This is a genomic window from Streptomyces sp. NPDC002324, assembly GCF_053593335.1.
The window spans coordinates 250298-307968 of the sequence record NZ_JBSFCF010000005.1 but is presented as its reverse complement, the minus strand read 5'-3'; the positions used below and the strand labels follow the sequence as shown (position 1 = coordinate 307968).

General features: G+C 72.1%; 48 protein-coding genes and 1 pseudogene (1 of these 49 cut by a window edge). 28 read left to right on the top strand and 21 right to left on the bottom strand.

Annotation, left to right across the window (positions count from 1 at the left end; genetic code table 11):
• The 17 genes in view from ACWCRJ_RS10540 to ACWCRJ_RS10460 are tightly spaced (at most 52 nt apart) and all read left to right on the top strand, a layout consistent with a single transcriptional unit that may run on beyond the window.
• Positions 1-1317, top strand: partial view of a Wzz/FepE/Etk N-terminal domain-containing protein gene (locus ACWCRJ_RS10540; protein WP_450938898.1) — the 3' portion only. 204 nt of this gene lie to the left of the window's left edge; the window shows 1317 of its 1521 coding nt (coding positions 205-1521); the start codon falls outside the window, past its left edge; its stop codon occupies positions 1315-1317.
• 2 nt (positions 1318-1319) lie between these two features.
• On the top strand, positions 1320-3245 hold the full coding sequence (gene asnB, locus ACWCRJ_RS10535; RefSeq protein ID WP_450938897.1) for an asparagine synthase (glutamine-hydrolyzing): 1926 nt from the start codon (positions 1320-1322) through the stop codon (positions 3243-3245).
• Positions 3246-3269: 24 nt separating this feature from the next.
• Positions 3270-5465, top strand: coding sequence for a bi-domain-containing oxidoreductase (locus ACWCRJ_RS10530; protein ID WP_450938896.1), 2196 nt, complete (start codon positions 3270-3272; stop codon positions 5463-5465).
• Positions 5462-7447 carry an alginate lyase family protein gene (locus ACWCRJ_RS10525; protein ID WP_450938895.1) on the top strand — a complete coding sequence of 662 codons (1986 nt, stop codon included), beginning with the start codon at positions 5462-5464 and terminating at the stop codon, positions 7445-7447. The genes ACWCRJ_RS10530 and ACWCRJ_RS10525 overlap by 4 nt, the downstream gene beginning before the upstream one ends.
• A 52-nt stretch (positions 7448-7499) precedes the next feature.
• Positions 7500-9020, top strand: coding sequence for a right-handed parallel beta-helix repeat-containing protein (locus ACWCRJ_RS10520; protein WP_450938894.1), 1521 nt, complete (start codon positions 7500-7502; stop codon positions 9018-9020).
• 1 nt (position 9021) lies between these two features.
• Positions 9022-10254 (top strand): O-antigen ligase domain-containing protein, encoded by a 1233-nt coding sequence (locus tag ACWCRJ_RS10515; RefSeq protein WP_450938893.1) that lies wholly within the window; start codon positions 9022-9024, stop codon positions 10252-10254.
• Between the two features lie 2 nt (positions 10255-10256).
• A complete protein-coding gene (locus tag ACWCRJ_RS10510) occupies positions 10257-11540 on the top strand; it encodes a glycosyltransferase (RefSeq protein ID WP_450938892.1) in 1284 nt (427 codons plus the stop codon).
• Positions 11537-12772, top strand: a complete 1236-nt coding sequence (locus ACWCRJ_RS10505) for a class I SAM-dependent methyltransferase (RefSeq protein WP_450938891.1) — start codon at positions 11537-11539, stop codon at positions 12770-12772. Before ACWCRJ_RS10510 ends, ACWCRJ_RS10505 begins: the two co-directional genes overlap by 4 nt.
• On the top strand, positions 12769-13563 hold the full coding sequence (locus tag ACWCRJ_RS10500; protein ID WP_450938890.1) for a glucose-1-phosphate cytidylyltransferase: 795 nt from the start codon (positions 12769-12771) through the stop codon (positions 13561-13563). Before ACWCRJ_RS10505 ends, ACWCRJ_RS10500 begins: the two co-directional genes overlap by 4 nt.
• A complete protein-coding gene (locus ACWCRJ_RS10495; protein ID WP_450938889.1) occupies positions 13560-14207 on the top strand; it encodes a PIG-L deacetylase family protein in 648 nt (215 codons plus the stop codon). Before ACWCRJ_RS10500 ends, ACWCRJ_RS10495 begins: the two co-directional genes overlap by 4 nt.
• A gap of 3 nt (positions 14208-14210) precedes the next feature.
• Entirely contained in the window at positions 14211-15236 is a 1026-nt protein-coding gene (locus ACWCRJ_RS10490) for an NAD-dependent epimerase/dehydratase family protein (protein WP_450938888.1), read from the top strand.
• Complete coding sequence (locus ACWCRJ_RS10485; protein ID WP_450938887.1) at positions 15233-16504, top strand: DUF4910 domain-containing protein; 1272 nt, start codon at positions 15233-15235, stop codon at positions 16502-16504. Before ACWCRJ_RS10490 ends, ACWCRJ_RS10485 begins: the two co-directional genes overlap by 4 nt.
• Positions 16501-17799, top strand: coding sequence for a hypothetical protein (locus tag ACWCRJ_RS10480; RefSeq protein WP_450938886.1), 1299 nt, complete (start codon positions 16501-16503; stop codon positions 17797-17799). The genes ACWCRJ_RS10485 and ACWCRJ_RS10480 overlap by 4 nt, the downstream gene beginning before the upstream one ends.
• Positions 17796-18743, top strand: coding sequence for a glycosyltransferase family 2 protein (locus ACWCRJ_RS10475; RefSeq protein ID WP_450938885.1), 948 nt, complete (start codon positions 17796-17798; stop codon positions 18741-18743). Before ACWCRJ_RS10480 ends, ACWCRJ_RS10475 begins: the two co-directional genes overlap by 4 nt.
• A complete protein-coding gene (locus ACWCRJ_RS10470; RefSeq protein WP_450938884.1) occupies positions 18740-19996 on the top strand; it encodes a polysaccharide pyruvyl transferase family protein in 1257 nt (418 codons plus the stop codon). The genes ACWCRJ_RS10475 and ACWCRJ_RS10470 overlap by 4 nt, the downstream gene beginning before the upstream one ends.
• The gene (locus ACWCRJ_RS10465) at positions 19993-20544 is read left to right on the top strand and encodes a dTDP-4-dehydrorhamnose 3,5-epimerase family protein (protein ID WP_450938883.1); all 552 of its coding nucleotides are present in this window, start codon (positions 19993-19995) and stop codon (positions 20542-20544) included. Before ACWCRJ_RS10470 ends, ACWCRJ_RS10465 begins: the two co-directional genes overlap by 4 nt.
• 7 nt (positions 20545-20551) lie before the next feature.
• Positions 20552-21877, top strand: coding sequence for a glutamate-1-semialdehyde 2,1-aminomutase (locus tag ACWCRJ_RS10460; protein WP_450938882.1), 1326 nt, complete (start codon positions 20552-20554; stop codon positions 21875-21877).
• 7 nt (positions 21878-21884) lie between these two features.
• On the opposite strand, the gene ACWCRJ_RS10455 is transcribed toward ACWCRJ_RS10460, so the two are convergent.
• On the bottom strand, positions 21885-22550 hold the full coding sequence (locus ACWCRJ_RS10455) for a phosphatase PAP2 family protein (RefSeq protein ID WP_450938922.1): 666 nt from the start codon (positions 22548-22550) through the stop codon (positions 21885-21887).
• Between the two features lie 262 nt (positions 22551-22812).
• Between ACWCRJ_RS10455 and ACWCRJ_RS10450 the strand changes: the two genes are divergently transcribed.
• Positions 22813-23760 carry an aromatase/cyclase gene (locus ACWCRJ_RS10450; protein ID WP_450938881.1) on the top strand — a complete coding sequence of 316 codons (948 nt, stop codon included), beginning with the start codon at positions 22813-22815 and terminating at the stop codon, positions 23758-23760.
• A 62-nt stretch (positions 23761-23822) separates the two neighbouring features.
• On the opposite strand, the gene ACWCRJ_RS10445 is transcribed toward ACWCRJ_RS10450, so the two are convergent.
• The 4 genes from ACWCRJ_RS10445 to ACWCRJ_RS10430 form a co-directional block, all read right to left on the bottom strand.
• On the bottom strand, positions 23823-24092 hold the full coding sequence (locus tag ACWCRJ_RS10445; RefSeq protein ID WP_450938880.1) for an acyl carrier protein: 270 nt from the start codon (positions 24090-24092) through the stop codon (positions 23823-23825).
• Positions 24093-24182: 90 nt separating this feature from the next.
• Positions 24183-25409, bottom strand: coding sequence for a ketosynthase chain-length factor (locus ACWCRJ_RS10440; RefSeq protein WP_450938879.1), 1227 nt, complete (start codon positions 25407-25409; stop codon positions 24183-24185).
• On the bottom strand, positions 25406-26674 hold the full coding sequence (locus tag ACWCRJ_RS10435; RefSeq protein WP_450938878.1) for a beta-ketoacyl-[acyl-carrier-protein] synthase family protein: 1269 nt from the start codon (positions 26672-26674) through the stop codon (positions 25406-25408). Before ACWCRJ_RS10435 ends, ACWCRJ_RS10440 begins: the two co-directional genes overlap by 4 nt.
• An 8-nt stretch (positions 26675-26682) precedes the next feature.
• Positions 26683-27774: an acyltransferase domain-containing protein gene (locus tag ACWCRJ_RS10430; protein ID WP_450938877.1), complete on the bottom strand. Its 1092-nt coding sequence runs from the start codon at positions 27772-27774 to the stop codon at positions 26683-26685.
• Between the two features lie 328 nt (positions 27775-28102).
• Between ACWCRJ_RS10430 and ACWCRJ_RS10425 the strand changes: the two genes are divergently transcribed.
• On the top strand, positions 28103-29146 hold the full coding sequence (locus tag ACWCRJ_RS10425; RefSeq protein WP_450938876.1) for a ketoacyl-ACP synthase III family protein: 1044 nt from the start codon (positions 28103-28105) through the stop codon (positions 29144-29146).
• A 106-nt stretch (positions 29147-29252) separates the two neighbouring features.
• Here ACWCRJ_RS10425 and ACWCRJ_RS10420 read toward each other — a convergent pair whose 3' ends face one another.
• From ACWCRJ_RS10420 to ACWCRJ_RS10390, 7 genes are all read right to left on the bottom strand, one after another.
• On the bottom strand, positions 29253-30218 hold the full coding sequence (locus tag ACWCRJ_RS10420; RefSeq protein ID WP_450938875.1) for an ABC transporter substrate-binding protein: 966 nt from the start codon (positions 30216-30218) through the stop codon (positions 29253-29255).
• 108 nt (positions 30219-30326) lie between these two features.
• Positions 30327-31076, bottom strand: coding sequence for an amino acid ABC transporter ATP-binding protein (locus ACWCRJ_RS10415; protein WP_450938874.1), 750 nt, complete (start codon positions 31074-31076; stop codon positions 30327-30329).
• On the bottom strand, positions 31073-32032 hold the full coding sequence (locus ACWCRJ_RS10410; RefSeq protein ID WP_450938873.1) for an amino acid ABC transporter permease: 960 nt from the start codon (positions 32030-32032) through the stop codon (positions 31073-31075). The genes ACWCRJ_RS10415 and ACWCRJ_RS10410 overlap by 4 nt, the downstream gene beginning before the upstream one ends.
• A 13-nt stretch (positions 32033-32045) precedes the next feature.
• A complete protein-coding gene (locus ACWCRJ_RS10405; protein ID WP_450938872.1) occupies positions 32046-33110 on the bottom strand; it encodes an LLM class flavin-dependent oxidoreductase in 1065 nt (354 codons plus the stop codon).
• Positions 33111-33178: 68 nt separating this feature from the next.
• Positions 33179-33697, bottom strand: coding sequence for a flavin reductase family protein (locus ACWCRJ_RS10400; RefSeq protein WP_450938871.1), 519 nt, complete (start codon positions 33695-33697; stop codon positions 33179-33181).
• Positions 33684-34850, bottom strand: coding sequence for a phosphotransferase family protein (locus ACWCRJ_RS10395; RefSeq protein WP_450938870.1), 1167 nt, complete (start codon positions 34848-34850; stop codon positions 33684-33686). The genes ACWCRJ_RS10400 and ACWCRJ_RS10395 overlap by 14 nt, the downstream gene beginning before the upstream one ends.
• A gap of 13 nt (positions 34851-34863) precedes the next feature.
• Positions 34864-35676: an AfsR/SARP family transcriptional regulator gene (locus ACWCRJ_RS10390; protein ID WP_450938869.1), complete on the bottom strand. Its 813-nt coding sequence runs from the start codon at positions 35674-35676 to the stop codon at positions 34864-34866.
• A 130-nt stretch (positions 35677-35806) separates the two neighbouring features.
• Here ACWCRJ_RS10390 and ACWCRJ_RS10385 point away from each other — a divergent pair, with 130 nt between their 5' ends.
• Together ACWCRJ_RS10385 and ACWCRJ_RS10380 are read left to right on the top strand one after the other, a co-directional pair.
• On the top strand, positions 35807-36712 hold the full coding sequence (locus ACWCRJ_RS10385) for an MBL fold metallo-hydrolase (protein WP_450938868.1): 906 nt from the start codon (positions 35807-35809) through the stop codon (positions 36710-36712).
• 205 nt (positions 36713-36917) lie between these two features.
• Positions 36918-37634 (top strand): SDR family NAD(P)-dependent oxidoreductase, encoded by a 717-nt coding sequence (locus tag ACWCRJ_RS10380; protein WP_450938867.1) that lies wholly within the window; start codon positions 36918-36920, stop codon positions 37632-37634.
• 66 nt (positions 37635-37700) lie between these two features.
• On the opposite strand, the gene ACWCRJ_RS10375 is transcribed toward ACWCRJ_RS10380, so the two are convergent.
• The 7 genes from ACWCRJ_RS10375 to ACWCRJ_RS10345 form a co-directional block, all read right to left on the bottom strand.
• Positions 37701-38003: an antibiotic biosynthesis monooxygenase family protein gene (locus ACWCRJ_RS10375; RefSeq protein WP_450938866.1), complete on the bottom strand. Its 303-nt coding sequence runs from the start codon at positions 38001-38003 to the stop codon at positions 37701-37703.
• Between the two features lie 78 nt (positions 38004-38081).
• Complete coding sequence (locus tag ACWCRJ_RS10370) at positions 38082-39170, bottom strand: alkene reductase (protein ID WP_450938865.1); 1089 nt, start codon at positions 39168-39170, stop codon at positions 38082-38084.
• Positions 39167-39652: a nuclear transport factor 2 family protein gene (locus ACWCRJ_RS10365; protein ID WP_450938864.1), complete on the bottom strand. Its 486-nt coding sequence runs from the start codon at positions 39650-39652 to the stop codon at positions 39167-39169. Before ACWCRJ_RS10365 ends, ACWCRJ_RS10370 begins: the two co-directional genes overlap by 4 nt.
• Positions 39653-39769: 117 nt before the next feature.
• The gene (locus tag ACWCRJ_RS10360; RefSeq protein WP_450938863.1) at positions 39770-40594 is read right to left on the bottom strand and encodes an AfsR/SARP family transcriptional regulator; all 825 of its coding nucleotides are present in this window, start codon (positions 40592-40594) and stop codon (positions 39770-39772) included.
• Between the two features lie 218 nt (positions 40595-40812).
• Positions 40813-44046, bottom strand: a complete 3234-nt coding sequence (locus tag ACWCRJ_RS10355; RefSeq protein WP_450938862.1) for an AfsR/SARP family transcriptional regulator — start codon at positions 44044-44046, stop codon at positions 40813-40815.
• Between the two features lie 165 nt (positions 44047-44211).
• Positions 44212-45240, bottom strand: a complete 1029-nt coding sequence (locus ACWCRJ_RS10350) for an LLM class flavin-dependent oxidoreductase (RefSeq protein WP_450938861.1) — start codon at positions 45238-45240, stop codon at positions 44212-44214.
• A gap of 45 nt (positions 45241-45285) precedes the next feature.
• Complete coding sequence (locus ACWCRJ_RS10345; RefSeq protein WP_450938860.1) at positions 45286-45747, bottom strand: MarR family winged helix-turn-helix transcriptional regulator; 462 nt, start codon at positions 45745-45747, stop codon at positions 45286-45288.
• 286 nt (positions 45748-46033) lie between these two features.
• On the opposite strand from ACWCRJ_RS10345, the gene ACWCRJ_RS10340 reads away from it, so the two are divergent.
• The 6 genes from ACWCRJ_RS10340 (at position 46034) to ACWCRJ_RS10315 (ending at position 53609) form a co-directional block, all read left to right on the top strand.
• Positions 46034-47533 (top strand): DHA2 family efflux MFS transporter permease subunit, encoded by a 1500-nt coding sequence (locus ACWCRJ_RS10340; RefSeq protein WP_450938859.1) that lies wholly within the window; start codon positions 46034-46036, stop codon positions 47531-47533.
• Positions 47534-47721: 188 nt separating this feature from the next.
• Positions 47722-48642 (top strand): zinc-binding dehydrogenase, encoded by a 921-nt coding sequence (locus ACWCRJ_RS10335; RefSeq protein ID WP_450938858.1) that lies wholly within the window; start codon positions 47722-47724, stop codon positions 48640-48642.
• A gap of 65 nt (positions 48643-48707) precedes the next feature.
• The gene (locus ACWCRJ_RS10330; RefSeq protein ID WP_450938857.1) at positions 48708-49685 is read left to right on the top strand and encodes a quinone oxidoreductase family protein; all 978 of its coding nucleotides are present in this window, start codon (positions 48708-48710) and stop codon (positions 49683-49685) included.
• Positions 49686-49704: 19 nt separating this feature from the next.
• Positions 49705-51387, top strand: coding sequence for an FAD-dependent monooxygenase (locus ACWCRJ_RS10325; RefSeq protein ID WP_450938856.1), 1683 nt, complete (start codon positions 49705-49707; stop codon positions 51385-51387).
• A 53-nt stretch (positions 51388-51440) separates the two neighbouring features.
• The gene (locus ACWCRJ_RS10320) at positions 51441-52262 is read left to right on the top strand and encodes an SDR family NAD(P)-dependent oxidoreductase (protein WP_450938855.1); all 822 of its coding nucleotides are present in this window, start codon (positions 51441-51443) and stop codon (positions 52260-52262) included.
• A 138-nt stretch (positions 52263-52400) separates the two neighbouring features.
• Positions 52401-53609, top strand: coding sequence for a metal-dependent hydrolase family protein (locus ACWCRJ_RS10315; RefSeq protein WP_450938854.1), 1209 nt, complete (start codon positions 52401-52403; stop codon positions 53607-53609).
• Positions 53610-54604: 995 nt separating this feature from the next.
• On the opposite strand, the gene ACWCRJ_RS10310 is transcribed toward ACWCRJ_RS10315, so the two are convergent.
• Together ACWCRJ_RS10310 and ACWCRJ_RS10305 are read right to left on the bottom strand one after the other, a co-directional pair.
• Positions 54605-55756, bottom strand: a complete 1152-nt coding sequence (locus ACWCRJ_RS10310) for a tyrosine-type recombinase/integrase (protein WP_450938853.1) — start codon at positions 55754-55756, stop codon at positions 54605-54607.
• 52 nt (positions 55757-55808) lie between these two features.
• Positions 55809-56054, bottom strand: a complete 246-nt coding sequence (locus tag ACWCRJ_RS10305) for a helix-turn-helix domain-containing protein (RefSeq protein WP_450938921.1) — start codon at positions 56052-56054, stop codon at positions 55809-55811.
• Positions 56055-57208: 1154 nt separating this feature from the next.
• Here ACWCRJ_RS10305 and ACWCRJ_RS10300 point away from each other — a divergent pair.
• Positions 57209-57671 (top strand): annotated as a pseudogene (locus ACWCRJ_RS10300) (hypothetical protein); the annotation flags it as partial.

Below are 57671 nucleotides of genomic sequence, written 5' to 3'. Positions count from 1 at the left end.
CCCAACGACCCCGGAACGCTGATCCGCACCGACGTCGCGCTGCTGCAGACCACCCGGATCGCCGGCCAGGCCCTGAAGACCCTCGGCTCCGCGGAGAAACCCGAGGACTTCATGGAGGACTACGGAGGTCTCGGCCTGACCAACAACATGCTGCAGATCGAGGTGACCGGGGACAGCGAGGCGCAGGCGGTGGCCCGCGCGAAGGCACTGGCCGACGCGTTCGTCGCCGACCATGTGCGGCGGATACAGGAAGCCGCGAACGCGGAGGCCAAGGCCCTGCTCGACCAGCGTGACCGCATCAAGTCCGACCTCGCCAAGGTCAACAAGGCGATCGGGGACGGCACACCGGAGAGCGGGCCGAGCGCGTCGGCCGACATGGAGTCCCTCTTCGCCCGCCGGGCCGAACTCACCTCCCGCGTCTCCGACTTCGACCAGCGTGCCGCCGAGGCGCGCATCGGCACGCCCCAGCTCGTCGCCGGCACCCAGATCGTGGACGCGCCGCGCGCGGTGCGGCACTCGCTGCCGAGGACCCTCGCCACCGACGCGGCGATCGGGTTCGTCCTCGGGCTCGCCCTCGGCCTCGCGGTGGCCGCGGTGGGCACGGTGGTGGCGGACCGCCCCGTCCTGCGCCGGGACATCGCCGCGAACCTCGGCGCCTCGGTGCTGACGGAACTGCCCCGCCGCTCGCCCTGGCTGTGGCGGCGGCGCCGGACCCGGGCGGCACGGACACGGCTCACCCTGTCCCTCACCCGTGCCGTCCGCGGCTCCGCGGACCCGGTGTCGCTGCTGGAGCTGGGCTGCGCGCGCGGCGCGAGCGTGATCGCCCTGGACCTCGCCGGGGCACTGGCGGCCCAGGGACCGGTGGCCGTCGTCGACGGGCTGCCCGGCCGGCAGCTTTCGGGCCGCCGCCCGAAGCCGGGAGACCCGGCCGTGGTCGGCGGCGCGCAGGCGGAGACCCTGCCGCCCGGGGACCGCCGGATCGGCGTCGGCTCGGTGGCCCCCGGCACGGCGTGGACCGACCTGCGGTACCTCGGCACCCGGACGGTGCTCGTCGTGCGTGCCGGGCACGGCAGTGTCGCGTGGCTGCACACCGTGGCGCGGCAGCTCGCGGACCAGCACATCGCGGTGATCGGGGTGGTGCTGATCGACCCCGATCCGCGGGACCGGACCGACGGCACGCTGTGGGACGGGCCGCCCGGCGCGGCGCGTGGCCGCGGCGAGCGGCCCACCGTGCGGAACGGGTCGGGCAGGCGGCGGGCGGAGCGGCTGCCGATGTGGGCGGAGCGGGTCCCGGACAGCGACCAGGAGGCGCGGTAGGCATGTGTGGCATCGCAGGTACGTACCGGTGGCCGGACGGGAAGGCCGTGACCGACCGGCTCACCGATGTCCTCGCCCACCGCGGCCCGGACGGGGCGGGCCGCTACAGCCATTCCGTCGGCGACGGCGAGGTGCACCTCGGGCACCGCCGGCTGGCCATCATCGACCTGTCCGAGACCGGCGCCCAGCCGATGGTCTCGGACGGTCTGGTCCTGACGTACAACGGCGAGTTGTACAACGCGCCCGAGCTGCGTGCCGAGCTGACGGGCGCCGGGGTGCGCTTTCGCGGTACGTCCGACTCCGAGGTGCTGCTGGAGGCCTGGCGGCGCTGGGGCACGGACTGCCTGCCCCGGCTGCGCGGGATGTTCGCGTTCGGGATCTTCGACGAGCGCACCGGTGAGCTGGTGCTCGCCCGCGACCAGCTCGGCGTCAAGCCGCTGTTCCTGCTCCGGCGCGGCGAGGGAATGGTGTTCGCCTCCGAGCTGAAGGCGCTGGCCGCCGTGACGGGCGGGTCGCTGGAGGTGGACCACGCGGCGCTGGTGGCCTCGCTGCTGTACTACTGGGTGCCGGACTCGCGGTGTGCGTTCCGCGAGGCGGAGAAGCTGCCGCCGGGGAGCTGGCTCAGGTGCCGGCCCGACGGCCGGGTGGAGCGCGGCCGGTTCTGGAACCTGCGGGACGTCGCCGCCGAGGGCCGGGAACGCGCCCTCGCCGGCGAGATGCCGGACCTCGCCGCCGTCGTCGAGGAGTCGACCCGGCGCCATCTGCTGTCCGACGTGCCCGTGGCGACGTTCCTCTCCGGCGGGCTCGACTCCAGCTATCTGACCGCGCTGGCGGCCCGCGACCGGCCCGGGATCTCCGCCTACACGATCGGGTTCCGCGCCGAGGACGCCAGGTTCGAGGCGATGCCGGACGACCTGCGCTACGCCCGGCAGGTGGCCGAGCGGTTCGGCGTCGACCTGCACGAGATCGAGATCGCGCCGAACGTGCTCGACCTGCTGCCGCACATGACATACCACCTGGACGAGCCGATCGGCGACCCCGCCGCGATCAACACCTTCCTGATCTGCGAGGCCGCCCGGGAGGCCGGGGTCAAGGTGATGCTGTCGGGGATGGGCGCCGACGAGCTGTTCGCCGGGTACCGCAAGCACCTGGCCAATTTGCTCGCGCTGCGCTACCAGCGCGTCCCGCGGCCCCTGCGGCGCGGGCTGTCCGCGGCCGTGGACCGGCTGCCGGTCGCCTCGGCCCGCCGGGGATACCGGTCGGTGCGCTTCGCGAAGCGGTTCCTCTCCTTCGCGGATCTGCCGGAGGAGACCGCGTTCCGGCGCAGCTACACCATGTACGACAGGGACGAGCTGCTCGGCCTGATCGATCCGGATCTGGCCGGGACGGTCGACGACGTGCTGACCGAGCACGCGGACGTCTACCGGGACAACGACCTCGACGACTTCGTCAACCGCATGTGCCTCGGCGACGCCCGGATGTTCCTGCCGGGCCTGAACCTCGCCTACACGGACCGGTCGAGCATGGCCGCGTCGACGGAGGTGCGGGTGCCGTACGTGGACGTCGAGGTGGTCAGGGCGGCGTTCGCCGTGCCCGGTGACCGCAAGATCGTCGGCCGGCAGGGCAAGGCCGTCCTCAAGGAGGCCGCCTGTTCGATCCTGCCCCGGGAGATCGTCTACCGGCCCAAGGGCCTGTTCAGCGCTCCGCTGCGGGCCTGGATGAGCCGGGACCTGGCGCCGCTGGTGCGCGAGGTGGTGAACGACGGCGAGCTCGTCCGTTCCGGGTTCCTGCGCCGCGACGCGCTGCGACGGCTCGTCGCCGAGGACGCCGCCGGGCACCGGGACAACTCCAAGCATCTGTGGCATGTGCTGACCCTCGAACACTGGTATCGCGGCGCGACCTCCGGCTCCGGCCGGACCGCTCCCTGACGGCGTAGAGACAAGGGACTTCGGGTGAAACAGGTAGTGCAGAACTACAAGAGCGGCGAGCTGGCGCTGCTCGACGTGCCGGTGCCCGGGTGCAAGCCGGGCGGCGTGCTGGTGCGGACCGCCCACTCGCTGATATCCACCGGTACCGAGCTGATGAAGGTGTCCGAGGCCGGCATGTCGATGGTGGGCAAGGCCCGCTCCCGGCCGGACCAGGTGGCCAAGGTCGCGCAGAGCGTGGCCACGAACGGGGTGGGCGCCACCTACCGCAAGGTGATGGGCAAGCTGGACTCCTACACACCGCTCGGCTACTCGCTGTGCGGGGTGGTCGAGCAGGTCGGGGCCGGCGTCGACGACGTGAAGGTCGGCGACCTCGTGGCCTGCGCCGGCAACGAGCACGCGCTGCACGCCGAGCTGAACTGGGTGCCGAAGAACCTCTACGCCCCCGTGCCGGACGGTCTCGCGTCCCGGCACGCGGCCTTCGGCACCGTCGGGTCGATCGCGATGCAGGGCGTCCGCCAGGGCGAGCCGCAGCTCGGCGAGGTGGCGCTGGTCATCGGCCTCGGGCTGATCGGGCAGCTGGTGGCGCAGCTGCTGACCGCCTCCGGCGTCCGGGTCGTCGGGGTCGACCCCGATCCGGCGCGCTGCGAGCTGGCCGAGCGCCTGGGCGCCGCCGCCTGCGGGGACCCCGACTCCCCGGCCGTGGTGAACGCCGTCGCGGAACTCACCGACGGCCACGGCGTGGACCAGGTGTACCTGGCCGCCGGCGGCGCGAGCAACCAGCCCGTCGAGCTGGCCGCCCGGCTGTGCCGGGACCGCGGCCGGGTCGTCGACATCGGCAAGTGCCGCCTGGACCTGCCGTGGAACGCGTACTACGAGAAGGAGCTGGACGTCCGGTTCTCCCGCTCCTACGGCCCCGGGCGCTACGACCCCTCGTACGAGCTGGAGGGGCGGGACTACCCGATCGGCTATGTGCGCTGGACCGAGCGCCGGAACCTCGCGTGCTTCCTCGACCTCCTCGCGCGCGGCCGGGTCGATGTGCAGCCCCTGATCTCCCACACGGCCGACTTCGACGACGCGGTCGAGACGTACCGGAGCCTGAAGGACGGTGAACTGAAGGCCGTGGCGGTGCTGTTCCGGTACCCCGGCGACCAGCGGGAGCAGGAGGAGGCCGCGGCCCCGGAGGTCGCGGTGCCCGCGGTGCGGCGCGGCGGCGCGGGGACTGCCCCGGCCCGCGCGGCCGGGTCGCCGGTGCGGCTGGCGTTCGTCGGCGCGGGGAACTACGCGACGTCGATGCTGCTGCCGCACCTGGCGCGGCGCGAGGGCGTCGAGCTGTCCACGGTCGTCACCACGACGGCGCTGTCGGCGGCCAACGCGCAGCGGAAGTTCGGCTTCGCCGAGGCCACCACCGACCTGGACGCCGTGCTCGGCGACAAGTCCGTCGACGCGGTGTTCGTGGTCACCCGGCACAGCTCGCACGCCGAGCTGACCCGCAGGGCACTGCTGGCCGGCAAGGCGGTGTTCGTGGAGAAGCCGCTGGCGCTCACCGAAGAGGAGCTGGCCGGGGTGCTCGCGGCGGTGAAGGAGTCCGGCAACGACCGGCTCCAGGTGGGCTTCAACCGCCGGTTCGCGCCGCTGCTGCGGGAGGCGAAGCAGCGGTTCGGCGCCCGCACCGGACCGGCGAGCCTGCGCTACCTGGTCAACGCGGGCCGCCTGGACCACGGCAGCTGGTACCTGCGGCAGGACACCGAGGGCTCGCGGTTCGCCGGTGAGGGCGGACACTTCGTCGACACGGCGAGCTGGCTGCTGGAGGCCGACCCGGTCTCGGTGTACGCGCTCACCACGCCCGGCAACGAGGACCTCCAGGTCGTCCTGCGCTACCCGGACGGGTCCACCGCCACGATCAGCTACGTCACCACCGGCGCGCCCGGCTTCCCCAAGGAGACGCTGGACCTGGTCGCGGACGGCAGGGTGCTGCGGCTCGACGACTTCGTCCGTGCCGCCGTCTACGACGGCCGCCGCAGGCAGTGGGTCGGATCGCGGCTGCCCAAGGCCCGGGACAAGGGCCAGTCCGCCGAACTGGCCGCGTTCGTCAGGGCCGTGCGGACCGGCGGGCCCATGCCGGTGCCGCTGGAGTCGCTCGTCGCCACCACGGCGGCCACCCTCGCCGTGCGGGCGGGCCTCGCCGCCGGCGCGCCGGTGACGTTGGCGCGGACGCGATGACCGTGCGCGCGGGAAGTCCGGGCTGGTACCTGCGACGGCTGTCCCGGATGGGGCCGCGGGAGGTCGGCGGCCGGGTGGGCGACACGCTGCGCAGGCGGCGGTGGCGGACGGCGCCGCCCCGGAGCCCGGGTGCGACCGGCGCCCGGTTCACCGCCGTACTGCCCGCGGGGACCGTCGCCGCGGTGCCCCCGGACGCCGCGAAACGTCTCGTCGCCGAGGCGGACCGGCTGATGGACGGGCACGCCGAGTACTTCGGGGTGGTCCGCGACGACCTGGCCGACCCGGACTGGTGCCACGACCCGAAGACCGGGCGCCGGGCTCCCTGGGGCTACGCCTTCGACGTGCCGTACCGCGACGAGGACGCGGTCGGCGACATCAAGCAGATCTGGGAGCTGTCCCGGCACCAGTACCTCACCGTGCTCGCCGCCGCCTACGCGGTCACCGGGGACGAGCGGTACGCCGAGCGGGTGGCCGCCCATCTGCGGTCGTGGTGGGCGGCCAACACACCGCTGCGCGGGGTGCACTGGACCAGCGGCATCGAGCTGGGCATCCGGCTGCTGTCCTGGGTGTGGGTGCGCCGGCTGCTCGACGACTGGCCGGGCGCGGCCGGGCTGTTCGAGGACAACCCGGTGGCGCACCGGCAGATCTGGCACCACCAGCGCTGGCTGGCCGCCTTCCCCAGCCGGGGCTCCTCCGCGAACAACCATGTGATCGCCGAGACCGCCGGGCAGTTCGCCGCGGCCTGCGCCTTCGACTGGTTCCCCTCCTCGGCGCGCTGGCGCACCGACGCCCTGCGGTCGCTGGAACGGCAGCTGCGCGCCAACACCTTCCCCTCGGGTCTCAACCGGGAGCTGGCCACCGAGTACCACGGGCTGGTGCTGGAGCTGGGCCTGGCCGCGCTGGCCGAGGCGGACGCCGCGGGTGTGCCGGTGCCCGCGACGGTCCGGCTGGTGCTGCTACGGATGACCGACGTGCTCGCGGCCGTCGTGGACAACCGGCTGCGGCCGCCGCGCCAGGGGGACGCGGACGACGGGCACGGTCTGGTCGTGGACGGCACGGGCACCGACCGCTGGGCCTCGCTGCTGGCCACCGGGGACGCCGTCTTCGGCCGGCTGGACTGGTGGCCGGCGGTGACCGGCACCGACGTACGCACCCCGCTGCTGGCCGCGCTCGTGCGGCCCTGCCCGCGCGAGGGGACCGCGCCGACCGTGGCCCGCCCGGCGACCCGGCCCGACCGTTTCGCCGACGCCGGCATGACCATCCTGCGCGGTCCGGAGGAGATCTGGTGCCGCTGCGACGGCGGCCCGCACGGCTTCCTGTCCATCGCCGCGCACGCGCACGCCGACGCGCTGTCCCTGGAGGTACGGCACGACGGGGTCGACGTGCTGGCCGACCCGGGGACGTACTGCTACCACGGGCAGCCCGAGTGGCGGCGGTACTTCCGCTCCACCCTCGGCCACAACACCCTGGAACTGGACGGCGACGACCAGTCCGTCTCCGGCGGTCCGTTCCTGTGGACCCGGCAGGCCCGCAGCCGGGTCCTGGTCGCCGGCACGTCCGGGGAGGGCGTGGCCCGCTGGTGCGCCGAGCACGACGGCTACGAGCCCTCCGTGCACCGGCGCCGGGTGGAGCTGACGGCCGCGAGCCGGGAGCTGCGGGTGGTCGACGAGATCCGCGGCCGGCACAGCCCGCGCCGGGCCGTGCGGCTGGCGTTCCACCTCGGTCCGGCGATCGCCGCGGACCTGGTGGGCACCGTCGCGGAACTCACCTGGACCCGGGACGGCGAGGACCGCTCCGCGGTGCTCGACCTGCCCGGGCAGCTGTCCTGGCGGGCGCACCGCGGCGAGAGCGACCCTCCGCTCGGCTGGTACTCCGCCGGCTTCGGGCGCAAGGAACCCGCCACCACGCTGATCGGCACCGGCTTCGCCGACGGCACCGCGCCGTCCGGGGAGTTCGTCACCGTACTCGGGTTCCGGGGCTAGGGCCCCTGTGATGGATCTCCGTGGGAGAAGGAAGGGGCCTGGGGGAGGACGCTTGGGGATCAAGGGGCGGCGACGAGCATGGGTCACGGCACCGCTGGTGCTGGCCCTGCTGGCGGCGACCGGCTGCGAGGGCACGCCGGACGCGCGGCCGAAGCCGACCACCGCACCGCCGACGTCCGTGGCCGGGGTGTGCGCCGAACGCGCGGCCGGGCCGGCCAAGGCGCCGGCGGGCGCGGTGCCGGTCGATCCCGCCGTGCCGGGCGACCTGGCGGTGAAGACCGAGGAGAACCCCCCGGGCACCACGTTCTGGCTGCTCCCCGGCAAGCACCGGCTCGGGCCGGACCGCTACGCCCAGGTCCTCCCCAAGGAGGGGGACACCTACGTCGGCGCGCCGGGCGCGGTGCTCGACGGCCGGAAGACCAACCAGTACGCGTTCGGCGGGTCCGCCCCCGACGTCACCATCCGTCACCTGACCGTGCAGCGTTTCGTCGCGCCGCACGACGAGGGCGTGGTCAACCACGACTCGGCCGACGGCTGGGTCATCGAGCACACGACGGTCCAGAACAACTCCGGCGCCGGGCTGATGGCCGGCGCCCGCCAGCGGGTGCGCGGCAACTGCCTGCGCGACAACGGCCAGTACGGCATGAACGCCTACAAGGCCGACGGCCGTATCACCGGCCTGGTGGTCGAGGGCAACGAGATCACGGGCAACAACACGGACGACTGGGAGAAGCGGCGGCCGGGCTGCGGCTGCACCGGGGGCGTGAAGTTCTGGGCCGTCGACGGCGCCGACGTACGCGGCAACTGGGTGCACGACAACCGCGGAACGGGGCTGTGGGCGGACACCAACAACAACGACTTCCGTATCGAGGGAAACCTGCTGGAGGCCAACGACGGTGCCGCGCTGATCTACGAGACCAGCTACAACGCGGTCATCCGCGAGAACCGGATCCGGCGCAACAACTGGGTCGAGGGCCGCACCTACGCCGACAGCGGCGACGATTTCCCGTTCGCGACCGTCTACATATCGGAGTCCGGCGGCGAGCCGCGCGTCCCGGCCCGCACGGACAAGATCGAGATCTACCGGAACGTGCTGGAGAACAACTGGTCCGGGATCACCCTGTGGGAGAACGCGGACCGGTTCTGCAACAGCCCGGCCAACACCTCCTCGGGTGAGTGCACCCTCCTGGTGAAGGACATCGACCGCTGCGAGCGGCCGGCGATCGCCAAGGTGCCGCTGTACGACGACTGCCGGTGGAGGACCCAGCGGGTGGACGTCCACGACAACCGCTTCACGCTGGACAAGTCCGTCCTCGACTGCACGGCGAAGTGCGACCGCATGGCGGTGCTGGCCAACTACGGCACCTATCCGGACTGGTCGCCCTACCGGGGCGAGCGGGTGGCCGAGTCGATCACCCGCAAGCAGCACAACCGCTGGCACGACAACGTCTACCGGGGGCCGTGGAGGTTCGTCGTCCACGACCCGAGCCGGGTCCTGGACTTCGCCCAGTGGCGGGACACGCCCTACCGGCAGGACGCGGGCAGCAAGTACCGTGCCGGGAAGGGCGGTTGAGATGGCCACCGACCACACGTCGAAGATCGTCGGGACGGTCTGGGGGCTCCTGGTCCTCAACACGCTCGGCTCCGCCGGGGCGAAGACCATCGTCCCGCTGCCCCGCTCCCTCATCCAGATGGTCACCATGGGCGCGCTGGTCGCCGCGTTCGCGCTGGCGCTGGTGGTCAATGCGCGGCTGCGCGTGCGGCCCAACGCCTTCCTGTTCCTGCTGACCCTGCTGCTGGTGCCGAGCGTGATCTCCAGCGCGGACCTGGAGTCCGGGTTCGGCGCGGTGTTCCGCTGCGCCCGGCTGGCTCTCTTCGTCAGCACGCTGTGGCTGCTCACCCGCTGGTGGGACGGTGAGCTGAGGTTCGTCCGGCTGCACATCCGGATGTACTACGTGGTCCTCGGCTCGGTGGCCCTCGGCGCTCTCGTCTCCCCGGGCGCCGCCCTGCCCGAGCTGTACGGCGGGCGGCTGGTCGGGGCGCTGTGGCCGCTCACCCCGCCGCAGATCGGACAGTACGCGGCGGTGATCATCGGGCTGTCCGTGCTGCTCCTGCTGGGCCGCCGGACGACCCGGGGCAGCGCGGCGCTGGTCATCGTGCCGTCCCTGGTCCTGCTCGCGCTGACCCACACCCGCACGGCCACGCTCGGGATGCTGATCGGGCTGGTGCTGGCGATCGGCTCGCTCTTTCTGACCAGCACCGCCGCCCGCCGGTTCTTCGCCTGGGTGGTGCTGTGCGCCGCCGTGGCCGCGGTGGGGTTCGGCCCCGCGCTGCGGTCGTGGTTCCTGCGCGGACAGAGCCAGGAGAACTTCACCAGCCTCACCGGCCGGGCCAAGGTCTGGGAGGCGCTGCTGGCGGCACCCCGGACGACCTCGGAGTACCTGTTCGGCAGGGGTCTGGGCGACAAGTCCTTCGGCGGGCTGCCGATCGACAACAGCTGGCTGGCCGTCTTCAACGAGCAGGGGATGACCGGCGTGACGCTGGTGGCGGCGATCATCGTCGTGCTGGGCGGCGTCGCGCTGCTGCGGCCGCCCTCGCTGTCGAGGGCCTGCGCGATCTTCCTGATCAGCTACTGCGGGATCGCGTCGTACACCGAGGCCGGGCTGGGCGACGCCTCGCCGTACCTGCTCCATCTGGCGGTGGCGGCCTCGCTGTTGGCGGTGCCCGACGCGGCCACCGCCCTCCCGGCCCCCACAGTCCCCCGACGGCGCGTCACGCGCTGGGTCCGAAGATCGGAGGTGGCCTGAGCATGCACGGCCTTCACGTGCTGGTACTGCACAACCGCTACGCCTCGGCGCAGCCGAGCGGCGAGAACAAGGTCGTCGACCAGGAGGTGGCACTGCTGCGCGGAGCCGGCCACCGGGTCGAGGTGTTCGAGCGGCGCAGCGACGACATCGCCGCCCGGTCCCTGCCGGGCAAGGCCGCGATCCCGCTGCTGGTGCCGTGGAACCCGGCGGTCCGCAGGGAACTCGCCGCCAAGCTGCGCGCCGAGCGGCCGGACGTGGTCCACGTCCACAACGTCTTCCCGCTGCTGTCGCCGGCGGTGCTGGCCGCCTGCGCGGACGCCGGGGTGCCGGCCGTCGCCACGCTGCACAACTACACCCAGGTCTGCCCGCCCGGCACGCTGCAGCGCGACGGCCGGCCGTGCACCGAGTGCGTCGGGTCCTCGCCGCTGCCCGCCGTCCGGCACGGCTGCTACCGCGGCTCCCGGCTCGCGACGGTGCCGCTCGCGGTCAGTCTGTCGGTGAACCGGCGGCGGTGGTGGTCCGGTGTGGAGCGGTTCTTCTGCATCTCGGCGGCGCAGCGCGACGTCCTGGTGCGCTCCGGCATGCCGGCCGAACGGCTGGCCGTGAAGCACAACTTCGTGCCCGACCCGGACGTACGCCGCGAAGGCGACGGCAAGCACCTGCTGTACCTGGGCCGGCTCGCGGAGGCCAAAGGCGTACGGCTGCTCATGGCCGCCTGGGACGAACTGACCGCCGGCGGCGGGGTGGGCGTGCCGCTGGTGATCGCCGGGGCGGGGCCGCTGGAGCCGGAGGTGACCGCCTGGGCGGCGGGCCGCGACGACGTGCGGTACGCCGGCCTGTACGACACCGCGCAGGTCCGCGAGGCCGTCGCGCGGTCGGTCGCCGTGGTGGCTCCCTCGACGTGGCTGGAGGCGTTCGGCCTGGTGGTCGTGGAGGCGATGGCGGCCGGGGTCCCGGCCGTCGCCGCCGGTCACGGCGCCTTCGTCGAACTCGTCGAGGACGGGGTGACCGGGCTGCTGCACCGGCCGGGCGAGGCCGCCTCGCTCGCGTCCTGTCTGCGCCGGATCACGGCCGACCCGGCCCTCGGCCGGCAGCTGGGCCGGGCGGCCAGGAGCCGTTACGAGCGGGACTTCAGCCCGGCGGTCGGGCTGGAGCGTCTGGTGGAGGGGTACCGCTCCGCGATCGCGGAGCGGTCCGGCGGCGGGGACGGCCCGCCGCCGGCTGGGGACGCACGCACTGGCTCGCGGCGGGAGCACCCGCGCGAGGGGGATGGGGGCAGTAGATGACCGGATGCCGACTCTGCGGCTCGACGGCGCTGGAGAGCGTCGTCGACCTGGGGGCGACCCCGCCGTGCGAGAGCTTTCTCGCCGCGGAACGACTGGACCTGCCGGAACCGGCGTACCCGCTGCATCTGCGGGTCTGCACGGACTGCTGGCTCGCGCAGATCCCTCCGCTGATCACGCCGGAGGAGACGTTCGAGGAGTACGCGTACTTCTCCTCCTTCTCGACCTCCTGGGTGGAGCACGCGCGCGCCTTCGTCGCGGGCGCCGTGGAGCGGGTGGGCCTCGGCCCCGACGCCTTCGTGGTCGAGGTGGCGAGCAACGACGGCTACCTGCTGAGGCATGTGGTGGACCGGGGCATCCGCTGCCTGGGCGTCGAGCCTTCGGTGAACGTCGGGGCGGCGGCGAGGGAGGCGAGGGTGCCCACGCTCACCGCGTTCCTGTCCCCGGACACCGGCTCGGCGGTCCGGGCGGAGCACGGCCCGGCGGACCTGGTCGTGGCCAACAACGTGTACGCGCACATCCCCGACGTCGTCGGGTTCACCCAGGGCCTGCGCGCCCTGGTCGCCGACGACGGCTGGGTCTCGATCGAGGTGCAGCACCTGCTGACCCTGATCGAGGAGAACCAGTACGACACGATCTACCACGAGCACTTCCAGTACTACACCGTTGCTTCCGCGATCCGAGCCCTTGCGAGCGGCGGACTCACGCTCGTGGACGTCGAGCTGCTGCCCACGCACGGCGGGTCGATCCGGCTGTGGGCCCGCCCGTCCGAGGTGGCCGGCGAGCCCACCGCGCGGGTGGCGGACGTGCTGGCCCGGGAGAAGGCCGCCGGGCTGCAGGAGCTGTCCGGGTACACCGAGTTCTCCACCCGGGTGGCCAAGGTGCGCCGGGACCTGCTGCGGTTCCTCATCGACGCGGCCGAGCGCGGCGAGACGGTCGTCGGCTACGGCGCCCCGGGCAAGGGCAACACCCTGCTCAACCACTGCGGCATCCGGCCCGACCTGCTGGCGTACACCGTGGACCGCAACCCCTACAAGCACGGCAGGTTCACCCCGGGCACCCGCATCCCGATCCTGCCGCCCGAGCGGATAGCCGCCGACAAACCCGACTACGTACTCGTCCTGCCGTGGAACCTGCGGGCCGAACTGGTCGAGCAGCTGGCGTACGTGCACGAGTGGGGCGGCCGGCTGGTCTTCCCGATACCGGAACTGAGCATTGTCGAGGTCAAGGCATGAAGGTCGTCCTGTTCTGCGGCGGTTACGGCATGCGGATGCGCAACGGAACCTCCGACGACGTGCCCAAGCCGATGGCGATGGTCGGCCCGCGCCCGCTGATCTGGCACGTCATGCGCTACTACGCGCACTTCGGGCACACGGAGTTCATCCTCTGCCTCGGCTACGGAGCCCACCACATCAAGAACTTCTTCCTCACCTACGAGGAGACGACGTCCAACGACTTCGTGCTGCGCGGCGGGCGGACCGAACTGCTGTCCACCGACATCGCCGACTGGACGATCACGTTCGCGCAGACCGGCGTCGAGTCGCCGATCGGGGAACGGCTGCGCCGGGTGCGCCACCACCTGGACGGCGACGAGATGTTCCTCGCCAACTACGCCGACGTGCTCACCGACGCGCCGCTGCCGACGATGATCGACTCCTTCGCCCGGCGTGACGCCGGCGCGTCGATGATGGTGGTGCCGCCGCAGTCCTCGTTCCACTGCGTGGACCTGGGCGAGGACGGCCTGGTGGGGGGCATCACCGCGGTCAGCGACATGCCGCTGTGGGAGAACGGCGGCTACTTCGTGCTCCGCCAGGAGATCTTCGACCACATCCCGGAGGGCGGGGACCTGGTCGCCGACGGCTGCGCGCGGCTGGCCAAGGAGGGCCGGCTGGTGGCGCACCAGCACCGCGGCTTCTGGAAGCCGACCGACACCGTCAAGGAGCGGGCCGCGCTCGACGACGCCTACGCCCGGGGCGACCGCCCGTGGGCCGTGTGGGAGCGGGACGCCACCGGGGTGGGCGCGTGATCCGGCTCGGCGCCGGGCGCCCCGGCCGGGTCGTCGCGGTCGGCGCGCACTGCGACGACATCGCCATCGGCGCCGGCGGCACGCTGCTGACGATGTGCCTGGCGCGGCCGGGCCTGCGCGTCGACGCGCTCGTGCTCTCCGGCGGCGGCAGCGACCGGGAGCAGGAGGAGCGGGCCGCGCTCGCCGCCTTCTGCCCGGGCGCCGACCTGCGGCTGACCGTGCACAAGCTGCCGGACGGCCGGCTGCCCGCGCACTGGGAGGAGGCCAAGGCCGCGGTCGAGGAGCTGCGGGCGGCGACGGAGCCGGATCTCGTGCTGGCCCCGCGCACCGACGACGCCCACCAGGACCACCGCGGCCTGGCGAAGCTGATCCCCACCGCGTTCCGCGACCACCTGGTGCTCGGCTACGAGATCGTCAAGTGGGACGGCGATCTCGGCCGTCCGGCGGCCTACCAGCCGCTCTCCACGGAGACAGCCGAACAGAAGGTGCGGCTGCTGCAGGAGCACTACCCCTCGCAGCGCCACCGGCCCTGGTACGACCGGGAGGCCTTCCTCGGCCTCGCCCGGATCCGCGGTATCGAATGCCACGAGCGCTACGCCGAGGCGTTCGCCGTCACCAAACTCACGCTCAACCTGGGGGGTTGAACCATGCGCGTACTCCTGACCGGACACCAGGGCTACCTGGGCACCGTGATGGCCCCGGTCCTCGCCGAGGCCGGGCACGAGGTCGTCGGCCTCGACGCGGGCCTGTTCGCCGACTGCGTGCTGGGGCCGCAGCCTGCGGACCCCCCGGGTACACGGGTGGACCTGCGCGACCTCACGCCCGCACACGTGGCCGGGGTCGACGCGGTGATCCACCTGGCGGCCCTGTCCAACGACCCGCTGGGCTCGCTCGCGCCGCAGCTCACCTACGACATCAACCACCACGCGTCCGTGACGCTGGCCCGGCTGGCCCGCGACGCCGGGGTGCGGCGCTTCCTGTACGCGTCGACGTGCTCGGTGTACGGGGCCGCCGGCGGCGACGAGCTGGTGGCCGAGGACGCCCCGCTGCGCCCGGTGACGCCGTACGCGGAGTCCAAGGTGCGGGTGGAGGACGACCTGCACGCGCTGGCCGACGGCGACTTCAGCCCGGTGTACATGCGCAACGCCACCGCCTTCGGCTACTCCCCCCGGCTGCGCGCCGACATCGTGCTGAACAACCTGGTGGGCCACGCGCTGCTGTCCGGCGAGGTGCTGGTGCTCTCCGACGGCACCCCCTGGCGCCCGCTGGTGCACGCCGCCGACATCGCGCGGGCCTTCACGGCCGCGCTGGACGCGCCGCGCGAGGCGGTGCACGACCGGGCGTTCAACATCGGCACCGAGACCAACAACGTGACGGTCGCCGAGATCGCCGAGCAGGTCGCCGAGGCGGTGTCCGGCGCGAAGGTGGTGATCACCGGCGAGAACGGTGCCGATCCGCGGTCGTACCGGGTGGACTTCTCCCGGTTCCGGGCGGCGATCCCCGGCTTCGACTGCGAGTGGTCGGTGAAGCGGGGCGTGCTCGAACTCGCGGACGCCTACCGGAAGTTCGGGCTGACCCAGGAGGCCTTCGAGCGCCGCTTCACCCGTCTGGCCGTGCTGCGGGCGGCGTCCGAGGCCGGCACCGTCGACGACACCCTGCGGTGGCGCGGATGACCGTCGGCGAGGAGATGCACGCGCTGGTGCGGCGGTTGTACCCGCTGTGCCGGAGCATCACCGGCGACGGGGTGCGCGCCACCCTGGACATCGTCGGCGAGTACATCCCGCTCCAGGTGCACGAGGTGCCGACCGGGACCCAGGTGCTCGACTGGACGGTGCCGCAGGAGTGGAACATCCGGGACGCCTACGTCGCCGACGCCTCCGGCAGGCGGGTCGTCGACTTCAACGCCTCCAGTCTGCACGTGCTGGGCTACAGCGTGCCGGTGTCGGCGACCCTGCCGCTGGCCGAGCTGCGCGAGCACCTGTACACGCTGCCGGAGCAGCCGAGCCTGGTGCCGTACCGCACCAGCTACTACGAGCCGCAGTGGGGCTTCTGTCTCTCCCAGGACACCCTGGACGCGATGCCGGACGGTGAGTACGAGGTGTGCGTGGACTCCACGCTCGCCGACGGCCACCTCACCTACGCCGAGCACGTGGTCCCCGGGCAGATCGCCGACGAGGTGATCGTCTCCTGCCACGTCTGCCATCCGTCGCTGGCCAACGACAATCTGGCGGGTGTCGCGGTGGCGACGTTCCTGTCCCGGGCGCTGGCGGAGCGGACGCCGTACTACACCTACCGGTTCATCTTCGCGCCCGGCACCATCGGGGCGATCACCTGGCTGGCCCGCAACGCGGAACGGATCGAGCGGGTCAAGCACGGTCTGGTGCTGGCCTGCGCGGGCGACCGGGGCCGGCTGACGTACAAGCGGAGCCGGCGCGGCGACGCCGAGATCGACCGGGTGATGCGGCATGTGCTGACCGCCTCCGAACGCCCGCACCACATCGCCGAGTTCACTCCGTACGGCTACGACGAGCGGCAGTACTGCTCGCCGGGGTTCGATCTCGGCGTGGGCTCGCTCAGCCGGACCCCGTACGCCGGTTACCCGGAGTATCACACCTCGGCGGACAACCCGGACTTCGTGACCCCGGAGGCGATGACGGACACGCTCAGCCTGTGCCGCGAGGCGTTCGCCGTGCTGGACGGCAACCGGCGGTACGTCAACCTCAGCCCGTACGGCGAACCGCAGCTGGGCCGGCGCGGCCTGTACGACTCGCTCGGCGGGCGCAGCGACGCCAAACAGGCCCAGATGGCGATGCTCTGGGTGCTCAGCCTCTCCGACGGCGAGCACGCGCTGCTGGACGTGGCCGAGCGGGCCGGGCTGCCCTTCGACACCGTCGCCGCCGCGGCCGGTGCCCTGCACGGCGCCGGGCTGATCAAGGCATGACGCCGATGACCACCGAGAAGGAGAAGGCGACGGCACGGGCCGGCCCCGCCCGGCGGGCCCTGCTCGGCCGGCTGTCCTGGGGGCTGGCCGACCAGGCGGCCTCCAGCTTGACCAACTTCGCGGTGGGGATCTACGTCGCGCGCTCGCTCGGGCTCACCGCGTTCGGCGTGTTCAGCCTGGCCTGGGTGACGTACGGCGTGGTGCTCAGCGTCTCCCGGGGGCTGGCCACCGACCCGCTCGTGGTGCGCTTCAGCGGTGTGCCGGAGGCCTCCTGGCGCGGGGCGGTGGCCCGTTCGTCGGGTACCGCCCTCGGCGTCGGCGGCGTCATCGGCGCGGCCTGCGCGGTGGCCGGACCGGCCGTCGGCGGTGAGGTGGGGTCCGCGTTCGCCTGCCTGGGCGTCATGCTGCCGGGGCTGCTGCTGCAGGACGCCTGGCGGTACTCCTTCTTCGCCGCCGGCACCGGTCGGAAGGCGTTCGTCAACGACGTGGTGTGGGGCGTCGCGCTCGTCCCGGCCATGGTGGTGGCGGCCCGCGTGGGCACGGTGGCCGCGTTCGTACTCGCCTGGGGCGCGTCCGCCGCGGTCGCCGCGGTGTACGGCTGCTTCCAGTCCGGCATCCGGCCCCAGCCGACCGGAGCGCGCGCCTGGCTGCGCGAGCACCGCGACCTCGGCTACCGGTACCTGGTCGAGAACACCTGCCTCAGCGGCGCGGCCCAGCTGCGGGCGTACGGGCTCGGCGCGATCGTCGGGGTCGGCGCGGTGGGTGTGGTCCGGGGCGCCGAGCTGCTGCTCGGCCCGTTCCTCGCCGTGCTGATGGGGCTGTCGCTGGTCACCGTCGCGGAGGCGGCACGGGTGCTGCGGCGGGCCCCGCACCGGCTCGGCAGGTTCTGCCTCCTCCTCGGCGGCGCCCAGGCCGTCGCCGCGCTGCTCTGGGGCGCCGCCCTGCTGCTGGTGCCGGACCACTACGGCGCACTCGTGCTCGGCGACGTCTGGCAGGCCGCCTCGGAGCTGATCGTGCCGGCCACGCTCGGTGTCGCGGGCGCCGGTCTCGGCACCGGCGCGGCGGCCGGGCTGCGCGCGCTCGGCGCGGCCCGCCGCAGTCTGCGCTGCCAGCTGTTCGCCTCCGCCTGCTACGTCGGCGGCGGCCTCGGCGGGGCGGCCGCGGCCGGCACGGTCGGCTCGGCCTGGGGCGTCGCCGCCGCGACCCTCGCGAGCTCCGCCGTGTGGTGGCTGCAGCTGCGCTCCGCCCTGCGCGAGCACCACCAGGACTCCATCCGCGAAGTGAGGACGCCATGACCGCCCAACCCAGGCTGAGCATCGGCCTGCCCGTCTACAACGGCGAGGAGTACCTCGCCGAGTCGTTCGACGCCCTGCTCGGCCAGACCTACGAGGACTTCGAGCTGGTCGTCTCCGACAACGCCTCGACCGACGGGACCGAGGACATCTGCCGCCGGTACGCGGCGAAGGACTCCCGCATCCGCTACCTCCGGCTGCCCCGCAACATCGGCGCCGCGCCCAACCACAACCACGTGTTCACCGAGTGCCGCGGCGAGCTGTTCAAGTGGGCCTCGCACGACGACCTGTACGCCCGGGACCTGCTGCTGCGCTGCGTCGAGGCGCTCGACGAGCGGCCGGACGTGGTCCTCGCGCACAGCGACCAGGCGGTCATCGACGAGGACGGCAAGGTGAAGGTCCCCTACGCGTACGGGCTCGCCACCGACTCGCCGCACGCCCCGGAGCGCTTCCGCAGCCTGCTGTTCGAGCCCGGCGGCGACGACTTCTACGGGGTGATGCGGACCGACATGCTGCGCCGGGTGAAGCCGCACGACAGCTACCACCACGCGGACCGCACGTTCGTCGCCGAGATCACCCTGCACGGGCCCTTCCACCAGGTGCCCGAGCTGCTGTACTTCCGCCGCGACCACCCCACCCGCGCCGAGCGGGCGAACCCCTCCAAGCGCTCCCGGTGCGTCAACCTGGACCCGCGCCGGGCGGGCCCGCTGCACCCGACGCCGCGGCTGCTCGCCGAGTACGTCTGGGGCTTCGTCTCGGCCGTCCGGCGGGCGCCGCTGTCCCCGGCCGACCGGCGCGCGTGCCACCGCCATCTGGCCGCCTGGATGACCAGCCGGGTGCGGCCGGGCGCGGGCGAGCGGGTCGAGGACCGCGCCCCGGTCGACCCGGACCTGCTGACCGTCTGCGTCGACGACCTCGTCGCCGGCCGTGAAGGCAGGCAGGCATGACGTCCGCGCCCGGGAGACCGGTACGCGTCGGGGTGTTCGGCCTGCTCGGCTCCGGCAATCTCGGCAACGACGGGTCCCTGGAGGCCGTGCTCGGTTACCTCCGCGCCGCGCATCCGGACGCGGTCGTGGACGCGCTGTGCGGCGGGCCCGAGGTCGTCACGGCCCGGTACGGCATCCCCGCGACGCGGCTGCACTGGTATCGCGGGGAGTACCGGACCGCCTCCCGGGCGGGCGCGATCGCGGGGAAGGGGCTGGGCAAAGTCGTCGACGCCTTCCGCACCGCCGCCTGGGTACGCCGGCACGACGTGGTGATCGTGCCGGGCATGGGCGTCCTGGAGGCCACGCTGCCGCTGCGGCCGTGGGGGTTCCCGTACGCGCTGTTCCTGCTCTGCGCGAGCGGCCGGCTGTCCGCCACCCGGGTCGCGCTGGTCGGCGTCGGGGCCGGCCCGATCGGCAACCGGGCGACCCGGACCCTGGTGCGCTGGTCGGCGCGGCTGGCCGCCCACCGGTCGTACCGGGACGAGCTGTCCCGCGACGCGCTGCGGGCGATGGGCGTGGACACCTCGCGCGACGACGTCCACCCCGACCTCGCCTTCGCCCTGCCGGCGCCGCCGGTGAGCGCGGCCGGCGACCCGCCGGGCCTCGTGTGCGTCGGCGTCATGGACTTCCACGGTGGCGACGACGACCGCGACCGCGCCGAGGAGATCCACCGGCGCTACCTGGACGGGACGACCCGCTTCGTCCGCGCGCTGGCCGAGGAGGGCAGGCCCGTCCGGCTGCTCACCGGCGACGCGTGCGACGCGCCGGTGGTCGCCGCGGTCCTCGACGCGGTGGACTCGCCGCTGGTCACCGCCGCCGAGGCGACCTCGCTGGCCGACCTGCTCAAGGAGACGGCGGCCGCCGACACCGTGGTGGCGACCCGGTACCACAACCTGGTCTGCGCGCTGCGGGCCGGCACCCCGACGCTCGCCCTCGGCTACGCGGCCAAGAGCGACGCGCTCATGGCGCGGATGGGGCTGGACACGTACTGCCATCCGGCTCGCGAGGTCGACGCCGACCGGCTGCTCGAACAGTTCCGGGAGCTGGAGAAGAACGCGGCGGTCGTACGGCAGACCCTCGCCGAGCGGAACCTGACCGTCGCCCGGCAGCTCGACCGGCAGTTCACGGCCCTGACAGCGGCCCTGTTCCCGGCGACCGGCCGCACCCGCACCCCCTCCCCCGCGCCCACGCACCCCCGGCAGGAGACGCCATGAAAGCGACGAAAGTCCCGGAGATCTCCGGCGCGTACCTCTTCGAGCCGACCCCGTACGCCGACGAGCGCGGCTTCTTCTGCCGCACCTTCGACGCCGACGTGGTCCGCTCGGTGGGGCTCGACCCGGACGCCTTCGTCCAGGACAGCCTGTCCCGCTCGGTGGGAGGTGTGCTGCGCGGCCTGCACCTGCGCTCCGGTGCCGGCGAGGCCAAGCTGGTGCGGTGCTCGTACGGGAAGATCTTCGACGTCGTCGTGGACCTGCGGCCCCACTCGCCGACCTACCTGGGCCGTGCCTTCTTCGAGCTGTCCGGCGAGACCCAGACGACCCTCTACATCCCGGCGGGCTGCGCGCACGGCTTCCAGGCGCTGACCGCGACCGCCGACACCTCGTACCGGATCGACCGCCCGCACGACCCGGCCGAGGACGTGACGATCGCCTTCGACGACCCGGAGCTGGCCATTCCCTGGCCGCTGCCGGTCACGTCGATGTCCGGGCGGGACCGGAAGGCGCCGAGCCTCGCCGAAGTCCTGAAGCACAGGGAGAGTTGAGACCGCCATGGACACCGAAGAGTTCGAACTGCCCAGGTCGCGGGCGGCCAACGAGCGGCTGCACGCCCTCGTGCCCGGCGGCGCGCACACCTACGCCAAGGGCGACGACCAGTACCCGGAGCACCTGGCCCCGGTCATCAGCCACGGCAGCGGCGCCCATGTGTGGGACGTCGACGGCAACCGCTACATCGAGTACGGCTCCGGCCTGCGGTCGGTCAGCCTCGGGCACGCCCACCCGCGCGTGAGCGAGGCGGTGCGGCGGGAACTCGACCGCGGCAGCAACTTCGTACGGCCGTCCATCGTGGAGGTCGAGGCCGCGGAACGCTTCCTGGCGACGGTGCCGACCGCCGAGATGGTGAAGTTCGCGAAGAACGGCTCCGACGCCACCACCGCCGCGGTGCGCCTCGCGCGTGCCGCCACCGGGCGCCCGCGGGTGGCCCTCTGCGCCGACCATCCGTTCTTCTCCACGGACGACTGGTTCATCGGCACCACGGCGATGTCCGCCGGCATCCCGTCGGCCACCAACGACCTCACCCTGACGTTCCCCTACGGGGACCTGGCCGCCACCGAGGAACTGCTCACCCGGTACCCGGACGACGTCGCCTGCCTGATCCTCGAACCCGCCACCCACAGCGAACCGCCGCCCGGTTACCTGGCCGGCCTGCGCGAGCTGGCCGACCGGCACGGCTGCGTCCTGGTCTTCGACGAGATGATCACCGGCTTCCGCTGGTCCGAGGCGGGCGCCCAGGGCCTGTACGGCGTCGTCCCCGACCTCTCCACGTTCGGCAAGGCGCTGGGCAACGGCTTCGCCGTCTCCGCCCTGGCCGGACGCCGCGACCTGATGGAGCTGGGCGGGCTGCGGCACTCCGGCGACCGGGTGTTCCTGCTGTCCACCACGCACGGTGCGGAGACGCACTCCCTGGCGGCCGCGATGGCCGTGCAGAGCACCTACGTCGAGGAGGGCGTCACCGCGCGGCTGCACGCCCTCGGCGAGCGGCTGGCCACCGGCGTCCGTGAAGTCGCCGCCGCCATGGGCGTCGGCGACCACGTCGTCGTCAAGGGCCGGCCCAGCAACCTGGTCTTCGCCACCCTCGACGAGCACGGGCGGCCGTCGCAGGAGTACCGCACCCTGTTCCTGCGCCGGCTCCTCGCGGGCGGGGTGCTGGCCCCGTCGTTCGTGGTGAGCGCCGCGCTCGACGACGCCGACATCGACCGGACCGTCGACGTGGTCGCCCAGGCGTGCGCGGTGTACCGGAAGGCGCTGGACGCAGGCGACCCCACACCCTGGCTGGCCGGACGGCCGGTGAAACCGGTGTTCCGCCGCCTGGCGTGAGGGAACGTCAGCGAGACCCCGGCCGGCCGGCCGCCCGGTCGACCAGCCACGCGGTGGCCGGTGTCACCGCCAGCGCGGTGCACCAGCCGCCGAGGACGTCGGTCGGGTAGTGCGCGCCCAGGGCGACCTGCGCCCAGCCCATGGCGGCCCCGGCGGCCGACGCGGCGGCGAGCACGAGTGACAGGCCGGCCGCCCTGCCGAGGCGGAGTTGCCCGGCCGCGAGCAGGGCCACCGCGAGGGCGAGCGCGGTGAGGAAAGCGGTGTGCCCGCTCGGGTAGGACAGGTTGTCGTCGCCATGAATCGTCCGTCCGACCAGGGGCTTGAGCAGCGTGGTCGCCCCCACCGTGCCGCCGACCGAGGCGAGGACGAACACCACGGCCCGGGGCCGCCGCAGCAGCAGGAGACAGCCCGCCACGACGGCCACGACCAGCGCCGCCGCCCCCACGGGCTCCCCCAGGAAGTCCGTGGCCAGGGCGACCCGCCGCCACGAGGGCCCCACCCCGTCGACCACCGCCGAGACCCGCTCGTCCACCGCACCGGGCTCACGGTCCCCGGCGAACAGAACCCCGCCCACGACGACACCCAGCGCGGCGAGAACCGCCACCGCCCCGAGCCACGCACGCAACACCGGCGGCAGCACGGGCGGCGCGGACGGCACGGGCGGCGCGGACAGCCGCCCGCCACGCCCGCCGGGCCCGACCCCGACATGCTCCTCGACTTCCGCCACCAACGACCCCCCGTCGTGTCCCTGGCCGTCACCCTAACCCCCCGCTTTTCATGGACGGCCTGTCGCCAGCACCGGGATACCGGCGTAGGAGAAGTCTCCCTGGTGCCGGACCTGGGGCCCTCGGCGCAGCCGGTCATCCAGTCGGTCTCCACTGACGCTGGAGCGGCGGCCCCGAGACTCGCTGTGACATCTCGGGAAGGGGTACTTCATGCCGGACTCAGGCGTCGTCAGGACGCGTCATGCGATCCATGTGGCGGCCGAGCCCAAGGCCGTGTACGAGCTGATCGTGGCTGCGGAGGACTGGCCGCACATCTTTCCTCCGACCGTGCATGTGGAGAAGTTCGACCGGGACGGCCGGTCGGAACGGCTGCGGATCCGGGCGTTCGCGAACGGGGAGGTGCGGTCGTGGACCTCCCGCCGGGAACTGGATCCGAGCGCACTGCGGGTGACGTTCCGCCAGGAGGTGTCGTCCGCGCCGGTCGCGTCGATGGGCGGCGAATGGATCATCGAGGCCGCGCCGGGCGGCAGTGGCGTCGTCCTGCTGCACGACTTCACCGTCGTCGACGACGACCCGGCGGACCGTGCGTGGGTGGAGCGCGCCGTCGACACCAACAGCGAGTCCGAGCTGGCCGCGCTGAAGACGGCCGCGGAGTCCCTGGCAGCGGAGCCGGGGGCTCTGCTGTCGTTCTCCGATCACGTCGACATCTCGGGCGCGCCGCAGGAGGTGTACGACTTCCTGTGGCGGGCCGACCTGTGGGAGGAGCGGCTTCCGCATGTGAGCAGGCTGGTGCTGACCGAGCCCGGCGACGGCCTGCAGACGGTGGAGATGGATACCCGCGCCGCCGACGGTTCGGTGCACACGACCAAGTCGGTACGCGTCGGCTTCGCGCCGGACCGGCTCGTGTACAAGCAGATCCAGGTGCCCCCGCTGATGGCCGCGCACACAGGCCGCTGGACCGTCGAGACCACCGAGGACGGGGTGCGCGCCACCTCGCACCACACCGTCGTCCTGCGTCCGGAGCGGGTGCGCGAACTGCTGGGACCCGAAGCCACTCTCGGCACGGCCCGCGACCTCGTGCGCAGGGCCCTCGGCAGGAACAGCACGGCCACCCTCACCCTGGCCAAGGAGGCCGCGGAACGCACCGCGTCCCGCTGACGCCGGATGAACGGAACTGGGCGGGGCCCCGGAGAACCGGGACCCCGCCTCCGTGTTCCGGTTCAGCTTCCCGACAGGGCCGAGTTGACCAGTTCGACGAAGGCCCGGGGGGTCTCGGCGCCGTCGAGGTCCTCGTCGGGCAGGGTCACGCCGTAGGCACGGGTGATACGGCCGGCCACCTCCAGCAGGGCGAGGGAGTCGTAGCCGAGATCCGTGAAGGACACGTCGGCGATGTCGCCGCTCAGGTCGACGCCCTCGTCCTGGCCGGCCGACTCGCGCAGGATGCGGGTGAAGTCGTCGATGCTCAGTGCCGTGACCCCGTTGGCGCTCATGGTGGGTTCCTTCCGTCGGATTCGTGCTCGGGTGGGTTCACCGGGGGTGCCGGTGGTCTGTGCGGGCCCGGGTTGCGGTGCCGCGGTGGTTCAGTTCGTGCGCGTGACCACCGCGGCCGCGTTGAAGCCGCCCTCGCCGCGGGCCAGGACCAGCGCCGCGTCGCCGGTGAGCGTGTGTGCCTCCCCCATCACCAGGTCCACGGGGCAGTGCGCGGCGACCGAGGTGACGTGCGCGGTCGGGGGAACGCTGCCGTCGCGCAGGGCCAACAGCGCGGAGACCAGGTCGAGGGCCGCACCGCCCGCGTACAGGCGGCCGGTCTGCGTCTTCGGTACCGCGACCCGTACCCCGCGGGGGCCGAACACCGCGGCCAGCGCTGCCGCTTCGGCCCGGTCCGCCTCGGGTACGCCGGCCGCGTCCGCGAAGACGACGGCGATTTCGTCGGGCGTACGGTCCGCGTCCGCGAGGGCGGCACGGATCGCGCGCTCCAGACCGTCGGCCCCGGGGTCGCGCGGATCGGGGTCGAAGGTGGCCGCGTATCCGGCGAGTTCGCCGTGGACACGGGCGCCGCGTTCCTGGGCGGACACCGGGTCCTCCAGCACCAGGTACGCGCCGCCCTCGCCCGGGACATGACCCGACGCCGCCTCGTCGAAGGGCAGGTAAGCGCGGTCGGGGCGGTTCTCGGAGCTGAGCCGGCCGGAAGCGAGCTGTCCCGCGAGGCCGAGCGGGCACAGGGCACCGTCGACGCCTCCCGCGAGCATCACCTTCGTGCCCTTGCGGATCTGCCGCCGCGCGTGGCCGATCGCGTCGAGCCCGCCCGCCTGGTCGGTGACGACGGCGCTGCTCGGGCCCTTCAGCCCGTGCCGGATCGCGATCTGGCCGGTGTTGACGGCGTAGAACCAGGCGAAGGACTGGTACGCGCTGACGAACCGGCCGCCCTTGCTCCACAGGTTCTGCAGCTCGCGCTGGCCGAACTCGAAGCCACCCATCGACGAGGCCGAGGAGACGCCCGCCTCGTAGGGGGACAGGGCGGCGAGATCGATACCGCTGTCCTTCAGTGCCTCGTCCGCCGCGTACAGGGCGAGGCGGGTCATGTGGTCGGTCTGTGGCAGCAGGCGGCTCGGGATGTGCGCGGCGGCCTCGAAGCCGGGCACCTCGCCGGCGAGCCGCGTTCGGTAGCCGGAGGCGTCGAAACGGGTGATCTCCGCGATGCCGTTCGTGCCCTCGACGACGGCCGACCAGTGTGCGTCGGTGCCGAGGCCGGTGGGGGCGGCGACACCGAGACCGGTGATCACGGGTCGGGTGGCGGTGGCCGTCACGCGGCACTCCTTTCGGGACGGGCGAGGACGACGGCGCTCTGGAAACCGCCGAAACCGCTGCCGACGCTGAGCACGGAGTCGACCCGGGCCTCCCGCGCGGTGTTCGGCACGTAGTCGAGGTCGCACAGCGGGTCGGGCTCGTGCAGGTTCGCGGTCGGCGGGATCAGGCCGTTCTCCATGGCGAGCACGCAGGCGACGAGTTCGAGCGCGCCGATCGCGCCGAGCGAGTGCCCGATCATCGACTTGATGGAGCTGACGGGCACCCGGTGGGCGTGCTCGCCGAGCGAGGTCTTGAACGCGGCGGTCTCGTGCCGGTCGTTCTGCTTGGTGCTGGAGCCGTGCGCGTTGACGTAGTCGATCTTCCCCGGCGCGAGCCGCGCCTCCGCGAGCGCCACCCGAATCGCCTCGGCCATCTCCGCGCCGTCCGAGCGCAGTCCGGTCATGTGGTACGCGTTGCCGCGCGTGCCGAATCCGGCGACCTCGGCGTAGATCCGTGCGCCTCGCTTCCGCGCGTGCTGGAGTTCCTCCAGGATCAGCACCGCGGCGCCTTCGCCGAGGACGAGCCCGTTGCGGGAGTTGTCGAAGGGGCGGGAGGCGTGCTCGGGGTCGTCGTTGCGGGGCGTGGTCGCCTTGATGGCATCGAAGCAGGCGAGGGTGATCGGTGAGATCGGCGCGTCGGTGCCGCCCGCGACGATGACGTCGGCGCTGCCCTCGCGGATCAGATCGGCCCCGTGACCGACGGCGTCGAGGCCCGAGGTGCAGCCGTCGGAGACCAACGACACCGGGCCCTTGGCGCCGACCTCGCGGGCCAGTTCGGCGGCCAGCGAGCTGGGCACGAAGTGGTCGTAGAGCCGGGGCACCGCGTACGCGGAGTCGACGAGCCAGTGGGCGCCGCCGTCGCTCAGGACGACGTACTCGTCCTCCATCGACGTGGTGCAGCCCACCGCGCAGCCGAGCGACACACCCGTGCGCGCCGCCTGCGGGGTCGTGAGGTCGAGGCCGGAGTCGGACAGCGCCTCGCGGGCGGCGATCAGCGCGAACTGGCCCGCGCGGTCGAGCCTGCGCTCCTCCTGCGGGGACAGCCCGGCCGCGGCGGGCTGGAGGTCGACCTCGGCCGCGACCTGGGAGCGGTAGGGGGTGGCATCGAAGAGGGAGATGGTGCGGGTGGCCGTCCGCCCGGTCGACAGCAGATCCCAGTACCTCTTGATCCCTGTTCCCCCGGGCGCCACCGCACCGATTCCGGTTATGACGACGCGTCGTTCCATGGGCATCCTCACTCGCTGTCGGCGGGAACCGGCGCTCCGGTCCCGGGTCGCAAACGTGTCAATCCGGCCTGGAGACCCGCTCGAACCGGCCTGGACGCCTGCGCCGGCACGTCGGCGGCCGGTCCCACGGGTGCGTTCGAGAGTTCGGCGAGGGTCCTGTCGAAGGCCTCACGCTCGGCTTCGGGTGCGCCGGGGCGCGCGAGCAGCAGACCGACCGCCCGGGAGCCTCCTCTCGCGACCCGCGGATGGCGGCGCGCGAGCACGGTGAGCCCCTGTCCCGGACCCGCCTCCGCGAGCACCACGTCCCGCTCGGCGAGCAGGAGGTCGAGCGCCGGCCCGAACAGCACGGGACGCGCGGGCTGGAGCGCCCAGAACCGCGGGTCCCGGGCCCGTTCGCAGGTGAGGGGCCCGGGCTCGTACGCCGAGTGCAGTACCAACCGGGGTCGACGCACGGGCACCGAGGCGAGCAGCGGCAGCGCGCGCAGGGCCGCTTCGGTGAGCACCGGGCTGTGGAACGGGTTGAGGGCGCGAGCCCTGCGGCAGGTGAAGCCGTCGGCGCGCAGTTTCTCCTCCGCGGTGCGCAGGCCGTCCTCGGGGCCGGCGAGCAGCACCTGGCGGGGCGCGTTGACCGCGCCGACGACGACCTCGTCGGTGGTGTACGGGGCGACCTCGTCGGGGCCCGCCTGCACGGCGAGCATGCCGCCCGGCGGGGTGCCGTCGAGCTGGGTGATGCGGTCCGCCATCAGGGCCACGGCGTCGGCCAGGTCGAAGAGGCCGGCGAGGGTGGCCGCGGCGACCTCTCCGACGCTGTGTCCGAGCAGGGCCGCGGGCCGCACCCCGGCGTCGAGGACCGTCCGGCCGACGGCCCAGTCGAGCGCGAACAGCAGCGGCTGGGCGGTGCGCGGACCGTCGGTCTCCGGGCCGGAGCGCGCGGCGAGCCAGTCGGCGCGCAGGTCGAACCCGTGCGCGCGCCACAGTTCGAGGACCTCGTCCATGCGGGTCCGGAAGCCCGGATGGGCGTGGTACAGGCCGACGCCCATACCGGGTTGTTGCGCGCCCTGCCCGGGGAACAGCAGTGCGGCCGGCCGCGGTGCGGTCACGTGGGGTCTCCTCTCTTCGCTGTCCCGCCATGCTGGAGGCGCCGGCTGGAGCCTCGGTCGACGCCGGGCACAACGTCCGCGGCCGGGGCGGCGCGGAACCGCAACGGACCCCGTGCCGCCCCGGAGCGGCCCCGGCGGAGCCGCTCCAGCCGTTCTGGACCGCTCGTCCACCGGCCGGCCGGAGTGTGGTCCCCAGCCGGAGGCACGCGACCCGTCGCCCCGGTGCGCCGCGGGCGGAACGAAGGCCGCCGGGCCGGGTACCACCCGGACCGGCGGCCGTCGGTGTCCTGCGTGTTTCCCCTGACGGCCGGTGAAAGGGCATCGGGACATGAGGTTCGAGGACCTGTACATCGCCGGGGCCGCCGTGCACCTGGAGGGCAGGACCACCGTGGCGGAGGCGCTGCGGGACGGGCGGTGCGACGAGCGCACCGCGACGCGCAGCGGGATCGACTCCGTGGCGGTGTCGACGGGCTCGTCCGCGCCCGAACTCGCGGTGGGCGCGGCGCGGCAGGTGCTGGAGCGTACCGGTACACATCCCACCGACATCGATCTGGTGCTGCACGCGACCGTGCAGCACCAGGGGCACGATCTGTGGGCCCCCGCCTCGTACATCCAGCGATACGCGCTCGGCAACCGGTGCCCCGCGATCGAGATCAAGCAGCTCTCCAACGGGGGCATGGCCGCGCTGGAACTCGCGTCCGGCTACCTCACCGGCGCGCCCGGCCCCACGGCCGGGCTGCTGACCACGGGCGACGTATTCACAGACCCCGGCTTCGACCGCTGGCGCAGCGACCCCGGCACCGTGTACGGGGACGCTGGTACCGCGCTCGTCCTCGCCCGGGGGCGCGGGGGTTTCGCGCGGCTGCGCAGTCTCGTGACCGTGTCGGACGCCGATCTCGAACAGATGCACAGGGGGCGGGACCCGTTCTCGCCGGTGCCGTTCGCCGTCCGGCAGCCCATCGATCTGGGGCTGCTGCAGCGGGCGTTCATCGAGGACACGGGGCGGTCGTACAGCGTCGCCCGGATCACGGCCGGGCAGGACGAGACGCTGAAGCGGGCGCTCGCCGAGGCGGACTGCACGCTCGCCGACCTCTCCTGGTTCGTGCTCCCGAACTTCGGACGCGGCCGGCTGAACTCCACGTTCCTGCGTCGCTGGAGCATCGAGGAGGAGCGGACCACCTGGCGGTGGGGCCGCTCGGTCGGCCACCTCGGAGCCGGCGACCAGTTCGCGGGTCTCGCGTTCCTCGCCGGGTCGGGCCGGGCGCGCGCCGGTGAACTGGGCCTGCTGTTCGGGGTGGGCGCCGGGTTCACCTGGAGCTGCGCGATTGTGGAGTTCACGGGTACGGGCGCGGGAGAGACGGGATCCGGATGACCGCGCCGCGCCGGTGGCACATGCTCGCCGAGCGGGTCGGGGCGGGCCGCCGGTCCGCGGCGGCCCGCCCCTTGTCCTCTTCTGCCCTCGTGTCCCTGTCGCCGGGTCAGGGCTGTGCCGGCGGGTTGACGACCGACTTCTCGACGGCCGCCGGCTCCAGCTGCCACTTCTTGAGGATCTTCGCGTACGTGCCGTCCTCGATGAGCTGGTTCACCGCCTTCTTCAAGGGCTCGGCGAGCGGGGAGCCCTTCTTGACGGCGAGACCGATGTTCTTGCGTTCGATCTCGTTGAGGTAGCGCAGGTCCGGCTGCTGGGTGGCCGCGTAGCGCAGCACGCTGGCCGTCGTCATCAGGACGTCCACCCGGCCCTGGCGCAGCGCGAGGAAGTGCGCGGCCGCGTCCGGGTAGGTGTTGATCTCGATCGGCTCCTTGTCGTCGGCCGCGCATTTTTTGCTCGCCGCCTCCAGGTCCGCCTCGAACGTCGTCCCCGTGCCGGTGCCGACGCGCAGTCCGCAGAGCCGACCGAGGTCGTCGACCTTCTTCAGCTCGCTGCCGTCCCGCACGGCGAAGCCGGTGCCGTCGGTGACGTAGAGAACGAAGTCGAGCACCTGCTTGCGTTCCTCGGTCACGGCGAGGTTCGCGGTGCCGAGTTCGTAGCGGCCGGCGTTCAGGCCGGTGATGAGGGAGGCGCCGCTGACGTGCTTGCGCTCCACCTTCAGTCCGAGGACGCGGGCCACGGCCTCGGAGACGTCGATGTCGATGCCGCGTGGCGGGCCGCCGTCCTCGGGGCTGAACGCGACGGGGGGCACGCCGATGCCGGATCCGATGCGCAGCACCCCCGACTCGCGCAGCTTCGCGGGCAGCGCGGCGGAGATGGCGGATTCCTCGTGGACCGCGGAGACGACGTCCTCGCGCCCCAGGTCGGCGGCCCGGGTGTCCTCGGGGATCTCCTCCGTACCGGAGCCACAGGCCGCGAGGAGCAAGGTGAAGAGGGTTGCCGTGGCGAGAGCCTGAGTGGTGCGCGGGCGATGTCCGCGCACGCCCGTGGGGCGCGCGGTCGGGGTTCGGGACATGGGGTCTCCTCGACGGTACTGGGCTCTGTTGCGGGGCGGGGGCACGGTGAGAGGCGGGAACCGGGCACGGCCTCCCGTCGATCGCGGGCGTCGGCGCGACTCTCCGCGTCAGCCGCGGGCCAGGAAGCGGACCGTGCGGTCGTTGTGCGGGGCGTCGAAGACCTCGTCCGGCGGGCCCGTCTCGACCACCCTGCCGTTGTCCATGAAGACGACCTGGTCGGCGATCTCCCGGGCGAACCGCATCTCATGCGTGACGACGACCATCGTCATCCCGCCGTCGGCGAGTTCCCGGATCACGGTCAGCACCTCCTGGGTGAGTTCGGGGTCGAGCGCGCTGGTCGGCTCGTCGAAGAGCATCGCCCTCGGTTCCATGGCGAGGGCTCGGGCGATCGCGGCCCGCTGCTGCTCGCCCCCGGAGAGCTGATGCGGACGGGAGGTCTCCTTACCCGCGAGGCCGACCCTGGCGAGCAGGTCGCGGGCCCGTTCCTCGGCCGCGGCGCGCCGCAGCCCGAGCAGGGCGCGCGGTGCCTCGGTGACATTGCCGAGGACCGTCATGTGCGGGAAGAGCCGGAAGTTCTGGAAGACCATGCCGGTACGGGTCCGTTGCCGGGCGACCGCGCGGCGGGGGCGCTCGTAGAGGCGGTCGCCTCGCCACTCGTGGCCGACGAGTTCGCCGTCGACGACGATGCGTCCCGCGTCGATGCGCTCCAGCCGGTTGACGCACCGCAGCAGGGTGCTCTTGCCCGATCCCGAAGGGCCGATGACACAGGTGACGGTGGACTCCGGGACGGTGAGCGAGACGTCGTCCAGTACGGTCGGCCCGCCGAACGACTTGTGGACACCGACTGCCTCGATCACTTTCGGTCCCCCGTGGCGTAGCGTCGTTCGACGAAGTGCTGGACGACGCTGAGCAGCGTGGTCAGCAGCAGGTACCAGAGCGTGGCCACCAGGAGCAGCGGGATGACCAGGTAGTTGCGGTTGTAGATCAGCTGGGTCGCGTAGAGCAGGTCCTGCACGGCGATGACGCTGACGATGGACGTGCCCTTCAGCAGGCCGATGATCTGACTGCCGGCGGGCGGCAGGATCGCGGGCATGGCCTGCGGCAGCACGATGCGGCGGAAGGTCCGCCAGCCGCCGAGGCCGAGGGCCTCCGCGGCCTCGGTCTGGTCGCGTCCGACGGACAGGATGCCGGCCCGGACGATCTCGGCGAGCTGTCCGGCCTCGTGCAGGACCAGCCCGATGACGGCGGCGGTGAGGCCGCTGATCATCCGCTCGGTGGAGAACTCGGTGAACGCGGGCCCGAACGGGATGCCGAGGGACAGCTCGGGGTAGAGCAGCGAGATGTTGTACCAGAACAGCAGTTGCACGAGCATCGGAACGGAACGGAACAGCCAGGTGTAGCCGAAGCTCAGCGTCACGAGGATCGGATTGCGGGACAGCCGCATCACGGCGAGCGCGGTGCCGAGCACGAAGCCGCCGGTGAAGGCGATCGCCGTCAGCCACAGCGTGGTGCCGAGTCCGGCGAGCACCGAGTCCGCGGAAAGGTACTTGGCGACGACGTCCCAGCGGAACGCGTCATTGGTGATCAGGGCGTTGAGGGCCATCGCCAACAGGACCAGGCCCGCCGCTGCGGCCACCCAGCGCAGCGGGCGGGGGCGAGGCCGTGCGAACGCCGCGTCCGCCCCGTCCACCGTCCTCCGGCCCGGCCCGCCGGTTCCGTCCGAACGGAGCCGGCGGGCCCGGGACGTACGGTCCTGGCCGCCGGTGCCGTCGCCCGGGCCCGTGCGGCCTCGCTCGGTGCGCAAGGAAACCATCGGCGGTCCGTCCTCAGTCGTTCGCCGCGTAGTGCGGCAGGATGTGCTCGGCGAACAGGCGCATGGTGCGGGCCGACTCCTCGAAGGGCATGGCACCGGAGATGACCTGGAGGCTGATGGTGAAGTCCCCGAACCAGCCGCGGATGTCGTCGATCGCGGCCCGTACTTCGTCGCGAGTGCCGACCAGTGCCTTGCGTTCGGCGACCGCGCGGTCGAAGTCGCCGCGGCCCGCCTTCTCGACGATCTTCTCGTATCCGGGGTAGTCGGTACTGCGGGTCTCGCGCCACGCGGACACTGCGGACGCGAGTGCCCGGTTGGCCCGCTCGGAGGCCTGTCCGCCCTTCTCGCGGGCCTCCTGGCCGTCCTCGGCGAGGTAGCAGTTGTAGCTCATGTGGATGTCCTCCTCGGTGGGCTTGAAGCCCGCGGCGGAGGCGGCGTCGCGGTACAGGGCAAGCGTCTTCTGCACCTGTTCGCGGGGGTTGATGGAAGGGACGAGCATCACGCCGTGTCCGGCGCGGGCCGCCGCCTCCGCGGACGCGGGCGTCTTCGCGGTGGCGACGAGGATCCGCGGATGCGGGCGCTGCCAGGGGCGCGGAAGCATGGTGACCGGGCCGAAGCGGTGGAAGGTGCCCTCCCAGACGACGTCCTCCTCCGCCCAGAGCCGGCGGACCGCCTCGACGCCCTCGTCGAAGCGGGCCCGGCTCTCGTCCATCGAGATCTCGAACGCGGTGAACTCGTCGGGCAGGAAAGCCCGTCCGAAGCCGACGTCCAGGCGGCCCTGGGAGATGTTGTCGAGCATGGCGAGCTTGCCGGCCAGCTTCAGCGGGTGCGTGAAGACGGGCAGTACGGCGCCGGTGACGAGGCGGACCCGGCGGGTGCGGGCCGCCGCGGCGGCGAGGAAGGTCACCGGGTCCGGGCTGTAGCCGCCGTACTCGTGGAAGTAGTGCTCGACGGTCTTGACATGGTGGAAGCCCAGTTCGTCGGCGAGTTCGGCCAGCCGAAGCGACTCCTCGAAGTGCTGTCCGGCGGACTTCTCCGCAGGTCCCACGGTGGGGAAGAGGTTGATGCCGAACTTCATGGGGTCCCCTCGGTGTGATGGCTGGACGGACGGTGCGTGCGACGCGGCCGCGAGGCGGCGGCTGCCGGCTAGTCGGCCGTCGCGGTCCCGGACAGGGCCGGTACGGGCAGATGGATGTAGTCGCGTTCGTGGTAGAGCATCGGCGCACGGCCGTGCACGACAGCGCCCTCGATCCGGCCCAGGAACACACTGTGGTCGCCGGCCGGTACCTCCTGGTGCACGAGGCACTCGGCGGCGGCGCTGAGGTGGTGCGCGGGCAGGAGTGGGGCCTGCGCGGCCCGCCCCGAGGGCCGCCAGTCGAGGCCGGTGAACTTCTGGGTGCTCTTGCCGGCGAAGCGCTCCGAGAGCCGTTCGTTGTGCACGGCGAGGAAGTTGACCGCGAAGCCGCCCGAGTGCCGGATGGCGGCGAGGGTCCGCGACCCGGTGCCCACACACACGAGCAGCAACGGCGGGTCCATCGACACGGAGGTGACGGCGCTGGTCGTCAGACCGCTCGGCCGGCCGTCGGGGCCCGCGGCGGTGACGACACAGACCGCGGCCGGGTGCGCGCTGAACATCGAGCGGAACAGTTCGTCATCGATCGCCATGGGTCTGTAGCTCCTCCCTTGCCCGCTCAGGCTTTCGAAGGGCGCTGGAGGGCGGGTCCATACCCTCTGGAGGGGAGTTCCGGCTGTTCTCGTCCAGCACCTTCGCCAGCAGCGCCGTCGCGTTGCGGTGCAGGGGGAAGTCGGTGCCGGGGGGCAGGATGCCGCTTTCGTCGAGCAGCCGGGCCACACGCGCGGTGACGACGCAGAACCGGTACGCCGCGAACAGCTCGTAGTACGGAAGGTCGCGCGCGGTGCGCCCGACGCGCTCCTCCCAGCGGGCCACGGTCTCGGCCCGGCCGGGCAGCCCGGCGAGCCGGGGCACGCCGATGCCCTCGCTGAGGTGCCGGTCCATGTGCAGGTACCAGGCAAGGTCGGTCTCGGCGGGCCCCAGCGCGGCCATCTCCCAGTCGAGCAGCGCGGCGGGCCGCGTCCCGGCGTAGACGATGTTGCCGATCCGGGCGTCTCCCCAGAGCAGCGACGCCGGTCCCTGGTCGTCGGGTACGTGGGCGCGCAGCCGGTGGAGAGCGTCGGCCGCGGTCGTGTTGTCGTCGGCGACCCCGTAGAAGTCCAGGTGATGCGTGAAGTGCCGCAGCAGTTGCGCCGGGCCGGTGGGGCCGAACTCGGGCCGGTCGAGAAAGTCGGCCCCGGCCTCCTTCGGGTCGAGGCGGTGGACGGCGGCGAGCGCGTCCACTCCCCCGTTCCACACGGCGGCCCGGTCGGCGGGCGACAGCCGGGTCAGCCAGCCCTGCCGGTGATAGGAGGGCAGATCGGCGGGCACCTGCCCGTCGACGCGTTCCATGACGAGGAACGGCGCGCCCAGGTACTCGGCGGACGGCTCGTCCCACAGCACCGGCGGTACGGGCAGGCCGGTGTCGCCGAGCAGCTTCAGCAGCCGTACCTGGCCACCCCAGAAGTCCTCGGGAAAGACCCGGTGCCCGGTCGGGGCGACCCGGACCGCGAGCGGCCGCCGCCGGGAGATGCCGCCCTCGGTCCACTCGGCGTCGAACAGCAGGATCTCACCGGAGAATCCGGCATCCTTCGGCACGGTGACGGGTCCGAGCTCGACCGCACCGATCTCGGCGGAACGGGTGCCGAACCAGTGGGTGAGGACGGCGCGGGTCAGGTCGGGGTCGCGTTGCAGAGGTACGGGCACGGGATGGGTCTCCTTACGGCCGGCGCCGGCCGGGCACGGACGGTGGGACGAGCGGAAGGGGGACGACGACGCTGCCGCCGCGCCGGATCGCGGCCTGCAGCCGCCCGATCACGGGGCCCGGCGCGACGCCGAGGTCTCGGGCGAGCCGACTGGTGAGCCGGGACGCGACATCGAGCGCGTCACCGGCCCGGCCGGTCTGGTGGAGCGCGGTCATGTACCGGGCGTGCAGGGCTTCGTGGGTGGGGTGGCGGCGGGTGAGGACGGCGAGTTCGGCGAGCACGTCACGAGGGCGTCCGAGGCGGAGGCGCACATCGAGGTACATCTCGTGGACCTCCAGACGGCGCCGCTCCCAGTGGGTGACGGCGGACCGGAGCACCGGTCCGGTGCGCACGTCGGCGAGGACGGGCCGACTCCACAGAGCGAGCGCGCCGCGCAGCAGCCGCTCCACGGTGGCGTCGTCGCCGGTGGCCCGGCCCGCCTGCTCGACGAGCCGCTCGAACCTGAGCAGATCCAGCTCCTCGGGCTCGACGACCATGAGATAGCCCTGTCCGGTCGTCCTGAGCCGCTCACGGGCCACCTCGCGGGAGCCGACGGACGGCATGCGGGCCAGCAGTCGGCGCAGGTGCATCACGTACGTCTGCAGGGTGGTGGCCGCGCTGGGCGGCGGATGCTCGCCCCAGATCTCGGTCACACAGGTGTGGGCGGGCATGACCTCGCCCGCGTGGAGCAGCAACAGTCCGAGCAGCTGGCGCTGCTTGGGCGCGGTGGGCAGATGGCGGCCATCGCTGTCCTCGACGGACAGCCCCCCGAGCACGCCGAATTCCATCGTGGGTCCTCTCTTCGCCTGGAGCGGTGGTCCAGGTGCGGCTTCCGTGGTCCTTCCAGCGGCGCTCCACCGGGTGTCGGCCCAATGGACGGGCACGGAGCCGAGGTTGTGCGGAACAGGTGGAGGGGTCATGCCGGGGACTGTGGTGACGGTGGCCGACGGGGTGCACGCGTATGTGCAGGAACCGGTCGGCTGGTGTGTGAACAACGCCGGGATCGTCGTGGGCGGAGACACGGTCCTCGTCGTCGACACGGCGGCCACCGAGAAGCGGGCACTCGCGCTGCGGGAGGCTGTGGACGCGTTGGCGCCGGGCCCGCGCCGGATCGTGGTGAGCACCCACCACCACGGCGACCACACCTTCGGCAACCATGTGTTCTCCGGCGCGCACACGCTGCTGGTCAGCCATGAGGCGGGTCCCGCCGAACTGGTGCGCAAGGGCACGGCGTTGCAGTCGATGTGGCCGCGGGTCGAGTGGGGTCACACCCCGACCGTGCTGCCGACGCTGACCGTGCGCGAGGGTGCCGGCCTGCGCCTCGGCGACATCACCGCGCGGCTGATCCATCCCGGTGTGGCACACACCTCGGACGACCTGGTGGTGTGGCTGCCCGAGCGGCGGGTGCTGTTCGCCGGCGACCTGGTGTTCTCCGGGGCCGCGCCTTTCGTGCTGATGGGTTCGCTCTCCGGGTCCCTCGCGGCGCTCGCGCGGCTGCGGGAGCTCGACCCGCTGGTCGTCGTCGCGGGGCACGGCCCCGTCGGCGGACCCGAGTTGCTCACGTTCACCGAGGACTACCTGCGCTGGGTCGCGGAGCTCGCCGAGCGGGGTCTCGCAGACGGGCTGAGCCCCCTGGAAACGGCGACCCGCGCCGACGAGGGCGCGTTCGCCACCCTGCTGGACCGGGAGCGGCTGGTCGGCAACCTCCACCGCGCCTACCACGAGGCGGGCGGCGGTGCGCCCGGCGCCCGTATCGAGTCGGCGCCGGCGATGCGCGAGATGGTCGCCTTCAACGGCGGCCGTCCCCTGCGCAGCCCGGCCTGACGGACGGCAGGGCCGCGGGCTCCGCGGTACCGAGGTGTCCATGCCCCGCAGCGTTCCGGCGCCCGGTGGAGCGGGACTCCAGGTGCGCTGGACCACTCCCCGGGGCGTGTCCTCGCACCGGGGAGTCTCCAGTCCTCCTCCGCCGAGGCGCGAGCCGTGCCGCGCACGCTCGGCGAAGTCCCGAAGCCGATGCTGTGGAGGAGAGATGGATCTGCGTGGCAGGACCGCCGTCGTCACCGGGGGGACCCGGGGACTCGGCCGGGACGTGGCGCTCGCGCTCACCGATGCGGGAGCCACCGTCGTGGTGGCCGCACGGGAGGTCCCGGACGACCCGGGTGACGGGCTGATCGCCCTGAAGGCGGACGTGACCGCACCGGACTCGGTGGCGGCGCTGATGGACACGGTCCACGAACGGTACGGGGGTCCGCACATCGTGGTGGCGAACGCGGGCCTGAGCCGCCCGGGTCCGGTCGCCGCGCTGTCCGTGCGGCACTGGAACGAGGTGGTCGACACCAATCTGCACGGCGTGTTCCACACCGTGCGGGCGGCGGTGCCGTACGTGCGTGAGGCCCCGGGCGGCCGGATCGTCACCATGTCCTCCCTCCTGGGTTCGCGTGCCATGCCGGGCGCCGCGGCGTACTGCGCGTCGAAGGCCGCGGTCGAGGCGTTCACCGCCGTCGCCGCGCTGGAGCTGGCCGCGGACGGGGTGACCGTGAACTGCGTGGCGCCGGGCTACATCGACTCCGGCATGGGCAAGGCGCTCATCGGCAACGAGACGCTGTGGCCGAAGCTCGCCCCGTCCCTCGCGGCCGGACGTCCCGGTACGGGCGACGAGGTGGCCCGGGCCGTGCTCTTCCTGGCCTCGCCGGAGAGCAGTTACATCAATGGCCAGGTGCTGCGCGTCGACGGTGGCGTGCGCTGAGCGCGTCCCCTCGGGCGATCGCGGGCCGACGCGTGATGTATGTGCCGGCCCGCGATCCTCTCCGGTTCAGACCTGGGCGGCCTGGCCCTGTCGCACCGGCAGGCTCAGGTGCGGCTCGCCCTTGATGAGCCCGGTGAGCGCGTCGAGCCGGCGGCGGAACTCCGGCTCCGCGAGAGCCTTGCGGAAGGTGTCCTCGTCATCCCACTCGGCGATGTTGAAGTACACGGAGTCGTCCTTGGTGGACCGTACGAGGGAGTAACGGACGAGGCCCGGCTGGGTCTCCATGAAGGCTCCGACGGCCTCGTAGCGGTTCTCGAACTCCTCGGCGTCGCCGATCAGGGTGAGCTTGTTGACGAACACGACGGCCATGGTGGTCTCCTCGGGTGGATGTTCGTGCGCGGGTGGTCGTGAGTACCCGGCGGCGCGGGCCTGTACGGCGGGCTTCGGTCAGCCGGCGGTGCTCGCGCCGGCGGCGGCGAGGGCCGGATAGTCGGTGTAGCCCTGGCCGCCGCCCTCGTAGAAGAAGCGCGGGTTCCAGGCGTTGAGCGGGGCGCGGGTGCGCAACCGCTCGGGCAGGTCGGGGTTGGCGAGGAACTGGCGGCCGAAGGACAGGAGGCCGGCGCCCTGGGCGAGGGCTTCGCCGGCGGCGGCGAGTGTGCCGTCGGTGTCGAGCGGTCCGGTGCCCGCGTTGACGACGGCGGTGCGCGGCCAGCGTCGGCTCAGCTCGTGGACGAGGGCCGGATCGCTGCCCGCGACGAAGTGGACATGGCCGAGGCCGAGTGCGGCGAGCGCGTCCACAAGCACCGGGTAGACCTCGGTCCGGTCCGGCTCGGACATGTCGTTGAGCGGGAACCCCGGGGAGAGCCGGATGCCGGTGCGTTCCGCCCCGATCTCCGCGGCGACGGCCCGGGCGACCTCGACGGGGAACCGGATGCGGCCCTCGGCGTCGCCGCCGTACTCGTCCTCGCGTGTGTTGGTCACCGGCGACAGGAACTGGTGCAGCAGATAGCCGTTGGCGCCGTGGATCTCGACACCGTCGAAGCCGATGCCGGTGGCGGTGCGGGCGCAGCGCACGAAGTCCTGGATCGTGGCGGCGATCTCGTCCCGGTTCAGGGGGCGCGGTATCGGGTAGGCCGGCTTGCCGGTGAAGACCCGGGCGATCCCCTCGGCCCGGACGGCGGACGGCGCCACGGGGGTCTCGCCGTGCAGGTCGGGGTGGCTGACCCGGCCCGCGTGCATGATCTGGAGGTACATCCGCCCGCCAGCGGCGTGCACGGCGTCGACGATCCGGGCCCAGGCGCGGGTCTGTTCGGCGGTGTGCAGCCGGACGCTGTGGGCGTGGCCGACGGCCAGGGGGCTCGGGTGGGTCGCCTCGCTGATGATGAGCCCGGCGGCGGCGCGCTGCGCGTAGTACTCGGCCATGACCGGCAGCGGTGTGCCGTCGGCGGTGGTCCGGCCGCGGCCCATCGGGGACATGACGATCCGGTTCGGCAGGGTGAGGCCGCCGAACGGGGTCGGGTCGAACAGGCCGCTCATGCCCCGGCCCCGGCGACGGCTTCGCGTCCGGTGATCGTCTCGGCGCCGTCGTGGCTGATGTAGCGGCTGCGGACGAACCATGTCCCGGCACGGCGCTCCAGGACGTCCTCGGCGGTCGTGCTCAGGTACAGCCGGGGTTCGCCGCCCTTCGGGGTCTCGAACACGACGGCGTAGTAGCGGGTGCGCACGACGCCGGGCTCGACGGGCTCGGCGGCGATCATGCCGAACCAGTGGCGGCGGGTCAGACCGCGAGCGGCGAGCGCGTCGATGCCCTTGCGCATGCCGGCGGCGATGTCCGCACGGCCGCGCTTGACGCCGGGCTTGACGTTCTGGGCGAACGTGCCGTCCTCGGTGAACTGCTCGGCCCATTCCTCCGCCCGGCCCGCGTCCAGCAGGTGCGCGTGCCCGGCGTAGAACTGGGTGATGGCCGCGTAGTCCAGGTCGGACACGGTGTGGGTGTCCGGAGGTGCGGTCCGTGTCACGGTCTTCCTCCTGTGCTTCGTGGGCGCCTGTCGAGCGCCGGGGTCCGGCCCACCTTCGCCGGTTCCGGTGGAGCAGGCGTGGAGTCCGGCTCCACGCGTACGGGCCGGCCCCGGAGGTCAGCCGGCCGTGCGCAGCGGTACGGATGTGCTGTCCGGCCCCGGCAGGTACACGGACTCCCCCACCGGCACGGAGTTGAGCAGATCGGCGTGCAGGTCCCGGACCCGGGCCGAGGGCTCCAGGCCGAGTTCGGTGCTGAAGGTGCGGCGGAGCCCGGCGAACACCTCCAGGGCGTCGGCGGTGCGCCCGGAGCGGGAGAGGGCGATCATCAGCTGGGCATGCAGATTCTCGTATGTGGGGTACTGACGGGTGAGCACGCGGAGTTCGCCGATGAGCCGGTGGTGGCGGCCGATCCTCAGGTCGGCGTCGATGCGCTGTTCGAGGACGCCCAGCCGTGTCTCGCGCAGTCCACTGAGCCGGGTGCGCAGCAGCGGTCCGCAGGTCACGTCGGCGAGCGCCTTGCCCGGCCACAGTCCGAGGGCCCGGTGCAGCAGTTCCGACTCCCGGGTGTGGTCGCCGACGATGCGGGCGAGGGAGGCCTGCTCGACGAGCTTCTCGAACTGGTGCAGGTCCAGCTGACCGGCGCCGACGGCGAGGAGGTAGCCGCGGTCACGGGTCTCCAGGTACATCTCCGCGGGGGCGCCGGTGACGGTGGCGGCGCTTCTGAGGGTCTTGCGTATCTGCATCACGTACGTCTGGAGTGTGGAGTGGGCGCTCAGCGGCGGCGAGTCCGCCCACAGCTCGTCCACGCATTCGTCCACGGTGACGACCTGCCCGGCGTGCAACAGCAGCAGGCTCAGCAGCTGACGCTGCTTCGGGGCCCGCGGGGTGACGGTGCGCAGGCCGTCGGTGAGGGTGAGCGTGCCGAGGATTCGTGCGTACATCTCGCCTCCAGGGCTGGCTTGATGGGCTACGGGCACCATCGTGGCCGCTGGATCTTGCACCTCACTTTCGGCGGCCTTTCAGCCCGGCGGGCCTCTCCCCGCACGCGCCGTCGTGGGGCACGGCCGTCACGCAGCCGCAACACGGCGTCGACGAAGCGTCCCGGAACGCTCAGGGGCGCCCTCGGCGAAGGGCGCCCCCGTCACTGCTCCCGCCACCGTCACGCACTGCATTCCGGGAACAGTGCGTGAAGGCTGCCGGACACCTCGGGCAGGTCCGTGCCGCTGCGGTCCGCGAGCCTTTCCGCGGACTTCGGGTGTTCCCGGCCGGGCGTGTTGCCGGTGCGTCGGCACAGCTCCTCGGCCTGGGCACGCAGGAGGAGCAGCCCGGATCCGTCGGCGACGGTGACGGCGCGCGCGCCGAGCTGGTAGGCCTCGGCAGGCCGGCCCCCCGCCAGTTCGAGCCGTCCGAGGCCGATGAGGGCGTGGGCCTCGGACTGGGGGTGACCGATGCGTTCGGCGATGGCGAGAGTGCGGGTGAACTCCTCGCGGGCGTCGGCGGATCTGCCCCGGATGATGTGCAGCCCGCCGAGGGTGTTGCGGGCGTTGGCCTCCAGGGCGACATAGCCGTGGTCGCGGGCGATGACGACGGCGCTCTCGGCGTGCTGGTAAGCGAGGTCGACATAGCTGTTGCAGGCGTAGACCTGGGCGAGCCCGTAGGAGGCGAGAACAGTCGAGTGGGGCGCGTTGAACTCCTTGCTGAGCGACAGCGCGAGGCTGAGGTTGTCCATGGCCGCGTCCCATTCGCGCAGGTCGGCGTGGACGGCACCGAGCCGGGCCAGCACCTCGGGGCGGGAGCGCTGGACGCCGTCCTCGTCGAGGATCGCGGCGGCGCGGCTGAAATGGGCCTCGGCCACGTGCAGCCGCCCCTGGCTGTGCCGGGCCATGCCCAGATACATCAGGCCGCGGGCCTCGACATGCCGCAGCTCCAGATGCCGGCTGATCTCCAGGCCGCGTTCCAGCAGGGTGACGGCGCTGTCTATGTGCTTGGTGGGTCGCTGGAGCTGGTTCATCGCGATGGCGTTGACGGTGACGGCCTCGAAGTCGCGCACGCCGAGCCGGATGAACTCCCGGTGCGCGACGCGCAGTTCGCGGGCAGCGTCCGGGAGCCGGTTGAGACCCTGCAGCGCGAGTCCGACGCTGAGCCGCATCACGGCGGTGACCCGCTGGTCGCCGAGCGAGCGCGCGGCGCGCAACCCGGCCTGGGCGATGGTGAGCCAGTCGGTCTGGAGCCGGCCGAGGGTGAAGTAGCCGCGGAGCATGTCCACGAGGCGGACGCAGACCTCGTCCAGGTGCTCGTCGGCGGCACGGACGACCAGGGCCACGAGGTTGGACTGCTCGACGCGCAGCCACTCCTGCGCGGCCCGGGGTTCGACCTCGACGCCCGGGCCGTGCGGGTCGGGCCGGAACACCCGCAGGAAGCCCGGGTAGCAGGACCGCACGGCCTCGTCGGTGCGGCGCAGGTACCAGCGGCACAGCCGGTTCAGGGCCTGCCTCCGGTCGGCGGGACCGTCCTCCTCGATGCTCCGCTCGGCCGCGTACAGGGCGATGAGACTGTGGAAGCGGTAGGTGTCCTGCGACGAGACCTCGATGAGTTGGGCCGCCGCGAGCTTGTCGAGGAGTTGGTCGGCCACCTGGGGCTCGCAGTCGGCGAGTTGGGCGGCGGTAAGGGCGGTGAAGGCCATGTCGCCGACGACGCCGAGCAGTCGGAAGAACCGTCGGGACAGCGCGGGCAACGACTCGTAGGCGACTCCGAAAGCGGCCCGTACGGCGGTCGACGGGCTGTCGCCGAGGGCGAGGAGTTCCAGCGGGTCGCCCTCGCGCAGCGCCTCGGCGAAGGACTCGACGGAGCGCCAGGGCCGTCCGGCCAGGTGTCCGGCGGCGATGCGCAGGGCGAGCGGAAGCCGGCCGCACAGTTCGACGAGTTCGGTGACGGCCGTGGCGCACAGGGTCTCCGGGGCCCTGCCGAGAACGGCGGTCAGCACCTGCTCGCCTTCCTTCTGTGACAACAGGTCGAGGGTGAAGCTGCGTGCGCCGTACACGGCGACGAGGTCGGGCCGGTACTCGCGGTGCAGGGCGAGCACGGCGCAGCTCGGAGAACCCGGCAGCAGGTCGGGGACCTGCTCACTGGTGTTGACGTCGTCGATGACGATGAGTACGCGCCGGTCGGCGAGCCTGCTGCGGAGCACGCCGGTGAGCTGGTGCCGTTCGGTGGGCAGTACGGAGACGTCGGCGCCGGAGGCGTGCAGCAGCTCGGCGATGATGTCGTGCACGGGCCGGGCTCCGCCGCAGGCGTCGTGGAGGCGGATGTACCACTGCCCGTCGGGGTAGGCCGGGCTGAGCCGGTGCGCGGCCCGCAACGCGAGCGCGGTCTTGCCGACGCCGGGTGGGCCGACGAGGCTGACCAGCGGTACGGCCGCGCGCTGGCGTGGCGTGAGCGCGGCGACGACCTCCTCCAGCAGTTCCTCCCGGCCGACGAAGTGGGTTGCCTCGGGCGGGAGCTGGCGCTGTACCACCCACGGCGCGCTGGGGTTGGTGGGCTGCACCCCGGCGGTCCGGTGTACCTCACGGACCGCGTACGTGCGACGGCCCGAGGGTCCGGCCTGAGGGGTGTGGAGTTCACCGGTCTCGGCCAGCAGCTGCCGGTGCAGCTCCTGGAGTTCCTGCCCCGGAGGGAGTCCGAGTTCACGGTCGAGCATCCGGTAGTAGTCGCGGTACTCCTCCAGCGCCGCGGCGACCTGTCCGGTGCGGTGCAGAGCCCGCATCAGGTACTCGCGGAGCCGTTCCCGTACCGGGTGTTCGGCTGCCAGTGCGCGCAGCTGCGGGATGATGTCGGCGCTGCCGCCGAGGTCGAGGAGGAGCGCGAAGCGCCGTTCGACGAGGGTGAGGCGTTCCTCCGCGAGCTGCGGTACGGCCTCGGTCTGGAGCGAGGCGGAGGGCACGGTCTCGAAGGGGTCACCGCGCCATTCGGCGAGCGCTCGTTCCAGGGCGGCCAGTTCCCGGGCGCTGTCCCCCCGGCCGCGGGCGTGGCGGGCCTCGTCGGACGCCTGCCGGTAACGGGTGAGGTCGAGGGCGGCCGGATCCATCGCGAGCCGGTAGCCGCCCGGGTGGGTCTCGATGACCGGAGGGTCGCCGAGGTCCAGTGCGGCACGCAGCAGTGCCCTCAGCCGGGTGGTGTGGACGTGCAGCGCGGCGCGGGTGTCTCGTGGCGGCTGGTCGTCCCAGAGCCTGCGGATGAGTTCGTCGGACGTGACCACCCGGTCGGCCCGCAGCAGCAGGGACGCGAGAAGCACCCGCTGCTTGGGGGACGAAACGGTCAGTTCTCTTCCCCCTGTGAGGACCGCCAGGGGTCCGAGTATTCGGAAGTCGTAGATCGAAGCGTGTTCCCCATTCACGTGCACACCTGCCCCGTCGGTCCCCCTGCGCACGGTCAGCCGTGCACAGCGCCACAGTAGAACGTGCTTGCACAGGGGGCCGCCGTCGTGTGATCCAGGCCACATCCGGCGAGCCGGTGTGTCATATGGTTCAGGACATTCTTCGACAGGCCGTCCGCCTCCGTTTCACGCGGCGCTGTCGCCGTCGCCCTCCCCGGTCAGCCCGAAACGGCGCGCGAGCAGTTCATAGGAACGCATGCGATCCCGGGGAGAGTGGATCGTGGAGAGCACCATGAACTCGTCGATCTCCAGCGCCTCGGTCATGGACGTGAGTTCCTTGTGCACGCGGTCGGGATCGCCGACCACGCACCTCGGCCACTCGGCCACCTCGTCCGCGAGCGGTTCCACCTCGCCGCGCAGCCCGTCGAGCGCGGCCTCCGGCGACGGCAGCGGCAGCAGCAGCCCACGGCCCATGCGCAGCCGGAAGAGCCGCTGGCTGGCGAAGACCCGCCGGGCCTCCTCCTCCGTGGGTCCGCAGTACACCCCGACACCGATCTGCACACGCGGCCGCGAGCCGTCGTGGCTGGCGAAGGCGCCGCGGTACGCCTCGACGACGGAGCGGGTGACCTGGGGCCGGCCGAAGTGGGCTATGGACACGGGCAGCCCGAGCCGGGCGGCCAGTTCGGCGCTCTGCGGGCTGGCCACCAGGAGCCACACCTCGGGCGCGCCCGCGGTGGGCATGAGCTGGATGCGCCCGTAGGGGTGCCCGTCGGGGAAGCCGCCATGCAGGAAGGCGAGGAGTTCGGCGAGCTTGCCGGGAAAGTCCCCGTCGTCCCCGCCCCCGGAGGTACCCGGGGCGAGGGCGTGCGCCTCGATGCTCCCGGCGCCGATACCACGGCCGACACCGAGATCGATCCGGCCGGGCGAGAGCGCGCCGAGCACCCGGAACACCTCGGCGACCTTCAGCGGGCTGTAGTGCGGCAGCAGCACCCCGCCGGAGCCGACTCGGATGCGACCGGTCTCGGCGGCGACCCTGGCGGCCATGATCTCCGGGGCGGGGCCCGCGAAGGAGGGCGTGGCGTGATGCTCGGCGAACCAGTAGCGGTGGTAGCCGAGCCGGTCCGCGAGGCGCGCCAGGTTCAGGGAGTTGTGCAGGGCGGTGGCCGGGGTGCTTCCCTCCGGCACGACGGACTGGTCCAGGACGGACAGTTTCACGCTGGTCTCCTTCACGGACAGGGCCGAAAGGAGGGGGTGACACGCTTAAGGGGTGGCGGCTCCGGCCGCGCTGTGCCGGAAGCGGGAGACGAGCGATGCCCAACGGTCGTCGAACGAGGCGACGTCGAGCAGTCCGGTCAGCTCCTCACGGCAGCGGGCCTCGGCCCGCTCACCGCGCTCGGCGCCCGCGGGCGTCAGCATGCAGTAGACGCCGCGGCGGTCGTGCTCGCAGGAGACCCGGGTCGTGAGGCCCTTGTTCTCCAGGCGGGTGACGAGCCGGCTCATGGACGACTGGTCGAGCCCGACCGCGGTGGACAGCTCCTGCACCCGAGTGCCGCGTTCGTGACCGTGCCGCAGCTCGATCAGCACCATCAGCTCGGGCAGTGAGATCTGATGCTCGCTCGCGAGCATCTTCTCCAGCGACTGGTTGAGCTGACCGACCATCAGCGTCATCCGACGCCACAGGTCGAACTCACCGGGACGCCCTCCACGGTCATCGGCCGACATGTCCGCCTCCCCTTCGCTCACTCCCCCTCCACTATAACCAACTCCATGCATAAACCATGTCTATGCATGCATTTTGCAAGCACTTTCCCCCACATCCTGCCCCAGTGGACCGGCTATCAGCAAGGCAGGCAGAGATACGTCCGAAAAGTAGATGCAGGCGCCTGCATTTACATCTAGTGTGAGAGGCGCACAGAGCGCGGCGTCGTTCCGCGCCCGTCCCCGACTGCATCGACTCCAGGCGGTACGCATGACACGCGGAACTCCCGAATCGTCCACGGCACCCGACATGACACCCGATCCCTCGCAGACCGCTCCAGCGACGGCGGAGAGCGCCACCGAGGTGAACGACAAACTCGACCCGGCGTTCATGCGCATGGCCGGTGTCCTGCTGCTCGCGCTGCTGATGGCGCTGCTCGACGAGACGATCGTCAACGTCGGCGTGAAGACGCTCAGCGGCGAGTTCGGCTCGCCGCTCGCGACCGTCCAGTGGGTCACCGCCGGCTATCTGCTCGCCGTCGCCGTCGCCACACCGTTCGCGGGCTGGGCCGTCGACCGCTTCGGCGGCCGCACGATGTGGCTCGCCGCCGTCTCCCTGTTCGTACTCGGCTCGGTGCTGTCGGGCTTCGCCTGGTCCATCGAGTCGCTGATCGCGTTCCGGGTGCTCCAGGGCCTCGGTGGCGGCATGATCGTCCCCGTGGTGCAGAGCGTCCTCGCCACGACCGCGGGCCCCGCGCGCGTCGCCAAGGCCATGGCACTGATCTCGCTGCCCCTCACCCTCGGCCCGATCCTCGGCCCCGTCCTCGGCGGTGTCCTCGTGGATGCCGTGAGCTGGCGCTGGATGTTCCTGATCAACCTGCCCATCGGTCTGATCGCCCTGCTGCTCGCGCTGCGCACCCTGCCCGCCGACCAGCACGCCGGCCGCCCCGAGGAGCGTCTGGACGTCCTCGGCCTGGCGCTGCTCTCCCCCGGGTTCGCGGCCCTGGTCTACGGCTTCACGACGGCCGCGCACTCCGGTGACGCGTCGTCACCGAAGGTGCTCGCCGCCTTCGGCGCCGGTGTGCTCCTGCTCGTCGGATACGCGGTGCACGCGCTGCGCACCTCGGTCACACCGCTCATCGACCTGCGTATGTTCGGCAAGCGCGGCTTCACCATGGCCGTCGTCACGATGTTCTTCGTCGGCGCCGTCGCCAACGCCTTGCTGCTCCTGACCCCGCTGTACTACCAGCAGTCCCGCGGGTTCGGCGCCCTGCACGCCGGTCTGCTGCTGATCCCCTCCGGCATCCTCGGCGCCGCCGGCGCGATCACCTCCGGCAAGACGGCGAACAAGGTCACCGCGCGGCTCACCTCCGCGGTCGGCATGCTCGTCACCGCACTCGGCGCGCTCGCCTTCTCCCAGATCGGCTCGGACACGAACACCGCGTTGCTGTCCGTCGCCTTCGGCCTCACCGGATACGGCATCGGGCTGACCGCGCCCGGCACCATGGCCTTCATGTACAGGGCCGTCGGCGAGGCCGGCGCGGCGCGGGCGACCAGCGCGCTGTTCATCTTCAACCAGATCGGCGGCGCGCTCGGCATCGCGGTCATCGCGATCACCCTGCAGGAGCGGCTCGGCGCATCCGACGGGCACCCCGCGGGGGCGTACGGCGGCTCGTACTGGGTCATCATCGCCTTCAGTCTGATCGCGGCACTCGCGGCCCTCGCCCTCCCCGGCTCCTTCCGCGCGGAAGCACCTGCGGAGCAGCCCACCGGGGACACGGGCGCCCTCCCGCGATCCACCCCGGCCTGACCGCCGCGTCCCCCGATACCGGCCCGCCCCTCATTCCCCCGGGGGCGGGCCGATTCCTTGCCGTCCGCCGGGCCCGCGACGGCGCCCGACACCCGCACGGCCCGCCCCATGGCCGCTGGACCAGGAATCCAGCGCTCCCTCCTATACCTGGCAGAACCCACCGCACCCGTCTGCCCGCGAGGAAAACGTTGAAGGCTCTGGTCACCACCGCCGTTGATCCGCTCACCGTCGAGCTGCGGTCCGTACTCGACCCCCGCCCCCGTCCGGACGAGGCACTGGTCGAGGTCCATGCGACGGCCCTGAACAGGGCCGATCTCCTCCTCGCGGCTCGCCGTCCGATCGGTTCCTGCCTGGGGCTGGACGTCGTCGGCACGATCCTGCGCCCCGCGTCCGACGGCAGCGGCCCACCCGCGGGCGCCCGTGTGACGGGCCTGGCGGAGAACAGCGCCTGGGCGGAGCTGGCCGCGGTACGCACCGACCGCCTGACGGTCATCCCGGACGGCGTCACCGACACCGACGCGGCCACCCTCCCCGTCGCCGGCCTCACCGCCCTCTACGCGCTGCGGAAGGCCGGCTGGCTCCTGGGCAGGCGCACCCTCGTCACCGGGGCCAGCGGCGGCGTCGGCCGTGTGGCCGTACAACTGGCCCGCGCGGGCGGCAGCGCGGTCACCGCCTGGGTCGGTTCCCCGGCTCGCGGCAAGGGGCTCGCCGACTTCGGCGCCGACGTCGTCGTCGGCTACGACGAGCCTCCCACCACCCCTGTCGACATCCTCGTCGACAGTGTCGGCGGTGAGGTGTTCAGCACCGGCTACCGGCTCCTGCGCCGCGGTGGCGTGGCGACCGTCTTCGGCAACACGGTCCGCGCCGAGCTGCGCCTGCCCGCCGACTGGGGCCACGCACGCCCGGGCGTGCGCATCGAGTACCTGTTCCTGCTCGATGAGGTCACCCGGCGCGACGTACCGGCGGACCTGGCCCTCCTGCTCGGGCTGGTCGCCGCCGGAAGGCTGGTGGCCGAGCCAGGCCTGCTGATGCCCTGGACCAACCCGCGGCGCGCGATCGACGCCCTGTACTCCCGCGAGATCAACGGCAAGGTCGTCCTGTCCATGTGACGCCGGGCGCCCGTAGCGCGCCGTACCCGCGAAGCCCACTCCCGTCACCGCAACGCGAGGTTCCCATGCGACTGATCAGCTACCACGAGCACGGCTCCCCCGACGTCCTGCGCGTCGAGGACACACCCGTGCCCACCCCCGGCCCCGGTCAGCTGTTGCTGCGCACCGAGGCCGTCGGTGTCAACTTCATCGAGACACAACTGCGCGGCGGCACCGCCCCGTTTCCCTCCCCGCTGCCCGGCCGCCCGGGCGGCGACGTGGTGGGCCGGGTCGAGGCGCTCGGCCCGGACACCGAGGGCCCCGCGCCCGGCACCCGGGTGGTGGCGTACGGCGTGCCCGCCGCGTACGCGGACGCGGTCGTCGTCGACGCCGAGCGCCTCGTCGTCGTACCCGAGGACCTCGACGCGGCCACCGCGACCGCGCTCGGCTCCACCGCGCAGACCGCCTGGAGCGTCCTCGACGCGGCCCGGGTCGTGAAGGGCGACACGGTGCTCGTGCACGCCGCGGCCGGCGCGATCGGCCATCTCGTCACCCAGCTCGCGAAGGCGCGTGGCGCGGGCCGGGTCATCGGCACGGTCGGCTCGCCCGCCAAGGCCGACTTCGTCCGCGCGCACGGCGCCGACGACGTCGTCGACTACCGGCAGTCCGACTGGGCGGACAAGGTCCGCGAACTCACCGGCGGACAGGGCGTCGACGTGGTGCTCGACAGCGTCGAGGGTGCGGTGTTCAAGGACGGCCTGAAGCTGCTCAGGCCGTACGGGAGACTCGTCTACTACGGCTTCGCGGGCGCCGACGGCGAGGTCGCGAAAGTGGCGATGACCGAACTCCTCGGTCTCACCTACGTGGTGGGCACCTCGCTCGACGCCTGGGCGAAGGCGGACCCGGTCCGGGTGACGGAGGCACGCGCGGAGCTCGTCCGGCTGATCACCTCGGGCGGTCTGCGGGTCGCCGTGCACACCACGCTGCCGCTGACCGAGGCGGCCGAGGCCCACCGGGTCATCGAGAGCCGTACCCAGCTGGGCCGTGTCGTCCTCGTCCCCTGATCCGCGGGAGCCCGTCACCATGACCCAGAGAGCGCGACGGCCGGATCCGGCCGCCCCACCGACACCCGTACCCGAGCCGGAGCCGGAGCCCGACGAGACCGTGCCCGTCCTCGTCGCCGGCGCCGGCCCCGGCGGCCTCAGCACGGCCGTCTTCCTGGGCCTGCACGGCGTACCCGCGCTGGTGGTCGAGCGCCGTCCGAGCACCTCGACCGCGGTGAAGGCCACCGGGCAGTATCCGCACACGATGGAGGCGCTGGCCATCGCCGGTGCCGCCGAGACCGTGCGGGAGCGGGGCCGCGCGTACCGCAGTGACTTCCACATGGTCGTCGCGAAGACCCTCGCGGGTCCGGTGCTGCGCACCCTGATGAGCGGCGACCACCTGAGCATGCGGCATGTGTCCCCCGAGGACTGGGGCACCGCGAGCCAGTCCGCCGTGGAGAGCGTGCTCGCCGACCGGGCGGCGGAACTCGGCTCGCGGCTGCGCTTCTCGACCCGGCTGACCTCGCTCACCCAGGACGCCGACGGCGTCACCGCGGTCACCCAGCACACCGGGACCGGGGAACGACGGGTGATCCGGGCGCGCTACCTGGTGGTGGCGGACGGCTGGCGCAGCGGCATCCGCCAGTCCCTCGGCATCGAGATGCGCGGCCGGGGCACGGTCGGGAAGGTGCTGCGCGTCCTGTTCGAGGCCGATCTGAGCGAGCCTCTGTCGCACACGGACGGCGCCGCGGACGGCCGCCGGTTCACCGCGCTGCATGTGGGTCGCGCGGTCCTGTTCAACACCGAGATTCCAGGGCTGTACGGGTACTTCCGCAATCTCACGCCCGAACTGCCGGACGGCTGGTGGACGCACGAGGACACCGTGGCCGCGCAGATCCGCTCCGACCTCGGTATCCCGGACACCCCGCTGAAGATCGAGGAGATCAGCGAGACGGAGATCTCCTGCGGGGTCGCCGAACGCTTCCGCGAAGGCCGTGCGCTGCTCGTGGGCGATGCCGCGCACGTGATGCCGCCGACCGGCGGTATGGGCGGCAACACCGCCTATCTGGACGGGCTGTACCTGGGCTGGAAGCTCGCGGCCGTGCTGCGGGGCACGGCGGGCGAGGCTCTGCTCGACAGTCACGACGCCGAACGCCGGCCGTACGCGGAGGAGTTGGTGGAGCAGCAGTTCGCGAACCTGGTGGACCGCATCTCGCCCGAGCTCGCGGACGAGTCGCTGGCCGTGGCGTTGCCGCCGCCGGTGATCGCGTTCGGCTACCGCTTTCCGAAGGGGGCCGTGCTCCTCGAACCCGACGACGACTGCGAACTGTTCGAGAACCCGTCCCGGCCCACCGGCCGGCCGGGCTCCCACGCCCCGTACGTCCCTCTCACCCGGAGGGACGGCTCAGCCACCTCGACGACCGCCCTCTTCGGTCACGCGTTCGTGCTGCTCACCGGGCCGGACGGTGCGGCGTGGGCCGAGGGCGCACTCGCCTCGGCGGACGCGCTCGGCGTCACCGTCCAGGTGCACCGGGTCGGTCCCGGCTGCGAACTGCTCGATGCGGAAGGAGCGTTCTCCACCGCGTACGGCATCGGTGCCGACGGGGCCGCGCTGGTGCGGCCCGACCGGTTCGTGGCGTGGCGGTGTGCCGGGACGCGTCCGGACCCGGCGGCCGAGATCGAGCGCGCCCTGCGGCAGGTGCTGCACCGGCCGGCGCACTGAACAGCCCTCAGGCGTCCCGTACCTCCCCGAACGTCATGGCGAAAGGATCCGGAATGGCAGTGGCAGAAGCAGCCGCTCAGCAGGAGAACGCGACGGCCGAACAGCGGCGGGTCGCCCTGGTCACCGGGAGCACGAGCGGCATCGGCCTCGCCGTCGCCGAACTGCTCGCCGAGCAGGGGCATGCGGTGTTCCTGTGCGGCCGGGACGGTGAGACGGTCGCCGCCGTCGTGGACAAGCTGCGCGGCCGCGGCTTCGAGGCGGACGGAGTCGCCGCCGATGTCACGTCGAAGCCGGACGTGCAGCGGCTGGTCCGCTCCGCGGTGGACCGCTTCGGACCCCTCCACGTCCTTGTCAACAACGCGGGGCGCGGCGGTGGCGGCGTGACCGCCGAACTCCCCGACGAGCTGTGGGAGGCGGTCATCGAGACCAACCTCAACAGCGTCTTCCGCATCACCCGCGAGGTGCTGTCACAGGGTGGCATGCTGGCACGCGGCCACGGCCGCATCATCAACATCGCCTCCACCGGAGGCAAGCAGGGCGTCGAACTGGCCGCCCCGTACTCCGCGTCGAAGCACGGCGTCATCGGTTTCACGAAGGCGCTCGGCAAGGAGCTCGCCCGGTCCGGCATCACCGTGAACGCCGTGTGCCCCGGCTATGTGGAGACGCCGATGGCGGCCCGGGTACGTCAGGGCTACGCGGCGCACTGGGGCACCACGGAGGACGAGGTGCTGACGAGGTTCCAGGCGAAGATCCCCCTCGGCCGCTACTCGACCCCCGAGGAGGTCGCGGGCCTCGTCGGCTACCTCGCCGGCGACCTCGCCGCCTCCATCACGGCTCAGGCCATGAACGTGTGCGGTGGTCTGGGCAATTACTGACGGTGGCCCGGCGGGCCGGGGGCGGGACCGCGGTCCCGCCCCCGGCCCATGAGCCCCTCAGGCCAGGAGCGCCCGCCCCCGAAATCCTCGGCGCGGTCTCCGGATGCCGGTGCGCGCCCCCGGCAGAGACGAGAATCCATGATCAGGTACTACACGGCGGACCGGCTGATCACCGGTGATCGCGGCAGATGCATCCGGTACGGCGGAGTGCTCGTGGACGGGGAGCTGATCCGCTGGGTGGGGCCCTCCCACGAGGTGCCGTGGCAGCTGCGTCGGCGGAGCGAGCACGTGGATCTCGGTCCGCTCACGCTGCTGCCCGGGCTCATCGACAGCCATGTCCATCTGGCACTGGACGGCGCGCCCGGCGCCATGGACCGGATGCGGGCGGCCTCACTCGCGGAGTTGTACGCGCTGATGTTGCGCAACGCGGGCGCGTTGTTGTCCGCGGGCGTGACCACCGCCCGAGACCTCGGCGCACCCGGGGGGCTTGGTGTACGCGTCCGCGACGCTGTCCGCTCGGGCCTCGCTCCCGGACCCGCACTGGTCGTGTCGGGAGCGCCGCTGACCGTACCGGAGGGGCACTGCTGGTTCATGGGCGGAGCCCACGTCGGTGAACAGGCGCTGCGGCAGGCGGTACGGGACCAGATCGGAGCCGGTGTCGACCTCATCAAGGTCATGGCCACCGGCGGAGCACTCACACGGGGTTCGGCCTTGTCCGAGGGGCAGTTCACGGACCGGGAGCTCGCGGCCGTCGTCGACGAGGCGACGCGGGCGGGTGTCCCCGTCGCCGCGCACGCGCACGGCACGGCGGGGATAGCGGCGTCCTTGAGGGCCGGCGTACACACCATCGAGCACTGCAGCTTCCTCGACGCGTCCGGCACAATCGTTCCGGACCCCGACCTCGTACGCCGGCTCGCCGCCGGCGGTGTGCACGTCTGTCCGACCATCAGCGAGCGCTTCACCGAACGCTGGGACCGGCTCGCCCCCGGCCCGCTGCCCGCCCTGCCGATGCTGTACCGGCAGGGCGTCCCCATCGTCGCGGGCACCGACGCGGGCACCGACGGCGCACCGCACCACGCCTACGTCGAGGGCCTGATAGGGATGGCCCGGCTCGGTCTGCCGCCCGCGGAGATACTGGAGGCCGCCACGTCCCGTGCGGCCCGCGCCCTGAGGGTCGAGACCCTGACCGGCAGGATCGCACTCGGCCTGCGGGCCGACCTCATCGCGGTCGAGGGCGACCCGCTGCACGACGTCTCGGCCCTACGGGACCTCCGCCTCGTCGTCGTCAGGGGGCAGGCCATCCACTCGCCGTCCCAGCCACCGTGCCCCGACGAGTCGGTGCAGTGAGCGAGGGCGGCCCACGAGCATCGTGAGAGGACCGAGCCGCGCCGTGCCCGAGCCTGGAGCCGCTCTCCGGCGCCTCTCCACCGCCACCGGCGACGCTTCCCCCATGCATGGTGAACCCGAACGACTCACGCCCCGGACATCGCCGGCCCCTTCCCGGGAGCACCTCGCCCTCCGGCTGGCCTGCGCCCTGTTCGCCCAGGACGCCGCGTCGGCCGCCGCCCGCCTCATGGGGCTCCCCCCGGATCCCGGGCCGTCCCCGTCCCCGCCCCATGACTCCGCCCCGTACGCCCGTGCGCTCGGCATCGGAGCGCGACGAGTCGCCTCCCGCGGTTGACCCGCGCTCCGGGACGGTACTCCTGCGGAGCAAGGGCCCGACCAAGGTCTTCCGGGCAGTGCGCCTGACGGTCACTCAGGTGATGTCACGCTCGACCCGCTCGAGTTTCGCCCGTAACGCCCACATCGCCCCTCATGCGCGGGCAAACCACAGGTCAGGAGCCCTTGGCCGCCGGTTCGAGAATCGCCACGCACTCCACATGATGCGTCATCGGGAAGGTGTGCAGTTTGACCCTTGCCAGGAAACACAAAGGTCAGAGGCGGTTTCGAGGCGAAATCCAAACCCCTCAGAGAGCCTCGTGCGTCATACGTGCGTCACCGCCACGGGCGGTCGTCAGAGACGCACGGATCCCGATCAACACTCTGGCCACAGCCTACGCGGTGGCAGGCCGCACCGCCGGGCTTCGCGAGTTGCCACTTTCCCCGCTCGAAGCACCGCAGAATCGAGGACTAACGCCAACAGCCCCCTGACCGGCAGGTGCCAGATCAAGGGGGCTTGGGGGGCGGCTGGGGTCGGGGGCGCAAGGAGAAGCAGCAGGTTACCCGGCCACTGCGCGGGTGGATCCACCACCACACACCCTTGACCCGGATGCATCCTCGGCCGCCCTCGGCTCGTGCGGGACCAAGCGGTCGCCGGCAGAAGCACCTAGACGTTCACTTCACTACTGCGAAGGTCGGCGTCGGAGACCGCCGCCTACAACTGCCTTTGCGGTCGGCACGATCAACTGGGATTCCAGTCGAGTCCATGCACCCAAGACAGCCTGGTGAGAGTCCGGAGCCAGATGGGCGTATCGCTGAGTCGTGTGGTAGCTCTCGTGACCGAGGAGGTGCTGAACCTCGTACAGGGAGACGCCCTGCTGCACCAACCACGACGCGCACGTATGCCGCATCGAGTGAGGCGGATAGTGCGGAACCGGCCGCAGTTTCCCGTCCTGGTTAACATACTTCGCCTCATCGACAGCAGGCCACCACGTCTGTCGACGCCAGTTGCCGTCGACAAGCAACCGCCCGGCGCGCCCTTTCGTAACAGTGGTAAAGACCACCCCATCAGGATCACGACCGCGCATATGCCTGGACATCGCTTCAAGTACGTGGTCCGGAATTGGCACTTCGCGCCGACTCTTCGAACTCTTCGGATACTCCTTTATCCCCGATGTCGTATTGACCTCAACAACGAAGAGACGCGAGCGAAGCCAGTCAATCCGATGCCCGTGCAGGCCCGAAAGTTCTCCCCATCGCAGACCGGTATAGAAACCCAATAGAGCCATTGTCTGCCACGGTGGCGACAGCCTATCGAGGACCGCCTGAGCCTGAGCCTGCGTGAACCACTGAGGAGGCTTGACGACCTCTGGAGGGAGTTCGATGCGCCGACACGGAGTAACCGCGATCAAATCCTCATCGACCGCATCGCGCATCATCGTAGACAGCAAGTTGTAAGCTCGCCGGATTGCTGATGCACCCTTACCATCAACGACTAGCTTGCGAACCCAAGTCTGCACGTCCATGCGTGCCATCTCACGCAATTCCCAGTCGGCCCAGTGGGGCATGACATGCGTGCGGATCGTGGAAGCGTCCCCGCTCAAGGTCCGCGGCTCGACGACACGGGCCTCCCACCACCGGTCGTGCCATTCATGAAACTTAATCTTTCCGGCGCGTGGATCACGAACCGCACTGCGAGCAAGCTGCTCTTCGAGTTTCGCTCCCCACGAACGAGCCTGTGTCTTCAGGGGGAACGTTTCCGTGATTCGCTCACCGGCACGATTTCGGACCGTGGCCTGCCATTTACCAGACGGCAGCTTGCGTACGTAGGGCATTAAACCTTTCCACCGATTACAGGAATGACAGCAACGACTCAGGGTATGAGCTCTACAAAGCCGACTGGGTGGTTTTCGATAGGGCCATGCGACGCTCGATCAGGGCCTCTATCTCGCGTCCAGGAATCCGAACACGGGACCTTTCGACTCCGGTGCGCATGTCGACAACAGTCAGCTCACCGGCCTCGATATATCGGTAAACGGATCGCCGACTGACATCGAGCATTTCAGCGACGCTCCGAACGGAATGCAGTTTGTCGCACACGCGTAACGACCTCCGGACTATCGCCGCCAACATGGCGGGCACGGGCAGGACCATGTCCGCACCGAATCCACCGCCAAGCAGCCGGTGAGGACGACATCAACTGTCCGGAGAAACCCCGGTTTCGGTAACCGGGGATCGTCTGCTAGGTATCGCTCTGTGCGACAGGGAGATACCCGCGCACCGCGTCAGTCTCAGACAGAAGGCCAGCAGGCATACCGCTACGGGCGGGAGTCACGTCGTCCGTTACGAGCATCCACAACTCGTCGCCCATGAGTCGGTGGAGGTTGCGGACCACGAGCGCGCACGGAGGACCAACGCCCCAAGAGGATGGGAGCAGTGAAGCGGGCCGATCGGATTGCAGGATTCGACAGGTGGACTTCCTTGGGGCTGTGTTCTGTCACGGGACCGAGTAGCGCGGGCTGTGGGCTCAGGGGCAGCCAGCCGTCTGCCGGTTGACCCCAAGGCCCACACCCCTTCGCTGACCTGGGCGTTTTCTAGGTCGTTGTACGTTGACATGATCCCCGAGGAGGTTCCAGTCCGTTGGGGCTGTTTCTCGTCTGCCATGAGCTGAAGGCGTCGGCTGGCACTCGCTCCCTGCTCAGCGCTGCCCGCTGATGTCTGGCCGTGACCGGGTTCCGTCCGCTCGATGGAGTTCGGCGCGTACTGCGACATGCTGACGACACCGAACGGCCAGCCCACTGCGGGCGATGCCCGCCTGGCGGAGATCCTTGGCCGGTACCGCATCGACAGCATCGTCGACCGGTTCATCCGCCGAGCGGAACCCGAACTGTGCGACTGTGCACAGGGGCGACAGAGTCCCGGTCGCGGGGCAAGGTCGGACGGTGCGCCACGCCCGGCACTGGCCCAGGGCTCCAGACCCTGCTGCACCACCTCGCCGAAGGCGACGCATGGGACACCGCTATCGGTAGCCCTGTCGACGAGAAGACCGTCACCGCCGCCACGAAGCCCCTCAGAGCAACCACGGCACAGTCAAGCCGATCCCGCTGACGAAGCTTGACCCCGTGCCCAGCCCTCGGCCACTGCGCACAACTGGCCGGGCCTCGGTCACGGAACACCGAACACCGACGGGCAGGGGATCGGGATTCGGGAGCCAGACTATGGTGAGGCCGGTTGCGGTGGCGGCGCGACGGCGTCACCGCAGAATGACGGAAGGCAGGAGTTGACAGGTGGCAGATGCTGACCGGCTGCCGTTGCCGCTCAAAGCGGACGCGCGGCATTGGATGACGGTCGCACCGCAGCGCAGGGTTCTCGGTGTGGTGCACAACATCACGTCAGCCACCCGGCTCCTGGACCTTCTTGCGCTCTTCGACGGCGACGAGCGGATTCAGGTTGTCTTCTCCTGCACAGATTCCTCCGCACTGGACGGAGGCGTGTCCGATTTCTTGCTCCGCCGGGGAATGCTCACGATTCCCTGGCAAGTCGCCGTCGCGGAGAATTTCGACCTCGCTCTCGCCACAAATCGGGGCGGAGGCTTGCACCAGCTTCGATTTCCGCTGATTGGCACACCCCATGGGGCTGGCTATAATAAATACTTGAGCCGGGAGCCGGGAGCCGGGAGCCGGGAGCCGGGAGCCGGGAGCCGGGAGCCGGGAGCCGGGAGCCGGGAGCCGGGAGCCGGGAGCCGGGAGC

Excerpts from the sequence above, each read along its gene's own strand:
- asnB (WP_450938897.1), top strand. The coding sequence starts at position 1,320 with ATGTGTGGCATCGCAGGTACGTACCGGTGGCCGGACGGGAAGGCCGTG.
- ACWCRJ_RS10525 (WP_450938895.1), top strand. The coding sequence starts at position 5,462 with ATGACCGTGCGCGCGGGAAGTCCGGGCTGGTACCTGCGACGGCTGTCC.
- ACWCRJ_RS10515 (WP_450938893.1), top strand. The coding sequence starts at position 9,022 with ATGGCCACCGACCACACGTCGAAGATCGTCGGGACGGTCTGGGGGCTC.
- ACWCRJ_RS10510 (WP_450938892.1), top strand. The coding sequence starts at position 10,257 with ATGCACGGCCTTCACGTGCTGGTACTGCACAACCGCTACGCCTCGGCG.
- ACWCRJ_RS10505 (WP_450938891.1), top strand. The coding sequence starts at position 11,537 with ATGACCGGATGCCGACTCTGCGGCTCGACGGCGCTGGAGAGCGTCGTC.
- ACWCRJ_RS10500 (WP_450938890.1), top strand. The coding sequence starts at position 12,769 with ATGAAGGTCGTCCTGTTCTGCGGCGGTTACGGCATGCGGATGCGCAAC.
- ACWCRJ_RS10490 (WP_450938888.1), top strand. The coding sequence starts at position 14,211 with ATGCGCGTACTCCTGACCGGACACCAGGGCTACCTGGGCACCGTGATG.
- ACWCRJ_RS10485 (WP_450938887.1), top strand. The coding sequence starts at position 15,233 with ATGACCGTCGGCGAGGAGATGCACGCGCTGGTGCGGCGGTTGTACCCG.
- ACWCRJ_RS10480 (WP_450938886.1), top strand. The coding sequence starts at position 16,501 with ATGACGCCGATGACCACCGAGAAGGAGAAGGCGACGGCACGGGCCGGC.
- ACWCRJ_RS10475 (WP_450938885.1), top strand. The coding sequence starts at position 17,796 with ATGACCGCCCAACCCAGGCTGAGCATCGGCCTGCCCGTCTACAACGGC.
- ACWCRJ_RS10470 (WP_450938884.1), top strand. The coding sequence starts at position 18,740 with ATGACGTCCGCGCCCGGGAGACCGGTACGCGTCGGGGTGTTCGGCCTG.
- ACWCRJ_RS10465 (WP_450938883.1), top strand. The coding sequence starts at position 19,993 with ATGAAAGCGACGAAAGTCCCGGAGATCTCCGGCGCGTACCTCTTCGAG.
- ACWCRJ_RS10460 (WP_450938882.1), top strand. The coding sequence starts at position 20,552 with ATGGACACCGAAGAGTTCGAACTGCCCAGGTCGCGGGCGGCCAACGAG.
- ACWCRJ_RS10450 (WP_450938881.1), top strand. The coding sequence starts at position 22,813 with ATGCCGGACTCAGGCGTCGTCAGGACGCGTCATGCGATCCATGTGGCG.
- ACWCRJ_RS10445 (WP_450938880.1), bottom strand. The coding sequence starts at position 24,092 with ATGAGCGCCAACGGGGTCACGGCACTGAGCATCGACGACTTCACCCGC.
- ACWCRJ_RS10435 (WP_450938878.1), bottom strand. The coding sequence starts at position 26,674 with ATGGAACGACGCGTCGTCATAACCGGAATCGGTGCGGTGGCGCCCGGG.
- ACWCRJ_RS10425 (WP_450938876.1), top strand. The coding sequence starts at position 28,103 with ATGAGGTTCGAGGACCTGTACATCGCCGGGGCCGCCGTGCACCTGGAG.
- ACWCRJ_RS10420 (WP_450938875.1), bottom strand. The coding sequence starts at position 30,218 with ATGTCCCGAACCCCGACCGCGCGCCCCACGGGCGTGCGCGGACATCGC.
- ACWCRJ_RS10410 (WP_450938873.1), bottom strand. The coding sequence starts at position 32,032 with ATGGTTTCCTTGCGCACCGAGCGAGGCCGCACGGGCCCGGGCGACGGC.
- ACWCRJ_RS10405 (WP_450938872.1), bottom strand. The coding sequence starts at position 33,110 with ATGAAGTTCGGCATCAACCTCTTCCCCACCGTGGGACCTGCGGAGAAG.
- ACWCRJ_RS10400 (WP_450938871.1), bottom strand. The coding sequence starts at position 33,697 with ATGGCGATCGATGACGAACTGTTCCGCTCGATGTTCAGCGCGCACCCG.
- ACWCRJ_RS10390 (WP_450938869.1), bottom strand. The coding sequence starts at position 35,676 with ATGGAATTCGGCGTGCTCGGGGGGCTGTCCGTCGAGGACAGCGATGGC.
- ACWCRJ_RS10385 (WP_450938868.1), top strand. The coding sequence starts at position 35,807 with ATGCCGGGGACTGTGGTGACGGTGGCCGACGGGGTGCACGCGTATGTG.
- ACWCRJ_RS10380 (WP_450938867.1), top strand. The coding sequence starts at position 36,918 with ATGGATCTGCGTGGCAGGACCGCCGTCGTCACCGGGGGGACCCGGGGA.
- ACWCRJ_RS10375 (WP_450938866.1), bottom strand. The coding sequence starts at position 38,003 with ATGGCCGTCGTGTTCGTCAACAAGCTCACCCTGATCGGCGACGCCGAG.
- ACWCRJ_RS10370 (WP_450938865.1), bottom strand. The coding sequence starts at position 39,170 with ATGAGCGGCCTGTTCGACCCGACCCCGTTCGGCGGCCTCACCCTGCCG.
- ACWCRJ_RS10360 (WP_450938863.1), bottom strand. The coding sequence starts at position 40,594 with ATGTACGCACGAATCCTCGGCACGCTCACCCTCACCGACGGCCTGCGC.
- ACWCRJ_RS10345 (WP_450938860.1), bottom strand. The coding sequence starts at position 45,747 with ATGTCGGCCGATGACCGTGGAGGGCGTCCCGGTGAGTTCGACCTGTGG.
- ACWCRJ_RS10340 (WP_450938859.1), top strand. The coding sequence starts at position 46,034 with ATGACACCCGATCCCTCGCAGACCGCTCCAGCGACGGCGGAGAGCGCC.
- ACWCRJ_RS10330 (WP_450938857.1), top strand. The coding sequence starts at position 48,708 with ATGCGACTGATCAGCTACCACGAGCACGGCTCCCCCGACGTCCTGCGC.
- ACWCRJ_RS10325 (WP_450938856.1), top strand. The coding sequence starts at position 49,705 with ATGACCCAGAGAGCGCGACGGCCGGATCCGGCCGCCCCACCGACACCC.
- ACWCRJ_RS10320 (WP_450938855.1), top strand. The coding sequence starts at position 51,441 with ATGGCAGTGGCAGAAGCAGCCGCTCAGCAGGAGAACGCGACGGCCGAA.
- ACWCRJ_RS10315 (WP_450938854.1), top strand. The coding sequence starts at position 52,401 with ATGATCAGGTACTACACGGCGGACCGGCTGATCACCGGTGATCGCGGC.
- ACWCRJ_RS10310 (WP_450938853.1), bottom strand. The coding sequence starts at position 55,756 with ATGCCCTACGTACGCAAGCTGCCGTCTGGTAAATGGCAGGCCACGGTC.
- ACWCRJ_RS10305 (WP_450938921.1), bottom strand. The coding sequence starts at position 56,054 with ATGTTGGCGGCGATAGTCCGGAGGTCGTTACGCGTGTGCGACAAACTG.